We start from the raw sequence: 44,489 nt of genomic DNA on the forward strand, positions 1-44,489 counted from the left end.
GCTGCAGAAGGACGACTGGTGAACTCTAGGTGACCCACGTGGTGGTCTTCTCTGCAATTGGCCACCGACTGCTCGACCTGGATGGTAACGTGGTCTATGCCGTATTTATCGTGTGTTATGCCCTGAATTCGCTCCAGGATCTTATTTATCTGTGGGCCACTGAAGGTGGGATCAACCAGGACGTGGGCTGTAAAGGCCTCGCTTCCTGATGTGATGGTCCAGACGTGTACGTCATGAATAATCGTTACGCCCTCAACTTCTTCGATGTCGCTGCAGAGGCTGTAGACGTCTATATGCCTTGGCACACCTTCCAAGAGTACCTGGAGCACCGTAGCCATCAGGTGTCGGCTGCTCCACACGATAAGACCGGCGATTAGAACGCTGAGGATAGGGTCGACAACGTACCATTCAAGCGTCATAACAAAAATGGCTGATATGACGACGCCCACCGATCCCATAAGGTCCGCCAGTACGTGCTGGAATGCCCCTTCGACATTCATGCTGTGCTGCGACGATCGGTGGAGAATCCACGCAACGATTAAGTTGATAATCAGACCGCCTATGCCCACGAGAAGTACCGGAAGGCCGTTAATCTCGACTTCTTCCGTAAAGGTTCTGTGGTAGGCCTCGAATAGAATCCAGCCCGCAATAAGCCACAGTGCAAACGTGTTGGCCAGAGCTGCCAGGACCTCAGCACGCTGGTAGCCAAAAGTCCTTTCGATAGACGCTTCCTTTTCCGCAATCCACATGGCTACCAAAGCCATGACGATGGCGGCCGCGTCTGTGAGCATGTGACCGGCGTCCGCAATCAGCGCCAGGCTGCCGGATAGAACGCCACCCACCACCTCAGCCACCATGTAAGTGGAGATGAGGGTGAGCGCAACTAACAGGCTGCGGCGACTGGTGAGTCTCAGCTCGTGGGCGTGGTCGTGCCCGCCGTGGTCATGCCCCTCATGGTCATCATGTGAGCTGTGATCGTGCCCATCGTGGTCGTCATGGGAGTCGTGATCATGCCCCTCATGGTCATCATGTGAGCCGTGACCGTGCCCATCGTGGTCGTCATGGGAGTCGTCGTCCCCATGATGACCGTGGTGGTCGTGTTCGTCGTGGTGATCGTGCTGGCCCTCAGGTCGGCCGGACGGACTCGAACCCTGCATATCAGACCCTCGGTGTGCTGAACTCTTTCAAATTCCCATTTCGACGTTACTTGACCTGCCGCGTTTTGCACAAGTCATAGAATAGTCTAATTCCCCATAAAAAAGTCCCGCCGACCTGTGTGATATCGGCGGGACGCTGTCGACTTTGGGCGGGAAAGCCACCTGATTTCAACGTAGCTGGCAATGACTACAGGCTTGTCAGCCAGTTCCTAAAATATGCGGCTTGCCTTGCAAGTCCGACTGGCAATTTCGGCCTAGTGCTCGTCCGCGTGGTGCTCGTGGTCGTCGCACTCGTGTTCATCGTGCACATGAGCGTGGTGCTCGTGGTCGTCGCACTCGTGAGCGTCGTGGACGTGTCTAGGCTCGTCGCCGTGGTGTTCGTGCTCGTCGCACTCATGCTGATCATGCTCGTGAGCGTGGTGCTCGTGTCCGTCGCACTCGTGAATGTCGTGTGGCATCGCTACCTCCGTGTGACACCTAAACTTGGTTGGTATGACGTACTCACAATTCTTGCAGAAATGGGGGGAAATAGCAAGCATTTGAGGAAATTTGCACGAATTGTCGTGATATGGGGTCTCAGATCGGGGAAAACACCGATACTGAGTTTCAATTACGTGATCAGAGGGAATCGGTCTGTAATGCCCGGGACCAACCTGTAGGCATCAACACGCCCCATATACAAATGAGACTAATTCTCAGCTACCAGCGAAGCTGCGAGAGAGGAGTCTTGCCCCCTTGGGGTGGACCGTCGCTGATAATACGCCCGCTGCTCATCTCAACCACGCGGTCGGCTATGCGTGAAATCTCCCTGTTGTGGGTTACCACCAGGACGGCGCGTTCGTCAGATGCCTGCTGGATCAGCAGTTCCAGGATCTGGGCGCCCGTTCTGAAATCGAGCTCGCCCGTGGGCTCGTCAGCCAACAGAACTGGATTGCCGGTGGCGAGAGCCCTGGCGATGGCGACCCGCTGCTGCTCGCCGCCAGACAACTCGTGGGGAAAGTGCGATGTCCTGTCGCCCAGGCCAACAGAATCGAGCACGGACTGGGCAGAAATGACCCCTCGCTTTCCCGCGACGTCCATACCAAATTCAACGTTCTCCAGGGCGGTTAGACCCGGAAACAGATTAAAACTTTGGAATATGAAGCTCACGGTCTCTCGTCTGAGAGCGAACAGCTCAGAGCGTGACGAATGCGTGATGTCGCGTCCACCGACAGAGACGCTGCCGTCAGTGGGGGTGTCGAGGGCTCCTATGATATTCAGCAGTGTGGTCTTGCCGCTGCCGGATGGCCCGAGGACAACCACGAACTCGCCATCGGCAACGTGAAGATCGACACCGTCGAGCGCCCGTACTTCTACCGGGCCGATTTGGTAGTGTTTCGAAACCCCAGTGAGATCAATCATTGCTCAATGCCCCCGCCGACTGGTGAGCCTGAAACTGCCCAAATGGGCGCCTCAAGTAATTTATCACACACCACTAGGAACGGCGTCTGGCGATCAGCGTTTCCTGGCAGAAGTTACTTCTACTATTGCACGCCCGATTCGTTGACTGAATTCAACTCCCTTGTTACAGTCGCCTGAGCAGCACAGCTACACTTACAATTGGAGAGCATGATGACTCAGACACAGGATCTTACGAAGACAATTCAGGACTTGGAATCCCAACGTCTCGTCGCAATGGTGGATAAGGACGTTGACACCTTGGGACGGATTCTAGCCGACGATCTCACCTATGTGCATACCTCGGCGGCGTTGGATACCAAAGAGAGCTTTGTGAGCGGTATCGGCTCAGGGAGACTCAACTACGAGTTGATCACCCCAACTCCCAGCACAGTCCGAACGTACGCCAACTCCGCAGTCGTCCGAGGCGGCGCCCACGTCCACGTGAATGGAAACCACTTCTCGCTTGAGTACACGGTGGTCTATGTAAACAACGACGGCGACTGGCAGATGACGGCTTGGCATGCCACCAGGGTGCCCGAATAGGCCGTTTTCGACGACACAGCAACTGGACGGAGACGAGCGAACATGGCAACCACTAATCTGTCCCTGGTAGCCCACCTTATGCGTCGTGCTGGATTCGGAGCGACTCGGGACGATCTCGAGCAGTTGGCTGAACAGAGCTACGAAGAGCTCGTGGAAGACTTGCTTCACCCGGAACGCTTCCCCGAAGTCGCTGATGACATTGCCATCCGGTACTGGCTCGAGTTGAACAACCCGGACTCGGTGGAGCCCTGGAACACACACTGGCTATATCGGATGGTCAATACCGAGCGGCCCCTCGAAGAGAAGATGGCGCTGTTCTGGCACCACGTGTTCGCGACCTCTGTGGGCAAGAGTGAGCACGGCCCCTCTTCCAGGACACAGATCGAACTGTTCAGGCGAAACGCCGTCTCCGACATGCGCACCATTCTGGTGGACTTGGCTAAAGATCCGGCAATGATTCACTGGCTGGACAACTCCGAGAATCACAGGGACCAGCCTAACGAGAACTGGGGACGTGAGCTCCTCGAACTCTTCTCCATGGGAGTGGGAAACTACTCTGAAGAAGACATCAAGATGGCGTCCCGCGCATTCACTGGCTGGACGTTCATTCAGCCCATCCCGCTCGATCCGTATGGGCGCTACCCGTCGGAGTTCGTCTACAGGGAGGACGACCACGACGATAGTGAGAAGACGTTCCTCGGCCACACCGGCAGGTTCAATGGCGAGGACATAATCGATATTGTCGTGAACCAGCCAGCGACTGCCCGTTTCATTGCTCGACACCTGTACAACTTCTTCGTTGCTGACGAACCACAGGTGCCATCATGGAACGACATTCCGCCGCGAGACCCAGAGGCAGTCGAGGCACTCTGCGACGCCTATTTTGAGTCCGACGGTGATATTAGGGTCGTGCTTCGAGTTCTCTTCAATTCGGACTTCTTCAAGGAAGCGCGCTTCGCCAAGGTGAAGAGCCCCACAGAACTGGTTGCTGGGACGATAAAGCTGGCTGGAAAACATGCCTTTCCCGAACCAACTCTTCATGCCGCACCAGCAGCGACCAGCCTGATGGGTCAGCATCTCATGACACCTCCAACCGTGGAGGGCTGGCACACAGGTCGCGAGTGGATAGACTGCGGCACTCTCGCCGAGCGCGTTAACTTTGCTGTCAATGAGCTTGGCGACCAGACCCTTCCGGGCATCCAGGCGATTATCGACAGGCTCGCGTCCGAAGGGGGACCGCTCACTCCGGAAGAGTTCGTGGATCACACATTGGACCTCGTTGGCCCCATGACAGTGGAAAGCCATACTAGAGAGGCGCTCCTGGACTACGCCAACTCGGGCGGCAACCTCAGTTTCGACACCCATCCTGACCGTGAAGAGAGTTCCGCACGAGTGACAAGGATGGTCCAATTCATCGTGGCATCGGTGGAGTATCAGTTCGGCTAGTCCGAGCGGGAGGAAATCCAGCAATGGAAGTAAATGGTAAGCCCACGGTCTTTGTAGTCGTTCAACTCACGGGCGGTAACGACTTCATGAACACGGTGATTCCATACTCGAATGACATCTACTACGACTCGAGACCCGTGATTGGAATCCCGCAGGAGCAGGTCCTCCCTATCAATAACTACCTGGGCTTCAATCCCCACTTCGCGCCGGTCAAAGAGCTGTACGACGAGGGCAGCGTCGCGATCGTACAGGGTGTCGGCTATCCCGACTCGAGCCGTTCACACTTCAGAGGAATGGACATCTGGCAGACGGCCGAGCCCGACCGGATTGGCACCGAGGGCTGGCTCGGTCAGGTCGTGGCCGAAATGGACACCAACAAGGAGAACCCGCTGACTTGCGTGAACATTGGACGAGGGCTTCCGCGTGCAATGAGCAAGTCAGGAGTGCCGATCACATCGGTCGGCGATCTGGATAACTACGGCATGATGAGCGGTATCACCGAGGAGGCCGAGCGCAGGCAGGCACTGGATATCTTCGCGAAGATGTACGGCCCGGCTGTGGGTACCGGACTGGTAAGGGAGTACGTCGCCCAGACCGGCATGGACGTACTCCGAGGCGCCGACGTACTGAAGAGAGCTCCCGAAATCTACTCTTCCAGCGTCGAGTACGCGGACAATCCGATATCTAATTCTCTCAGGGATGCCGCGAGGGTCCATCTGGCTGACTTGGGCACTAGGGTCATCTACACCCAGCACGGCGGTTATGACACTCACGCGAACGAGGTCCCAAACCATCCGAGGCTTCTGAGCGAGCTCTCGGGGGCCATCATGGACTTCTTCCAGGACATCCGAGACCACAATGCCTCTGAAAACGTCGTGATGCTGGTATTCACCGAGTTCGGACGCCGCATCAGGGACAACGGCAGCGGCTGCGACCACGGCGCAGGCGGAGGCTCTTTCGTGATTGGAGATAGGGTAAAGGGCGGCCTATATGCCGAGTATCCGTCACTCGACATCGACAAGCAGACCGACGGTGACATGGCCCACACGTACGACTTCCGCGGTCTGTACACCACGCTGCTCGAAGAGTGGATGGGCGTCGAGGCGGCCCCAATCGTTAAAGGGCAGTACGAGAAGATTCCGATTTTTGCCTAGTGTGCCGCTGTGTCAGCGCTGTAAGGATGAGGTGAGAAATGGGTAGGCCATACGCGCTCCTCAGGGTAGGATTCAGCTACGACCGGACGCTTGGTATGAGGCGTCTGACCAACACACCTGTCGATCTAGCTGTCGACAGGGAAGGGGATCTCCACATCTTGTGTCGCGGGGGCATCTCTTTTATCAGGCGATTGTCTCAGGAAGACGAAGACCTCGGAGCGATCAATCTTGGAGCCGGTGGTGCAGCCCAGATAGGGGGCACGTACTCGGTAAACTCCAGGTTCGTTTGGCCCGCATCGATGATCATGGACAGTGAAGAAAACCTCTGGGTTTCCGACGAGGGCACGAACCAGATAACGGTCATAAACAAGCGGGGTGAGATTCAGGCTCAGTGGGGCGAAGCAGGAAGTGGTGAAGGGCAGTTCAACAGGCAGTCAGGCATTGCGCTCGACCCTGATGAGAACGTGTACGTCTCCGACACCCAGAATCACCGGATCCAGAAGTTCACCAGGGACGGCGAGTTCCTGATGGAGTTCGGCTGCCAAGGCCACGGTGACGGCGAGTTCAATATGCCTTGGGGAATCCACGTCGATGAGATCGGCGATGTGTATGTCGCCGACTGGCGGAATGACCGCATCCAGAAGTTCACAGCCGATGGTGAGTTCGTTTTCAAGATCGGTAAGTCCGGCGATGGGGAGGGTGAATTCAACCGTCCCTCGGGTGTTACTGTCGACAAGGACGGCGATATATACGTCTCTGACTGGGCAAACAACCGAGTGCAACTGTTCAGGCCGGACGGAGTCTTCGTTGAACTCTTCCGTGGAGACGCCACGCTGTCGAAGCAGGCCCACCACTACATGAAGTCCAACGTGAAGGCGCTCCGACTGCGTGAGATGACCTCGCTTGAACCCCAAAAGCGGATTCGATGGCCGGTCTCTGTGAGAGTTGACGGCTGCTCCATGTACATCGCCGACTACGGCTCCGACCGGATTCAGATCTACGAGAAGGAAGCGTATCCTTTGGAGCCTCACGAGATCTCCGAGGTACAGCGTTCACCGACGCTCTACACCCAGTTCTGATTCCTGCCCGTCATTCCGGCGAAGGCCGGAATCCAGGATGCGCTCGATCACCGAGCAATTTGGCGGAGAGCTGTGAACCTGCTGCCCTGAGCCGGACTAAATGCCGATCCTCGAATAGTAGTCCGGCACACCCCTCATGCCCAGATTCAACCTGAACAGGGCACCCGCCCCAGGCCCCTCTTCGGCCTTGTTGTCTCCACCTATGGTAGTGACGTACATCTCGTCCATGTCGTCCCCGCCAAAGGTGACGCTGGAGACCTTTTTGGCCGGGAATGTGATTGACCTCTCCTCCACGCCGTCCGGCGTGTACCTGAAGAGCGCCGAGCCATCGACGCGGGCGGACCACACATAGCCCTCGGCGTCCACGGTCATCCCGTCAGGAATGCCTCCGTCTTCGGGTGTCTCGACAAACACACGCCGGTCAGATATCTCGCTCGTGTGCTCGTCGTAATCGAAGATGTAGATCTTCCTGGCGTAGGAGTCGGTGTAGTACATCTGCTTCCGGTCCGGCGTGAAACCCAGACCGTTTGACAGGCCGATTCCGTCCAGAACCACAGTCAGACTCCCGTCGGGGTCGAGACGGTACAGCTTTGCCGGCTCCGTGTCAGTGGGCATGGTGCCGCAGAATACGCTCCCTCGCGGGTCAGCTATCACGTCGTTGAAGCGGGTGTCTCGCTCCTCAGGGATCTCGTCCACAATGTAGCTGAGCTCACCTTCTTTCAGGATGGCGATAGATCCCCGGTCCATGAAGAGCAGCAGCGAACCGTCTTCCTGGATCGTGAATCCGCCGATTACTCTGCCCTGGTGGAACTGCTCGTGTTTGCCGGACACCGGATCGTAACGAAAGATCCGGCCCTGAGGAATATCGACCCAATATAGAAGGCTCTCGGTCTGGTGCCAGAGAGGACCCTCGCCTACATGGTTGTTGTAGTCTGCGATCAGTTCAGGTTCCACTACAGTCCTCCCTCCCGTTAGCTACAGCCTTCCCCTAGTGAGACTCAGTATATATCAATGTTCTGGTAAGCAAATGACAGACTGCACTCTTCATGATATTATGTCGCAATAAGAAAACATCACACAGTTCCCGACATGCAACGACTGAAAGCGGGTCAAAGCGATGCAATCAACAACACAGACACCTGCGACAGAGTCTAGTGGTCACGGCACGGATAGCATTCCATCCGGTGTGGCTCCACTGTCAGCCCAGGGAGTTACCGTTTACAGAGGCGGAGTCTTGGTCTTGGACGATGTGACCTTTTCCGCAGGACCCAACTGCCTGATGGGTGTAGTGGGTCCAAATGGCGCCGGAAAGAGCACACTCTTTAACGCAATTGTTGGTCTGCTGAAGGTGGACGAGGGAGAGGTGCTAATTCACGGCACACCTGTCGACGACGCTCGGGAACACATTGCCTACGTTCCGCAGCACGAAAACGTCAACTGGCGCGTGCCCATGAGCGTCTGGGACGTTGTTATGCAGGGTAGGACCAAGAATATCGGATGGCTGCGCAGGCCCAAACTTGCAGACCGTTGGCTTGTCGAGGAAGCGCTGGAACAGGTGGGGATGATTGATAGAAGGACGGCTCTCGTCAGCAACCTGTCCGGCGGTCAGCGCCAGCGGGTGTTTGTTGCACGGGCTCTCGCCCAGGGGGCGGACGTTCTACTTCTTGACGAAGCCTTCAGCGGAGTTGATATTGCGTCGCAAGAAGCGCTTGTCACTGTTCTGCACGAGCTCCGGGATCAGGGGCGAACGATTCTGCTGTCCTCACATGACATCGGCCACGTCGCTCACTACTGTGACGAATGCCTGTGCATTAACTGCCGGGTCTGCGCGTGCGGCGCCCCCGAGGACGTACTTACGCCCGATCTGTTGATGGAGATGTACGGCCCACACGGTGTGGGGTCAATTCACGGAAAGGCTCTCGATGGACATCGTCACTGAAGCAATTCTGGGCCCATTCCAATATGGCTTCATGGTGCGGGCGCTTCTGGTTTCCGTGCTGGTAGGCATAATGTGCCCGATTCTCGGGGCCTATGTTGTCGTCAGGGGACTCGGCTTCATGACAGATGGCTTGGCCCATTCCCTCCTGCCTGGCCTGGTAGTCGCTGCGCTGGTGGTATCGGTCATCTCTTCGTCATGGCTAATTCTCGTACCGAACGCCATTGCGTTCGCCCTGATCATAGGTTTTCTGTCCAAGAGGACTGGCCTGAGTGAAGACACCTCCATTGGCATACTCTTCGCTGGGCTGTTTGCCCTGGGTCTGACACTACTGACGGCGGCCCGCGGGCTGAATGTCAGTCTGGAATCTGTGCTTCTGGGTCAGGTGCTCGGGGTTTCGCGGAGCGACGTCATGATCACGGGCGTGTTGGCTGTGGTGGTAATTGTCCTATTGTTAGCCCTTCACAAAGAGATGGTCTTCTCCACATTCGACCCTTTGGGGGCTTCCGTAATGGGACTTCCGACACAGGTGCTGGATTACCTTCTGCTGGTCCTCCTGGCCGTGGTGATCCTCATCGCATTGCAGGCCGTGGGAATCGTACTTGTGATCTCGATGTTGATAACACCTGCGGCCGCAGCCCAGCTACTCACGCAGAGGTTTACACTGGCCATGCTCGTCGGCGCCGGGATCGGGACGGCTTCAGCGATCATCGGATTGTACCTGTCATTCCACTACAACCTCGCATCTGGCCCCGTAATGGCATTGTCGGCGACTGCATTCTTCGTAGTCGCGTTGGCCCTGAAACAGGGCACAGCACACATTGGCGGACGCATGGCGCGATCTCACGCGTAAACGGAGTGACCGGGATCCGAGCGGCGTTATACGTCACAGGATGTGAAACGCCTTTTGGGGGAGTGGTAGCGCGTACGGGACTCGAACCCGTGTCTCCACCTTGAGAGGGTGGTGTCCTAGGCCGCTAGACGAACGCGCCACGTTTGAGAAGACTCTGGAATGACCTCAAGGCGGCTTTGGTCTGGCTGGGGATAGAGGATTCGAACCTCTGCTTACAGATCCAGAGTCTGTCGTCCTACCACTAGACGAATCCCCAGCGACGGTCGCCCTATGGCTCTTCCGACACACGAAATTATATCAATCCCCCAATGAATTGCAAAAGCCCTCGTGTCGACGAGATCGCCAACGTTCCTTTCGGAGCGCGGGCGTCCCGCCCGCATTCGTCTTTCCCGAGCCTCATGTCAGGTCTCTCACATCCATTGGCAAACTTGGGCGGCGTCTATAAAATAGCCCCGTCCCTAGTCCTGAAGAGTATCGGAGCTTTACATGACCGCATCGCGGATGATTAGTGGCAGCGATCTAATTTCGAGGGCCCTCAAGCTGGAGGGAGTGAGTACCGTTTTCACCCTCGCCGGCGACCATATCCTGCCGGTGCTCGACGTGATGGCCGACCAGGACTTCCGGTTCATCGACACAAGACACGAACAGGCGGCCGTCCACATGGCGGACGCGTGGGGCAGGATCACCGGACAGCCTGGCGTCGCCATGTACACGACCCCTGGGTTTGCCAACGCCATTCCAGGCCTCACCAACGCCATGCACTCTGACAGCCCACTGCTCTCCATTAGCGGCTGCGCCGAGCTACTGGAGCTCGGGCGAGGTGCGATGCAGGAGATCGACCAGATAGGTATGGCCCAGCCTGTTACAAAGGGCTCCTGGATGGTTACGGATGCCCGTCGTATCCCAGACATGATTGCAACGGCGCTTCGCGTTGCCTACGAGGGGCGGCGAGGTCCGGTCCACCTGACAATTCCGGTGGACATTCAGCAGCAGCTTGTTCCTGAAGAAGACGTGGCCTTTTACAATCCAGGTGAGTACCGCGACATCGGCGCGCCGGCGGCCTCATCTGAAAAGGTGCGGGAGGCAGTCGACATACTGCACTCTGCCGAGAGGCCACTGATCATTGTCGGTAGCGCGGGCGCCTACGCTCGCTCCGGCGAGACCCTGGAAGCGCTCATTGAGACCACCAGGATTCCGCTCATGACTGAGGGGGACGCGCGCGGGCTTGTATCGGACGCTCACCCTTACTGCTACGGTTTCTTCGACTCCGGCCTCAATCGCGCTGCAAGGCTGTTGCGCGAGGCGGACGCCGTTGTACTCATGGGTCGCAAGCAGGACCTGATTGTCGGTTATGCGATGCCACCCACCGTTGCCGCTGACGCGAAAGTAATTCAGATAGACCCGTCTGCAGCAGAGATTGCCAGGAATCGCGGCGTCTCTGTTGGCATTCATGGTGACGTTGAAGCAGTGGCTCGGCAGATGGCAGATGAAGCCGTTAAGCGCGAGTGGCGCGACCTTCCATGGCTCTCCAGGCTGGCGGAGGAAAGGGACGCGCAACAGAGGGACCTCGAGGAATTGGCCGTAAGTGAGTCGCCTATGCACGCGACATTCGTACACAAGGCGGTGAGGTATCATGTTGGCCCTGAAGACATAGTCTCCTACGACGGCGGCGACTTCTGCCACTTCGGGAGGGCCTACTCGTCGGCGCTATCACCAAAGACTTGGTGGTATCTACCCCCGCTAGGGATGCTCGGACAGGCCCTGCCGACTGCGATAGCCGCCAAGGCGGCGTATCCTGAACGCAAGGTCTTCATGTTTACAGGTGACGGCGCCTTCGGTTTCAATGCAATGGAGTACGACACCGCCGTTCGGCATAACCTGCCTATCGTCGGCGTCATGGGGAACGACTCAGCGTGGGGCATCGACAGGCAGATCCAGGTAGGTGTCTATGGCAAAACTGTTGCCACTGACCTACTGCCCTCCAGGTACGACCAGGTGGTCCGTGGCCTCGGAGGACACGGTGAGCTGATCGAGCATCCTGACGAACTCGACTCTGCCATCGAGCGCGCGATAAGACTGGACAGGCCTGCACTTCTCAACGTTCGTATTCAGAACGCGATCAGCCCAAGGGCTCAGGCCGCAATCAATCGTTGGATGAGCCACACACCCCAGCCAATCTAGGAAAATTATGCTCAGATCTCTTTTCGGCAAGGGACGAAAGAAGCAGTCGGAGGACGTACCGTCCGATGATTCGATTCGGTCCGCGAAGATTGGCGACGTCCTGTTCGTCCCCGGCCTATGGGAGACCGGCGAAGACGCCTATCTGATAGTCGAACGAATAACGAAGCTCGAATCGGCTTATGGGGAATCTCACGAGCTTTCAGTAGTAGATGGTGAGCGTAGAGCCACCGTCGAGTGGTCGGATCAGGACGGGCTGCACATCTCGGCTGTCCTTCAGGACAGGCCTATGGGCCTCTCGGCTGTCGGACTCGACTACGATACCCTTGTGGAGTGGGACGAGCACAAGTCGTTAGAAAACTGTTTTGAGCACGACGGCTATACCTACTACTATAGGAACAGCTACGAAGTGCGTTACAGCGAGGACGAGGGTTTCTGGCTGTGGGAATTCGTCAGAGAAGATGAAGAGGGCGGAGTGTCGGTGGTCAAGTTTGAGGGCCAGCCTTTCGAGGTTTACGTCGCCACTTACATTTCACCCCATGTCTTGACCGTCTATCACAAGTAGTCTCTGCTCCCTATCCGTCATGCCGGCGAAGGCCGGAATCTAGAGTGGAGTTCAGTGCGGTGTACCACATCAACCGGGCAATTGGGCAGTCCCTAAGTGAAACAAAAGGCGAGCGATGATAGAAGCATTCGTTGACGTGTTCGAACAGATTCCCAGGGGCCTGGTCTACGTGGTAATGGGCGTGATCGTGCTCGCCATCGCCAGGTTGGTGCAGGATTTCATCACTCCGTACAAGATCCAGGAGCAGTTGAACCAGAAGGACAACATCGCGCTGGCCACAAGCATCGCGGGCTACTACCTGGGTGTGATTATCGTGTTCCTGGGAGGGCTGTATCAGCCGTTCCTGGTCGTCGCGGACAACAGCCTTGGTTTCACAGCCGAGTACTGGCAGGACGTCGGTCTCGTGTTCGTCTACTCGATCGCAGGCATAATCGTGCTGAACATCGCACGCATAATCGTTGACAAGCTGGTGCTGCATGATTTCAGCACAGAAGATGAGATCATAAACGATCAAAACGCTGGAACCGGGGCAGTGGAGTTCGCCGTCTACGTTGCCGTTGGCCTGGTAATCGCGGGCGCGATTTCAGGCGAGAGCGGTGGTCCTGAGACAGCGCTGGTATTCCTGGTGCTCGGCTTGGTCGCTCTGATCGTTTACACGTTGATCTACGAGTGGACCACTTCATTCAACATTCACGAGCAAATCGAGGCGGACAACGTCGCAGTTGGAGTCGCCCTCGCCGGTAATCTCGTAGCGATCGGAATCGTGGTATTCAAGGCAGTATTCGGCGAGTTCGTAGGTTGGACTGAAAGCATCGCGGGGTTTATTACCTACGCAGTCGTCGGGTTCATCCTGCTCTACGCCGTGAGGTTCGTAGTGGACAAGGTGCTGTTCCCGAAAGTGAAGCTCGCTGACGAGCTTGCGGTAGACCGGAACCTTGGCGCCGCCTTCATAGAGAGCGCGGCACTGATTAGCGTTAGCCTGATCCTGTTTTTTGCGATCTAGCCGCGCCTGACGAGCCTGATAGACCCGCCCCCGCCGGTGAATCCGGAGCTGGAGCGCCCGAAAGCGCTTGAGCGTGAACTGCTTCCCCAACTCGATCGCACGCCCGTGCCGCTTGACCTGAAGTTTCCAGTAGTACGCTGGGAATTCTGGTACGACTGTCTTGAGGAGCTTACGTTCTTCGACGCCTGGTCGTAGCTCGAACCAGCAAACGACTTCTGCTTGTTGAAGTAGCTTGTGTTCTTCGATACCTGGTTGCGGTAGCTACTCGAGTTCCTGTAGTTGGACCGGTTCCGGCTGATGGTGTCGTAGCGAGAAATGGGCGTGTAGTAGCCGTACGGTCCGAAGCTGCTCAGGATCATGTACGTGAACAGGAAGTTCCCAGCCCCGAATCCGTGGTGGTAGTAGCCATTGGCACCGTAACCACGCATCTCATGTTGGTCGTTGTCCTTGACGATTGAGAACAGTCGATCGTCGATGCCGTCCTCGATCTCCTTGGACTTGTTCAGGTCTTCCCAAGCTTCGAGATTTGTCCTGCTTCCATCCTGCTCGACCCGGATCAGGACGATACCGTCACCCTCGTAGATTTCGTTGACACGCTTCTCAAACTCCGTGGGGCTGTTGGAGTCCTTGAAAGCCTCCTGCACTTCGTCCAGGTTGATGCGGCCTGCTGCCCCGTCTGTCGCGGCCCAGTCTTCGTAAGTTGGCCCGGAGTCACACGCGGCAGCCACCGGGGCCGCCAGAAGTGAGACTCCTGCCAGCATGGCCATGGATGATCTTGTACGTCTGCTCTTGTTCAATCTTGGTCCCTTCGTGAGGTCCTGCAAATGTACTCTACAGACAGTCTATCACCGAAGCAGCGCTTCCAGTTCATCAGGCAGCTGCTCAACGTGATTGTCGCCCATCCGACTGCTGCCCGCAATGTCCGCACTGTTGAGCAGCGTTCTCATGGCCTGGTCCTCGACCTGTGCCCAGAACTCGGCCCTCGTGCTGCCGATCTCTTCGGCAAGCTCAGTGACAGCGGCATGTCGAGAACGAGCTCCAACCGCGAGGGTAGTCGCCATGTCGCCAAGGTGCGACAGGCGCGTGGGCCAAAGTTCATCTGCTGCATTGAGCCGGCATTCGGCGACTGCCAGAGAAAACCTCTTTGACCCGAGGCGGTCTCGATGCACCGATAAGCGCCTTTGCACCTCTACCTCTAGTTCCCGTCTCACGTCGCTTGGTGTCCAAGTCTCGAAGGCTCCAATGTCTATTCGATAGCTGTGCCACAGGCCGTCGGACGCAATAGCAAATCGCGTTTCATACTTGATCCGATGGTCATCCAGTTCCCTGGTCCTGCGCGCGACCCACCCGGTGACCATACTCCCTGCCAGGGCCTGCGACTGAAACGAGTCCATCATGCGAATACGCTCCGCATAATGCGCTCGCGACTCGCTTTCCACAACTGCCTCATACTCAGCCAGTGCGCGGGAAGTGACATCTCTCTGAGATTCAACGTCGACTTGTACCAGCCTCAGGGTTCTGCTTACCTCAGGCCCTTCGACCCTACCGCAGGGTGCCCTCTCCATTCTGAACAAGTCGCTCTGGCGACTGGAGAACGCAAGTGTTGCGTCGTTGATGTACACGGCCATCTTTGTTGTCCCGAATGATCCCTGTCGCGCAGTCCTTCCCCTCATCTGACGCTCCACCCTGACAGATTCAGGGAGAGACGTAATCAGCACAAAGAGTCCCAGACCCAGGGGCATGCGCTCTTCTCCCTGGCATTCCGCATGGAGTGGACGGGCTGCGACAATGCACTCGTAGCCTGAAGCTCTGACCTGGACTTCGCGGTCCTCAAGCCCGTGGAGGGCTTGTTTCAGGGCCTCCGCCTCGTCGTGTGAGGAACACTCAAAGACCGGAGACCTTCCGCGCCCGAGGACTTGACCGGCCCATGTGACGGCTGTTTCCAGGATCGCCGCGTCGACACAGTCTTCCACGACGAAGTCGGAGCCACGCCCGGCCATGCCAGTTGAGACTGTGACCGCTCCGTATTCGCCGCCACGGACCACGATCTCAGACTCTAGCTCGGCCTTCTCTGCGTTGAGAAGCTGGTGAGGGATAGAATGTTCAGTAAGAGCGTAGCTGAGTGCGTCGGAGTCCCTGACGCTTCCCGTCGTGACGAGAACAGGACGCCCAAGGCCGTGCCAGTAGTCCACCTGCTCCACGATCGACGCAAGGTGCTCGTCCTTGTCAAAGTACACCACTGTGTCGAGGTCGACTCGCTTCGAGACGACCTCCGGTGGAACCCTGACGGTCGCAACCCCGTAGTCACCAGCAAAGGTGTCTTCTGCCTCCATGGCAGTGCCGGTCAGCCCGCAGATGGTCTCATAGTTCGACATCAGCGCCCTGATCGAAGTGCGCGCCTTCGTTTCAGATTGCCCCAGTCGGTCAAGACCTTCCTTGGACTCTAGTGCTTCGTGAAGTCCGTGCATGTAGCGGTGAGACACCATTGGTCGCCCGTCTAGTCTGTCGATGAGAGTAATTCCGTTCTCGGCTAGCACGTAGTCACTTCCGGCTTCGTGGATGACCCTGGCCCTCAGGGCTTGGACGACCCCGAATGCATCGAGCGGACTGTCAACCCTGGCGAACACCTCATCCCAGCCGAGTTCCGTGAGACGAAGGGTGGACCTGCCTGTATCTATGGCAAAGATCAGTTCCTTCTCGAGTGGGCTGCCTTCGTACTCATCATTCAACCGTGACACGTCACTGGAGACGCGCCGCGTGGAGACCCCAAGTCGGTCCAGTTCCGACACGAGTCTGGAAGTGAGTCCACCGGCCAGGAGAATAGTCGCGAGAGTCTCTGACTGAGATTCCCCTCCTGACAGTGCCTTGTATAGCTCGTCGATATGCGCTGTCTGCCCACCCAGCAGTTCCGAGGCAATCGCCTCGTGGTTCGCTCCTTGCTCAGCATCAGAGACCCTTTCGCCTGAGATGATCAGTGGTGTTCTCGCCTGATCGATGAGCAGGTGGTCCGCCTCATCGGCGATGGCGACATCGAAAACCGGGTTGACCCTGTGGTCGAACGACGCAGCCACGTTATCCCTCAAGTAGTCGAAGCCGACTTCCCTCGCCGTAGTGAAGACAATCTGGGCTGCGTACTGGAACTGCCGTTCCCGGCGGTCCATTCCTTCGATTACAAGCCCGACTGTCAGTCCCAGAGACTCCAGGACCGGAGCGAGGAGGTCGCAGTCACGAGTCGCCAGATAGTCATTGGCCGTAAGTATGTGAACGTTCCGAGCTGACGCAGCAAGAACAGCGGCAGCAATCGTAGAGGCAAGGGTCTTACCCTCCCCAGCGTCCATCTCCACAATCACCCCATTCAGCAGTAGCGTAGCCGCGGTGAGCTGCTGCTCAGTGGGAGCGAACCTGAGGCAGTCCGCGTCGTCTGCGTCCTCTAATAGCTTGTAGAATTCTGCAGGCAGCCTTACCTCTGACGGGTACTCCGTCGTCAATCTCCTCAGGAGGTCAGCGAGTGCCAAGGCAGCTTGCTGCTGGGATTCTTCTGTGTTGCCTGTATACGTGTCTTGCTCAGGTTTTCTAAGGGCAGAGTCGGCCCTCTGCCTGATTGGCCTGATGGCCCCATCCAGTTCACCAGTATCAAGGGTAACTGCACGCCAGATGCCTAGGCGCCTTTGAACTGCGGTGTCTACCGCGCCAAGTGCATTGGCGACCTGCTCGCCGTCGCGACTCTCTGAGAGGCCACTCGCTGCTGAATGCAGAAAGGTCTCGAGCTCCGTGTCCGACATCGAATCGCATCCGGCACTCCTCGACCGGCGCGCCAGGTCCACGGCCTCTTGCAGGCCGATCTTGGACTCAGAAGTTCGAGGGCGTGTACGCGATAGGCTCAATTTGATTCCCGGAGATCTATGAGCACATCTGACTTGCGGGTCGCGAGTAGGACTGGGAGTGGCCGAAATTCAAAACGGACTTCCAAGAATCCACTTGAGCACAGGAATTCAATGTCGGTGTGTTCGGCAAGCACCGAATGGCGCATCGAATCCACTCTGTCGATGTTTGCTTCGGAAAGCCGCAGCGTCACCACTTCCGTTCGTCCTTCGTTGGTAAGCACTACTTGAAGAGGGCCTTCCATTCCGGCGGCGTTGAGCGAAGTGAGCAAGCCGCCGTGGTGAATCTTCGACCCGAGTATAGAGGCGAATGGCTCCGAGCGTCCGAGTATGTCCACCCGCGGGTCTTCGAGCCCACAGGCGCAACGTTCCTCACGAAGCCGGACAAGGTCTCCCACGCGATACCGCAACAGCGGCAGCCCTCGCTGCTCCAGTGTCGTGACAATCAACTCACCCACGCTGCCCTGACTCCCACTTGTATCGAGTTCGAGTAAGTGACGGGAGGACATGAGGTGTACCCCGTCATGAGCACTGCATTCAATACCGATGGCTGAGGCCTCACTGGTGCCGTAGTACGAGTGCACCTCTGCACCGAATCCCTCGGCGATCCTCGTGCGGGTCTTTTCTGTCATCCCCTCTCCGATGTAGATGACCCTGCTAATGGATCCGAATGGGATAGCCGATCCATCTTCCAGCAGCCTCTGGATGATTGATGGCACGCTGATCATTACGTTCGGCTGAAGTCTCTTCAGCAAGGGCAACGTCTCTTCAAAGTCCACGCCTGTGCTCACACAATACGACTCTGCTGTGCCCAGCAGCTCGCAGGCCCAGGGGAACGACACCATTACCGCAGCCGGATCTGTGTCCACGCAGGCGACCCTGTCTCTCTGACTCACGCCTGCGATTGCGAGGAGCTTCGCAAGGAATTCATGCTCAGCAAGGTTGTCTTCGTGAGTAATGAACCGGATCTTTCTGCCGCCAGCAGTTCCAGAAGATGTCTCCGTGTCGACAATCGAGTCAACCGAGCTCAAGGCCTCTGTACTCAACGATTGGACGTCTCCAGACTCCAATGTCGGCAATTGATGAAGAAGTTCCAGTGGATCGCCGGCTAGTATCTCGTCTCTTGGGATTCCCTCAGCGTCAAACATACGGCGATAAGTCGGGAAACCATCAACGCAGTAGAGCATCATCTCGCGCAACGCTTCGCACTCAGCACTCTCTGGAGTGGCGAGTTCCCGCAGGGTCGCCTTAGCGCGACTGGTGGTCATTTGATCGGACCCGCATTGTCTCCATCGGACGTCTCATCGAGTCAGGATCAATGCCCGCCTTCAGTGCGGAGATAATGCCCGCTGCCTCCCAGTAGTTGTCAGCCGAGTAGAACTGTCCGGGTTGCCAGGGCAGGGCGGCGAGATCATTTCTCATCAGGTTTCGATTCTCCCTGACTTCGATCACCGGTATGCCCTGATGCAGCGCTGCCAACGTTGGAAGTCCCAGGCATCCCTCAGGGATGACGAGGCATGACACGTCCTCGGCCGTGAGGACGTCGGACCGCCCGAAATGCGATTCATCGGTCACTATGCGCGGAGATCGCTGGAGCCCTTTCAACACCGACTGGAAGAAGGTGATTGAAATCACTTCAGCAGCCATGCGGGAGTCCACGATACCGGGGTCCACAGCGGCGATGTCGTCAGATTCCATCATCGGCGCATGAGCCGTCGGTACGTCGATGATCGACGAGACAGCATGCGTCAGAAGTGCCTCGACTCCACCCCATGGGTTCACCATTTCACCGCCGCTCGTGAAATAGTCGAAGTGGTAGTGTTGTGGCACTTCGACCACAGACGCGACAGCAACCGCGTCATACGCACCCTTCCTGCTGATTAGGAGGTCGATCAGCCCCTCGAACCCTTCCACTGAACCGGACGCCCTCCCGGTCTGAGTGTATCCCCCGACCAGGCTCAATGCAGGTTCTATCCTTTCGATCCCGGCACAGTTCAATCCGTAGGTGGCCCTCGCTGCGTTGATGGCATTCACCGTGTAGGCTGCATAGCGCTCAGCGTGAGAGGCGTCCATTGCGACCAGAACGCGGTTTGCGCGTGCGGGTCTCAGACCCACGGTGCCCATGAGCATTCGGGCAAGTACGCTGCCCTCCACGTAGAGTCCATTCACCGGAAGTTCGTTTATGTCAGAAGCGTTAACAACGTTCGGGTGTGTTATCAGGGTGTCAGCAACCTGTGCGAGGGCGATTGCTGCTGGAGTTGCATCCCCAGCGTGGCCTCCGATTTCAGCGCCGACTCCGGTTGGCACCACCATGACGACATTGAAGCCCTCTTGAGCCTCAAATTCGCGCTTGCGAAAGTCAAAGAGCGGGGCCGAAGAGTGAGGAAGATCTCCACAGATCACGCCCAATTCGCAGTCCCAGCCGGTGCTCCCGGATTTCGTGACCGCGAAACGGACTGGGACGTCGCCCTTGGGCAAGGCTCCCGAGACCTCATCCCCGATCAATTTGAAGTCGAGCTTCTTGGGGGCGACGGTCGCAGCGCGTTCAAGCAGACGCAACTGCCGCCATCCCGTTTCTCAATGCAAAGTCCCTGTACTCATACGACGCCGACAGTTCGAATGAGCCATCATCACGCAATATGTAACTTGAAGGAGTTGGTATTCCGTTGAACGGCGCCGCTCTGGATTGGCTGTAAGATCCAGCATCCATGATTGCTACTCGTTCACCTACATGGACTGGCTCACGGAAGCTGTACTCGCCGAACACATCCCCGGCGAGGCACGACCTTCCAGCCAGAATTGTTGCCACCCGGCCGCCCTCTGAGGGGCCCGCCACCGAAGGGGCGAACTCGTACTCGAACACCTCCGGCATATGACTTGTGGTCGTGTCGATGACTGCGACACTCTTACCGTCGCTCTCGAATACGTCCAGGACCTCCGTGATCAGCATCCCTGCCTGCTGGACGAGGCCCGTTCCGGGCTCGATGAACACAGTTACGCCGAACCGCTCGGAAAGGAACTTCGTAGCCCTCTCCAGGGGTCTGACATCGACCTCGGGGCTTAGGTAGTACCCTCCGCCGAGATTGACCCATGAAATGTGTTCGAGCTTGCTCAGAGGGCCCTCCAGTATTTCTACCGTGGCTTCGAGCTGACCCAGGTCTTCTGATTCGCAGTTGCTGTGTATGTGGATACCCTCGACTATCTGAGCATGCATCGAACTGTCGATGAGCCCAAGGAAGTCCGAAAGAGGTACGCCGAGCTTGGAATACGGTCGGCAGGGGTCATATCGTTCGTCGGCAGCGAATCCCATCTCGGGGTTTACTCTCAGTCCGATCGACGCAGTTCCATGACCCAGTGTCGCTGCCAGTTCAAGCTGGCTGAACGAATTCAACGAAACATAGTCGGCCGTCGCCAGGACATCAGCAAGTTCATCGTGTGAAAACGCCGGTGAGTAACAGTGAATGGATTGGTGGGTCGATGCGACCCCGCCAGCAAGTCTTGCCTCGAAGATGGAACTCGTTCCGAAGCCGTCGACGTACGGCGAAAGTACGTCCAGTACCCCGGCCAGCCCACAGGGCTTGAGTGTGTACAGGAGCTTACAGCCGGCATTCGAGGCGACGGAGGAGGCGTGGGAGGCCGTGCTGCGCAGGACGGCCTCAGAATACACGTATGCCGGTGTCTCAGGCACACACAACGCAGCCTGCGCCTCCGCTGAAATCAGTTCATCGGTTCCACGGTCGTCCATGGCATCAATTTAACACAGACGCGTCTATCCCAGTGTCCAGACGGATGACCGGCTGCACACGACTGAAGTACGGTGTAACTGCCATCGTCCCGGCTGGTGACTCTTCGATGTGAAACGTGTGATGGTTTAGATCGTATAGACTAGGCCCTGTTCTCGATCCGAGCACGCCAAGTTCGTTTTGAATAAGCAGGTCGACGTAGCGCTTGCCCTCCAGCATGGCATCGCTCAGCACAGTAACGACTCCTGTAACAGAGTCTGGGAGTGTCTGAAGATGCAACCTTGATGACAGCGCTACCAGCAAGTCGGGTGCGAATGTGCTGTGCAATTCTGGCATTCGGTCAGTCGCATCCTCAGTTATCAGGTGCGCCCGAACTCCCATGCGGACTAAGACGGAGCACACTTCCGCTCCAAAATGACGGCGTTTACTCTCAACCACAACCAGCGCGCTTGAGCCGCGAGTCTCGTCCGGCAACGCTCGGCTGAGCGCCTCGCACATTAGGTCGACCCTGACTTGCGCCTCTGCCGGACCTTCCGCCATTGGAACTCGGTTGGGGAACTGCCCCAGCCATGGTCCAGGTATCCACTCGATTCCCCCAGGATCGGCTACAACAGAGTCGAATGTCTGAGCGCGGTACTCTTCGACTGAGGCGAACGGAAGAGTCTCAAAGTCGTCAATTGTGCAAACAGGCCGTTCTCCCAGTTTTTCACGCCAGAATCGGGTATTGCGTGAGGCGGCAACGGCCTCCGACAGGAGCTGAACGTAATTGCTGGGTCTGGCCAACCTTGTCATCTGTCAGGCTGCAGCCGGATGACGGCAAGGCCCATTTCATGCCACTCGTCCTCGAACAGGTTGTACCTGTCCACCAGGTGGGTGTAAGAGGCCATTACCATCTCGGCTGCAAATGGCTCACATTCCATGAACTCTGTGCCCACCGGCCCTTCGAGTCTCCACTGGGGGTCAGCATCGAATGTCAGGCACCGTGGCTCAGCCAGATCTCTGTACATGCTGGTCAGAGAGTCAAAGTGAGCATGAGACCTATAGGGCAGGGGAGTGACAAGGAACTCCGAGGTAAGCGCAAGACCCAGCTCGTTATCGAACACCTGCACTAGGTCGATCTCTGGAATGAAATTCTCCATCGCGTAGCACAGGTCCAGTGCCAGGTCATCCGGCGCTCGATGATAGTAGAACTTCTCGGGATAGGTCCCCATCATCGTGGTGATAGGCTTAGGACGCTCATCATTCAGAACGTCCTCTGTCTCCGCTCCGTACGTGAATAGGAAGGGGATGTTTCCATTAGTCGCGTCAACGAGAATGTGCTCGTCGTCAACCACAAATTCCAGTGCCATGTGCTGCCAGAACCGCATAGCTGGTGCCGCCCCTCGGAAGTCGAACGTGTCCAGGATGTGCCTGAGGTGGTCGACGGGAACTGGGCCAGGAGTGTCAGGTCCCACCAGCACGTAGTGGGACTCGAAGCCGAAATGGTCGGTTACGAACTTCAGCGCCTGCACCTTCTCCGAACAGATTGCGCCTCGCCCTTCGATAATGTGAGCCAGCGCCTCATCCCCCGTCTTGTAGCGAAGCTTATCACCAGTGAAACGTGAGTAGTTTTCGAATGGTGCGTCCCAGATTGCTCTGGCAATTGCCTCTAGAAACTTGACCCGGGCAACGTAGTCACCGAGCCCCAGGACTTCGTCGTACTCTTCCCCGTGGAACTGCCTTATGGAAGTCTCTACGAAATATTCGAAGTGTGACGCCGAACGCTCCCACCTGCGCTGATTGAAACCCTGCCAGTTGCGGCTATATCCCGTCTCACTGCGGTCTATCGTGATGTCAATCAGGCCGACTTCGGTCCCGCGTACCGTAGCTACTGAACGGGGGGGCACCTCCTGCGGTGACAGTTCACGTACGTCTGACCTGAAGACTGTGCCCGGCGCGAGGGACAGGAGCACACCTTGGCTGTTAGTCATGTGGGATACGTCCTGGATACTCATCAGGGTTGACGCGGAGCCAGGAAGAATCATGCCGCCGTCAGCGAGGAGCATGGGGTCTACGTCCGTTAGATACGCAGGAACCAACTCTGCGAGGGAGCAGCCGATGTCCGAGTCGGCGATCCGCAGTGTGCACGACCTGCCGGTCAGGTGGTCGTTCCACCTGAGCAATGTGGGCCGGTTGTCATGCATTTCAGGTGGCACGGCTGGGAGTCACTTCCTGTAGCGTAGGCAACGTGTTCGGATGATAGCGAGGCATTTTCATGCAATCAAGGACGTTGCGAGGTGGTGTCGTTCGTGGCGAGCTTCCTGATTTCCGCTATAATCCTGCTATGTCGTACCTACTGCAATGTGCATCCTACCGGCGAGTCTTAACGGCTTCCCTCGCCCTGATACTGATTCTTGTAATCGCATCCTGCGGCCAGCCTAGCGCTGCCCCGCTCCCGGCCGATACGCCAACAGCAATTCCTCAACCTCCCACGGCCACACCGGAGCCGACTCCAGTACCTCCTTCGCCGACGCCCGAGCCCACGGCCGTTCCTCGTCCCACTGTAACGGCCACTCCGGCTCCGACTCCCAGGGTCATCAGGTCCCGGGGTCAGACCGAGTTCAGGCCGGCCCCCGACTTTGAAATGGAGACCTTCGATGGAGGCACACTTCGCCTTTCCGATCTGGAAGGCAAGGTGGTTGTGTTGAACTTCTGGGCCTCCTGGTGCCCCCCATGTCGCTGGGAGATGCCTTTCTTCGAAACAATGTGGAACGAGTACCGGGACAGGGACGTGGTGTTCGTGGGCGTGGCGATGTCGGATACCCTCGAAGACGCGCAGGGCTTCGCTGAAGAGGCCGGTGTCACGTATCCGATCGGGTTGGATCAGACTAATGACATAGTTCGAGCATACGAAGTCCGTTCGCTCCCGACTACATTCTTCATAGACAAGGAAGGGCAGATTCAACGCCGTCTGACCAGTGCGGCCAACGAGGCCCTTCTAAAGGTCTTCTTGAGAGGACAACTCCCCAGGGAATAAGTTCCAGAGACCGTTTGGTGACTCGACTCCGATCGCCCAGATTGCCGCAAGTTTAGTCGGGGTCATCTCATGCCTATTCGGTCGTCTGCCCAAATTGACACCAATTTCCGCCGATCACTATAATTCGTTGGATTTAAGGTTGAATTAATATGCCAAAAAGAACGTACCAACCTCGCAACAGACGCCGTGCCCGAGTGCACGGATTTAGGTCCAGGATGCGAACCAAGTCCGGCCGCAACGTCCTCAAGCGGAGGATGTTCAAGGGCCGTCACAAGTTGACGGTTTTGTAGGACTCCATTCCATGCCGACTCTGACCGAACACTCTGCATCCGCCTGTACGTCAGCACTCAGTCGTTTTCTTCAGGGTGGGTGACTCTGAAGCGGGCCAACAGGCTGAGGAAGACTTCAGACTTCGCGGCTGTGAGGAGGGGAGGCAGAAGTTGGGCGGATTCCATGCTCGTTCTGAACGCCCTTCCAAATGACGCACAAGCATCTCGTTTTGGGTTTGCTGTGAGCAAGCGGCTTGGAAATGCGGTTGAGCGCAACCGGATACGCCGTCGCCTGAAGGCGGCGCTTGCCTCGGCAGATGTGAAGTGCGGATGGGATGTGGTGGTGGTTGCCAGACAGCGCGCACGGTACGCCGGCTACCACTCACTGGAAGGCTCGATCAATCGGCTGCTGCAGCGGGCAGAGCTGATTAGGCGGCCGTGCAGATGATAAAGAATTCTGCTCTTCGGGCAATACGAATCTACCAGTCCGCGGTATCCCCCTACCTGCCGTCGGTCTGCAGGCATTTCCCCACCTGTTCGGAGTATGCTCACGAAGCAATAAGCAGGTACGGCCTTCCCAGGGGCTCTTGGCTGGTAGCTAAGAGACTGGGACGGTGCCGCCCCTTAGGGACCAGTGGATATGATCCAGTGCCTTGAATCTGGCCGGGACTCAGGTCCTGATGGCGCTCAGAACGGCATGATTATCATGACTTCACACCACAACTTCAAAAGAGAATCTGTCCTGACCAGATCACTGGTCGGAGGCTTGATCTTCGTGTCGATGTGCATCCTGCTAGTAGGGTGCTCCAGGATTGGCACGCCACAGGGTTGGTCATCTGGCAGCGTATCCGGGGACAGCCTGTTTATAGGCACCATGGAAGGTGAGTTGCTCTCGTTGGACAAGAATACTGGCGATGTCTTCTGGAGACGCCAGATTCCCACTGATGAGGACACCGACCGTGCTATTTACGGAAGACCCGCTGTCACGGATAGTGCAGTCTTCGTAGGCGGCTATGAAGGAAGCCTATACGCCTACGATAGGCAGGGAGACCTTCTGTGGCAGGAGCCACTTCCCGGCAAAATAGTCGGTGGGCCTACGGTTGACGCGAATCGAATCCTGATTGGCACAGGCAACGTATCATCTGCAGATGGGTCAGGGGGAGCTCTCCACGCTATAGACATAGAGTCCAACGACCCGGTGTGGACTTATCATACCGATGGCCCAGTGTGGTCGACGCCCGCCGTCGCAAATGGAGTTGTGCTGGTAGGAACGCTTGATCACAGTGTGTACGCAGTCAATAGCGAAGATGGCTCAGAGAAGTGGCGATTCAAATCTGGTGGGGCGGTGACTTCTGGCATAGTAGTGGCAGAAGGACGAGCTGTATTCGGGAGCTTCGACGGCACGCTGTACGCGTTGGACGTTGAATCGGGCAACCTGGTATGGCGATTCGATGGTGCATCAAATTGGTATTGGTCAGCCCCACTGATAGTCGATGGCGTAGTTTACGCCCCTTCTCTTGACGGTAATCTATATGCTCTCGATATTGATACAGGCGACCTGTCGTGGGTGTTCGACACCGAGGGAGGTCAGCTCGTTGGTAGTCCTGCCGTGATCAACGAGTTGCTGGCAGTTCCTGTCGCTGACGGAGGAGATTCCCGAATAGAGCTCTTGGAGCCGAACGGGAGTAGGGTCTCGGATTGCGCCACTAAGAGCGACGTTCGTACTTCGATAGAGGTAGATGGCGACCTGATATACTTTGGTGCTAATGACAGCACTATCAGAGCATTACGAGTTAAGGCAAGTGGTAACCCCGATGAAGAATGGGTCATCGTTACCAACGAAGATGACCCCCATCCTTCCGGCCGGTCCCCGGACTGCTAGTTAGGGGCAACGTTTGGACTTTTCCTTTTTCCTAGACACATGGAACCTCGTGATCATCCAGCCGATGATCAACGGGCTGGTCCTGCTCTACTACTACCTGCTCGCTGACTTCGGTATTGCGATAATTGCCTTCACTCTGCTGGTCAGGCTCGTGATGATCCCGCTTACGGTGAAGCAGAGCCGCCAGATCAAGGCCATGAGCGCGCTTCAGCCCATGATGAAGGAGATCCAGGAGAAGCATAAGGGCGATAGGCAGCGAGCTTCTCAGGAGACCATGAAGCTCTACCGGGAACAGGGTGTTAACCCTCTTGGCTGCCTGGGTCCGATGTTCATTCAGTTTCCCATCTGGATTGGTCTTTACCAGTCGATCATTCAGACTGTTCCCTCCAACCCTGAGAGTCTCGTAGGCCTGTCGCGCCATCTCTACGACTGGCTGCCACAGGTCAATGGCGTCATACCCATCGACAGCAACTTCCTGTGGATGGACCTGGCTCGGCCGGATCCGACCCCGTTTGTGATGCCTATTCTCGTCGGAGTATCGATGTGGGTCATGCAGAAGATGACCACCATGCCCACCGCCGACGAACGACAGGCGTCCACAAATAGAATGATGCTGTGGATGATGCCTGCAATGTTCGGGTTCTTCACCCTGAACTTCCCCAGTGGGCTGGCGCTCTATTGGGTAGTCTCGAACGTCGTTGGCCTTGTCATTCAGGGCTTTGTGACCGGTTGGGACCCCATCATTAACCTGTTCAAGTTCGGGCGCGGGAAGTCCGACGAGGCTGCTGCCGTTGCGGCGCAGTCGGCACCCGCCCTAGTTTCACCTGTTGAGGAGACAACCGATGCGGGAGATCGAGATATCAGCCAGAACGGTAGAAGAAGCAATCGAAATCGCTCTAAAGGAACTAGACGCAGATCGCGTCGACGTAGAGGTGGACGTCGTTAATCGCGGGAAGTCGGGAATTCTTGGAATAGGTTCCGAGCCCGCTGTAGTTAGAGTATCCGCCATTGAATCAGCCCCTGATAGCGTGACGGTCGCCTCAAGCGTGATTCAGACCCTCATTGACCATCTGGACGCGGACGTTGTTCTAACCCTCAAGCAAGTCCATAACGATGACCTGGATGGACCGATCTTCGAGATCGAAGGCGATGATGCGGGCCTCCTAATCGGACGCAAGGGCGAGACTCTTAAGACCCTCCAGTTCCTGGTCAGATACGTTGTCAGCCATAAGCTCGACGAACGGGTCAACTTGATGATCGACGTCGAAGGCTACCAGCAACGGCGCCATCAGTCCTTGGAGAACATGGCCCACCGCGTGGCTCGACGCGTATCGGATACCGGGCGCTCCATCACCCTGGAGCCCATGCCTGCCAATGAACGCCGGATTGTGCACATTGCCCTGTCTGACCATCCCGGGGTGACCACAGAAAGCACTGGATTCGGCGATTCGCGTCAGGTCACAGTCGAGCCCAGTTGAACCTGAATCGGGGTCATCAATGACGGCCTCCTTAGACATCGCCGGACGAGTTGCCTCGATTTCACTCAATAGGCCAGATACCGGCAACCTGATTGACTTCGGGCTCGCATATACGCTTGCCGATCTGGCCAGCGAAGTCAGACAGGATGACGATGTCTGGGTCGTCGTGGTCAAGGCAGAAGGCCCGGACTTCTGCCAGGGCACTGACCCTGAAGCTCTTTCCGCAGTGGCCTTGGATGACACTCGGCTCGCCGATCTGAGAGTCGCACAGTCGATTGCCGCTATAGAGAAGCCAGTTGTGTGCTCCTTACAGGGAAGCGTCAACGATCAGGGTTTTGAAATAGCCCTTGCATGTGATCTGCGAATTGCAGACTCAGACGCGACCTTTTCGATGCGCCAGGTCCAATCAGGGGGAATGCCCTGGGATGGCGGCACCCAGCGCCTGCCTCGCATCGTAGGTCGGTCCAGGGCTGTTGAGCTTCTGATGACAGGCAGGACACTAGAGGCGAACGAGGCAAGAGCGATTGGCCTGCTGAACGAAATCGTCGAGCCTGGTGATGCAACCCGTCGGGCACTTGAACTGGCGGAGACTATGGCATCGCACGGACCGACAGCGCTTCGATACGTCAAGGAAGCAGTGCTGGCCGGCTCCGACGGCTCTCTCACCTCAGGACTGAGACTCGAAGCCGATCTCAGCTTCCTTCTCCAGTCCACGAGCGACAGGCACGAGGGCATCTCATCGTTCCTGGAGCGTCGAGCCCCGGAATTCAGTGGTGAGTAGCAAAGTCCTGCCATGACTGCCGAGCCCACAGTTTTGCTCTCCAAATCGGGTTCCGTGGCGACCGTTACGCTGAATCGCCCCAATGTCATCAATGCATTCAACGTACAGATGCGAGATGATCTCTACGCGGCGCTTGAGGCCGTACGGGATGATTCCGAAGTGAAGGCCGTACTCATCACCGGAGCAGGCGACCGGGGCTTTTGTGCAGGGGCCGATCTGACGGAGTTTGGTACTGCACCCTCACAGACAATCGCACGCCAGGTGCGATGGGAGCGGGACCTTTGGGGCCTGTTCCTGTCGATTTCCAAGCCGCTCGTGGCTGCGCTCCACGGCTATATCATAGGCTCAGGAGTCGAAATCGCCTGTCTGTGCGACATACGCATTGCGGCTGACAACGCGGTCTTCAGGATGCCCGAATCGGCAAGCCAGACGTTGCCTCGCACCATTGGCGTAACTGCTTCAATGGAGATACTTCTCACAAACGACGTCATCTCAGCCTCGAGAGCCCTGGAAATCGGGCTCGTCCACAAGTTGGTGTCTCGCGACTCGCTGGATGCCTCGGCCGCTGATGCAGCGGACGACTTGGCGAGCTTACCCAGTGACTCGATCGCAGCCGTCAAGCGAGCGGTACTTGAGGGCATGGATTTCGACTTGGAACGCGGTCTCGACTTGGAGTTGAGACTTGCGAGAATACTCATGAGGCGGCAACCCGTCGGTAAGTAGAATTAGCTACGCAATGGTGGTAATCTTTAGTGCGGCTTTTTAGGAGCCGCATTACTATGTAGGCTGGTAGACAGCTCATAACGCGGGCAGTCGACGACCGGATTCGTGACAAGGGGAATTGGACCACAATGAATGTATCGGAGTTTCTGGGAATCTCTGCTGCGATCGTTCCCGATCGTACCGCCCTGGTATTCGAGGGAAAACGCACATCCTTTGAAGAATTGCAGTCCAGGGTTACGCGGCTGGCAAGTGCCCTACAGTCCCTGGGGGTTGGCGAAGGTGACCGGATAGGAATTGTGCAGGTCAACACCGACGCGGTCGTGGAGACATGCTTCGCCGCCGCCAGGACGGACGGTGTGTTCGTACCGCTCAACTTCCGCGCGCGAGGCGACGAAGTATCGTTCATGATCAGGGACTCAGGCCCGAAGGTTCTCCTTGTAGGCTCGAGGTACCTCGATCTTGTTGACTCTATTGCCGACGAACTCGACTCCGTAGAGCATTACATTTCGCTCGATGAACCCAGAGACGGTTGGCTTTCGTATGAAGATTTGCTTGCAAACGCGGTTGAAGAAGAATTGTGGCCGACTACCGCCGAGGATGACCTCGCCGTACTCCTGTTCACCTCAGGCACAACGAGCTACCCCAAGGGCGTAATGCTGACCCACAACAGCTTCGCTTCTTACATCCTCAGTCACGTGACTCCCGCCGATCCGGAAGTTGATGAACGCAACATTCTCACAGTGCCCCTGTACCACATCGCGGGGATGCAGGCGATGATCAGCGCTGTGTACGGTGGCAGGACGCTGATAATCCAGAGGCAGTTCGAAGCCAGCCAGTGGATGGACCTGGTTCAGACAGAGCGTGTCGATCGCGCCATGATGGTGCCGACAATGCTCAAGATGCTGATAGACCACGAAGAGTTCGAACAGCGCGACCTCAGTAGCCTGAGCGTAATCACGTACGGCGCGGCCCCGATGCCAGTCGAGGTCATCAAGCAGGCAATAAGCGTGCTCCCGGGTGTTCAGTTCATCAACGCCTTCGGACAGACCGAGACTGCTGCGACGATCACAATGCTCCCGCCGGACGACCATGTGCTAGACGGCTCCGAGGAAGAAGTTGAGCGCAAGCTCAGACGGCTCAGCTCAATCGGAAAGCCCTTGGAAGACGTCGAGGTGCGCATCGTCAACGAGCATGCCGATGACGTCGCTATTGGTGAAACGGGCGAAATTGTCGCTCGAGGCCAGCGGCTGATGAAGGGTTACTGGCACCAGGACTCGAGTACCGAAGAGACAATCAGGGATGGTTGGCTCTACACCGGTGACCTTGGTTATTGGGACGAGGACGGTTACATCTTCCTGGCCGGCAGGGCCAGGGACTTCATCAAGCGCGGCGGAGAAATGATCTCCCCTGAAGAAGTTGAGCAGGTACTCCACTCACACCCGGACATCGAAGAAGCGGCGATTATCGGCGTGGAAGACATCAGCTGGGGCGAACGTGTGAGAGCCGTTGTCGTAGCCAAGGGCGGTCGCGACGTCGACGAGCATGAAGTAATCGAGTATTGTCGGGAGAGGCTCGCTAGCTACAAGAGGCCCGAGTCGGTTGTAGTAGTTGGTGAGTTGCCACGGAACCCGATGGGCAAGGTCCTGAAGAGGATACTCAGGGAAGAGCACAACGCCCCTATAGAGGCGTAGCGATCCTGTCGAATCCCGTGTGCGGCCTCAGTGCGTCCGGGATGACAACCGATCCGTCTTCCTGCTGGTAGTTCTCCAGTATCGAGATCATCACCCTCGGGAGCGCCAGGCCCGAACCGTTAAGCGTGTGGACCAGACGTGGTCTGGCACCCGTCTCCGGCCTGTATCTAACCCTACCCCTGCGCGCCTGGTAGTCAGTGCAGTTCGAGCATGAGCTAACTTCAAGCCAGCGGTCTGCTCCCGGTGCCCACATCTCGACGTCAAACGCCTTCACCGCCGGAGACGCAAGGTCTCCCGTTGATAGCTCGAGTATGCGATAAGGGATCTCCAGCGCCTTCGCCACATCCTCTGCGGCTGCTACGAGTGACTCTAGTTCAGCGCTTGAATTCTCAGGTGCGACGAACTTGTACATCTCCACCTTGTCGAACTGGTGGACTCGTGTCATGCCGCGCGTGTCCCGACCCGCAGACGTCCTTTCCCGCCTCCAGCAGGGCGTGTGAGCGACGTAGTACAGCGGCAGGTCGTCCGCAGGCAGGATTTCGCCTCGGTGAAGGCTGGTGATTGCCGCCTCGGCCGTGGGTAACAGCCAAAGGTCGTCCTCTTCATCGCGGTACATCTCCTCCCGAAATCCCGGAAGGTGACCGCTGGCGAGCGCTGTGGCGCTGTTCATCATGTACGGGAGGTAGACTTCGGTATAGCCGTGTTGGTCGACATGCAAGTCGAGCATGAAGGAGATTACTGCTCGCTGGAGCTTTGCACCGAGGCCCTTAAGCACAAAGAATCTCGACCCTGCTAGACGCGCCCCACGCTCGAAGTCGGCTATCCCAAGGTTTTCCACGATGTCCCAGTGAGCCTGCGGTTCGAATTCGAACGATGGCAATTCGCCGACGCGCCTGACCTCGATATTCGCCGAATCGTCTTGCCCAACGGGGGAACTGTCGTCAGGTATGTTCGGCACTGCCATCAATAGGGTATCCAGCTCTTCATCGATGGTGCGCTGGTTACCTTCAAGCTCACTGATACGCCGTCCGACCTCACGCATCTCTTCGATCAGTTCAGGCGGTCGCTCTTTCGATCGACCGATTTGCTGGCTGACCTCGTTGCGCCTCGCGCGCAATTCGTCGATCTGGACGATCGACGACCTGCGGTCCGTGTCCAGTTCGAGGATCCTGTCGATGGCGCCGGCATCGTAGTCGCGCTTGCGCATCGCCTCGCGCACAGAGTCAGAGTCTCTTCGGATTAGTTCAATCGAGATCATGACTACTGGCGACTACCCGAGGATCTCGCGCAGGCGGTCGGTTATTACTTCTTCAGCCCCTTCGCTCAGTGTGAGGAGCCTGATGCCAAAACGGTCGCCGGAGTCGAACTCCCTCACCCATATGCTGGGGTTGCCGTCTCGAAGCTCCTCAACGACGTCAGCCCCGGACATTCCTACCACGTCAGGATCTACTATGACGGTCAGACCCTCAGCCGGGCCGTCGTCAGCCAGATCGACCAGCGCGATTCCGTCGATTCCAGACAGTCCAGACCTCAATGTGTCGATCCTGGCTTCATAGGCACCGAATCGGTCTTCGTGGTTCATGGTCAACCATGCTCGCAGCGCGCCGTACACGGCCACCACCTCCTGGCGGTCAACCTTCATAGGACGCCCAAACGACCTGATTGGTGACGCCTCAAAGCCCACAAAGCTGTGGGACCGCGCAACGTCGACAAGGTCTTCCCTTCCTGTCAGCAGGCCGCTTGAATTCACGGAACCGAAGTACTTTGCCCCGTACGCGACCAGGTCTGCGCCCATCTTTACATACCGGCTCAGAAGATCGGTTGGATAGACCTGTCCTGCGGCGTCGACTATCACAGGTACATCGTTTGCGTGTGCAACGTCGATGACTGTCTCCAGCGGGAGAGCGCCGGGGTTTCTGTCACCGGGGGCAAGGTAATGGACCGCGGCAGTCTGTGAGCCGATTGCTGATTCAAGGTCTTCGACCGTAGTCCGGTCGTCGTTTCCAATCTCGACCAGTCTGCCGCCCGGAATCGACATGCACCGGTCATATTTGACCCTGAGCTGGCGCTGGATGATGATCTCATTGGACATGCTCGACGTGTCTGGTATCAGTTCGATCTTGTCCACGTCGTCGCCCGTCATGCATGCCGCTGCAGCGTACGCCAGTGCAGCAGAGCATCCCGACGTTACAAGTGCAGCCTCGACATCCAGCATGTCGGCGATCCGTGCGCCAACCGCGTCCATCAGTTCGCTCATGTTGACGTAGTAGTCCTCTGCGGCATCCATCATTGCCCTAATCTCGGGGGACGGAGTACCTCCTCCAAGTAGGGTTCGATTGCCCTGCGCGTTGATAACTGGCCTTACGCCAAGTTCTTCGAAGATCGTTGTCATGCTGACGTCTTCCTCCACTTCTAGCCCCTGTCGATTCCTGCGGGTATTCTATGGCTCTGGTTTGAGTAGGCGCAAGCGAGTCTGCTAGTACCGCCTCATCTGGTCTATAATCCCGCTGAACGTTCAAGATGCTTGTAGGAGTTATCGAGTGGCTACACGGGACGTGCTTGTAACGGAATTTGGCGACGGGCTGATTGAGCAGCCTAGAGCGCACCTCAGAATGGACCTCGCCCAGGATGAGCAGGGCCTTGTTCTTACCTGCCAGGACCAGGTAGTCCTTCGCTGCTACCTGACACCCAATGGGATGCTCGCTGGCGGTTTTGTGGCCCAGGCCCTCGGCGTAAAGTTGCCACCATTGGGAGAGTCAGTGCTGGCCCGCGTATCCACCGGCGTACTATACCGGGTGTTGGGCGTATGCCAGCTCGACTACTCTGAGGAAGCCTCTTATGTTGTCCTTGAGCGCCTGCTGGAAGAGGCACAGATGCAGCGTGGGGCAACAAATCTGTCTGAGTGAATTTGCCGCGTTGATTTGACCCCTTGGTGTCTCTATAATCGTGGCGAATTTCGAACCTACGGAAGTCGCAGGAAACATGGTTACTGACTACGGAGATCTGCAGCCAGGTCAGGAGATCTCAAGGCACTCATACCAGGTGGATGAGGGATTGGTCGCCGACTATGTGGCCGCAGTGCAGGATGAGAATCCCCCATTACGTGACAGTGACGGTGTTCAGCTTGTTCCGGCTATGGCTGTGGCTGCGTTGAGCATTCGCGGCGTGGTCCAGCACCTCCGGATTCCCGGAGGGACGCTTCACGCGGGCCAGGAGTTCGAGTTCATGTCCGCAGTCGCGGTTGGCAGTTCCCTGGATTGCGCGGCCACACTGGTCCAGAATTCCGTACGAGGCGACTGGCGATTCCTGGTAATCGACTGCCACGTAACCGACGATAACGCTGCTGATGTCATGTCTGGGAAGAGTACGATAGTGATTCCAGCCGGACTCGGGCCGCGAGAGACCGAATAACCATGCAAAAGGGTGACAGTCTTCCGCAGGTCGACAGGTTTGTAGACCAGGCTCGAATTGAAGACTACGCCCACGCTTCTGGTGACTTCAATCCGATCCACATCGACCACGAGTTTGCATCTCAGTCCCAGTTTGGAGGCACCATCGCCCATGGGATGATGGTTGCCGCGACCATATCGGAAATTATGACTGGCGCATTCGGCTCGAACTGGGCGAAGACCGGTAAGATGAAGATCAGGTTCCGTTCACCAGTCAAACCGGGCCAGACTGTGACTGCAACCGGCAGTGTGCAAAGAGTTACTCCCGACGGAGAATCAAGTCGCATAGTATGCGCGGTCTCGGTTACGACGGACAATGGAGAAGTCGCGATTTCGGGTCAGGCTGAAGTTACAGTCCCGGCCTAGTGAACTCGCAGTTACAGGAATGGTGATAGTTTGAGTACCGAGATCGCTCCCGTCCGAATTGCCCTTGACGCCATGGGGGGAGACAATGCCCCTTCAGAGGTGGTAAGGGGTGCGGTGCACTTCGCGGCTGCCGGCCAGGGACAGGTAATGCTCGTAGGGGACCCGGAAGCCGTCCAGGATGAGCTTAGTGCCTACGATACATCGCGCCTTCCTATCGGAGTTGTACCAAGCGAAGGGGTGATCGCCGAGGACGAGTCGCCAGCCCTCGCCCTCAGGCAGAGACCTCGAGCATCGGTCCTGGTTGCAACCGGCATGGTCAAGCAGGGTCATGCAGACGCCTGCGTCACCATGGGCTCCACGGGTGCCGCGATGGCCGCGGGCGCCGTGATCCTTGGTCTGGCAAGTGGTGTCGAGAGACCAGCGCTTGGCGGACCGGTCGTCGGCGTTGCGCCGAACACGTGCATACTTGACCTCGGGACCAACGTTGACTGCAGACCGCGCCAGCTCCTGAGCTTTGGAGCGATAGGGGACGTCTTTGCCCGTACCTTCTTTGGATCGGACGATCCCAGGATCGCTCTCCTCAGTGTCGGGGCCGAGGCTGGCAAGGGTAACAGGCAGGTCAGAGAGACAACGGAGCTTTTCGAGAAAAGCGGCCTGAACTTCATTGGCAACATAGAGGCGAACGACCTGCCCAAAGGGGCAGCAGAAGTCGTCGTCTGCGATGGCTTTGTTGGCAACATCGTCATGAAGCTCACCGAAGGGTTGGGCCAGCAGCTGAGCGAACACCTGCGCTCCAGGTTGGAGGGTGTAGTACCCAGCGCCGACCTTGAATCTCTGCTTCAGGAGTTCTACGACATGAACAATGTCGTGGAGAGTCGTGGGGGCGGCCCGCTATTTGGAGTCAACGGCATTAGCGTGGTCGGCCATGGAGCCGCTCGCGCCGGTGCAGTGGAGCGAGCGCTCGGCATGGCAAAAATGGCTGTCGAGACTGACTTCGTGTCCCAAATGAATAATCGACTCGAGATGCTCGACTCTGGACTCGATGAATAAACTTAACTGCAATCGGAGGCAACTTGGCCAAGTCTGACATAGAAGGACGCTTCGCGCTTGTAACCGGAGCGTCGAAAGGCATAGGAAGAGCAGTCGCGCTTCGCCTCGGTGAGCAGGGCGTAAGTGTCGCGGTCAACTACAACAGCTCCCCTGACGAGGCGGACGAGACAGTCGAAGGCCTCCTCAAGTCTGGAGTAGATGCATTTCCAGTTCAGGCAGATGTGAGCGATCTCGACCAGGTGTCTCGCATGATTGACGAGGTCAACGAGCGGTTCGACCAGATCGACATACTTGTCAACAACGCGGGCATAATCAGCGATAGCCTGCTCGTCCGCATGAGCGACGATGCCTGGGACAGGGTAATCGCAACGAACCTGAATGGTATGTTCTACTGCTCTCGCGCAGTCGTCAGGCAGATGATTCGCCGCAGGTGGGGAAGGATAATCAACATCGGCTCGGTCGTGGGCATCAGGGGCAATATTGGACAGACCAATTACTCAGCCTCGAAGGCCGGAATGATCGGCTTTACAAAGGCGCTCGCCAAGGAAGTCGCCACGCGCGGCATCACGGTAAACACGGTCACGCCCGGCTATATCAGCACAGACACCGTGGACGTGCTCCCACAGGCAACCAAGGATCGGATCATGACCTGGATTCCGCAGGGACACTTCGGTGAAGTTGACGACGTCGCCCATCTCGTAGCCTTTATCGCGAGTCAGAAGGCAAAGTACATGACTGGCCAGATCGTTAGCGTCGACGGCGGCATGGCGATCTGAGTATCTCGCTATGAGTCTCGAAGGCAAGGTCGCTCTCGTAACAGGGGCCTCGCGCGGCATAGGTCTGGCGATTGCCCTTGAGTTGGCCGGTCGAGGCGCCGATATAGCGTTCAACTACCTCCGAAATCATAGTGCGGCGTCCGACGCTGCTGAGGCTATCGAGGCCAGTGGCGTTCGGTGTTTGAGAGTCCGGGCGCATCTTGGCGACGAGGAAAAGATCGACGACCTGTTCGATGCCGTCGAGTCTGAGTATGGACGAGTCGATATCCTTGTCAACAACGCTGCAACCGGTGTCCAGAGGGCGGCGGTGGAGTTGGAGGCCCGGCACTGGGACTGGACCCTCAACGTCAACGCCAGGGCTGCCTGGTTGTGCGCCGTCAGGGCTGCCAGGTTGATGCCGGACGGTGGCCACATAGTCAACATCACCAGCGAAGGCTCGAGACGTGTACTGCCGTTCTACTTCTCTGTCGGCGTATCCAAGGCCGCTCTTGAGGCAGTAACGCGTTACCTTGCAGTAGAATTCGCGCCCCTTGGGATCTCGGTTAACGCGGTATCAGGGGGATACGTTGATACCGGCGCGCTGGACCACTTCCCAAACCGGGAGCAGATGCTCGAGTCGGGTCACAATACGCCAGCCGGCAGGATGGTGACATCTCAGGACATCGCCAAAACTGTGGCGTTTCTGTGCTCGCCAGACGCTGAAATGATTCGTGGTCAGGTGATACTGGTCGATGGCGGGTTGACCCTGAAGGCTAACGAAGAAGACTAGTCGTTGTATTCGGGCGGCCTGATGTCGCGGACTGTGGCTCCCGTAACGCCTTCGTTGCTGCTGACCTCTACACGAAGCCCGTCTTCGTAGAAACGCTTGCGCAGGTATGCGAGCGCCAGGCCAGGCGCCGACGTAGTTATCTCGCCAACCTGGTCACCTTCTACGAGTACGGCTGCGCCCGTGTCTACCGTCGCTTCGTCGTCCACAATAAGCTGGCAGAGAAATCGCTGGACGCGGTCATACGTGTTCAGACGTGCCACGACTTCCTGACCGATATAGCAGCCCTTGTTAAAGCTGATGTGGGGCTTCAGTAGGGACTCCAGCGGATTTCTGTCCTCGTTCATCTCCTGCGGGTATGCCGGGACGCCCTGTTCGACGCGAAGCTGAGCAAGTTCGGGCCGACCCAGGTACTCTGCACCAAAAGACAGTGTCCCTTCGCTCGCTAGCGTAATCAACTCGTATGCGGGGAACTCTCCGAGCATGGTGCGGACGATGGTCGAGCTTTCACCTGTCGTAGCGTTGCTGAGCGATTCGTTAAGACCGTCCGTGTCGAAACCAGCCTCCGCAACTGCGTCCATAGCACCTTCACCGGCGACGAGCCACTGTGAAGTGGTGGCCGTGACGTCTTCGACTTCTATGTCCTCTACGAATGTGTAGAACTCTATCCACTCGGCGACTCGTGCCGCAGTCCCCGGGCTTGTGATCATTAGCAGATCGTCTTCACGCTGGAGAATACGAAGCAGATCGATAATTCGACCTTTGTTCGTGGTCAGTACGGTGCTAATCCCTCCACCTGGCTCCAACAGCTTGAAGTCGTTGGTGGAGAGCCGGTCGAGCAGGTCGATGGCATCCTCTCCGGTCACCTTGAGTCTTCCGAAGTCTGATACGTCGAATGCGACGGCCCTGCTTCGCAGTTTGTTGCTCAGTGCCGACTTGGTCGAAATCTGGGTAGCCACAGCATTTACCCCCGAAAAAGAAGCGCCGCGTCCATGAACGCGGCGCAGTCGTTCTTGTGTCTACGTTGTTCCGTCTAAACGCTGAACGAGGTTCCGCATCCGCATGTGGTCTTCGCGTTCGGGTTGTTGAACACGAACCCTTTGCCGTTTAGACCGCCGGAGTACTCCAGTATGGTACCGGCCAGGAAGATGTAAGACTTGCGGTCTACGTAGAGTTGTAGTCCGTGCTCCTCGATGACCTTGTCGTCCTCGTTGGGAGTATCGACGAGGTCCAGAATGTAGGTCATGCCTGCACAGCCACCGCCTTTGACTCCAACGCGTAGGTGCGAGTCGGGCTTGCCGGACTGCTGGGCGAAGACCCGTACGTGTTCGGCAGCGTCTTTGTCTATATTGATAGTCAGCGGTGCCGGTGCTTCCATTACCATTGCCCATAGCTCCTTAACGAAGTCAAATCCATCTGCCCGTTAGCTTGAATTCTACTATTTGGACATTCGAGCGTCAATGTACAGTGGACCGCCGAGTCTTCCTACCCGCCGCTGTACAGTCGGTTGTTTCTGCCGTCGTCGCAGTCTGAGTTGGTGCAGAACCAGAACACCTTGGGCATGGGAGGTTCTCGCACTCCGTCATGCTCTCGCCTCATATCTTGTCCGCATCTCGGACAGGACGACGAGGCCGCTGTGTTTGTATCGGATGCAGTAGTCACTAACCAACTCCCAATTCAGAAGTACTGCCTCTGCTGACTCGTAACTCCAATCATACCACGTACACGCCTGTTGACTCCCTGCTTTCTCTGCGGCGAGGGTTGCGTTTTGAACCTCTATTGGCTATATTGGGCTCGCTTGCAGAATTTCCATTCTGACTAGCGCGGTTTGTCTTTGGCACGACAATTGGCCACGAATCGCGAGGCCTCGGCCTCCACTATTACTAAGGGATACACGGAAGGAGTAAGTAAGGATGACGACTTCCAACAGCCGCATCGGCGAGGTAGTGCTCGATGTGCAAGATCTTCGGACGTACTTCGTAACTCGCTGGGGCGTAGTCAAAGCGGTTGACGGTCTTAGCTTCCAGCTAAGACGAGGCGAGACCCTTGGCATCGTAGGTGAGTCAGGCTCGGGTAAGTCGGTTACCTCGCTGTCCATCATGCGACTGGTACCTTCTCCTCCAGGCCACATCGTAGGTGGGCGTGTCTTGCTCGAAGGCGAAGACATCCTCACTCTTGACGAGGGTGAGATGGAAAAAGTCCGCGGCAGCCGCATAGGCATGGTGCTGCAGGACCCTATGACAGCTCTGAATCCGGTCTTCGACATCGAGGACCAGGTCGGTGAGGCCCTCAAGATCCACAAGGGTCTGGGAGGCGAAGCGCTCAAAGACACCGTCATTGACATGCTCAGGAAAGTCAGGATTCCGGCGCCTGATGTCCGGATCAAGGACTATCCTCACCAGCTTTCAGGCGGTATGCGCCAGCGTGTAGTTGGAGCAATCGGCATATCATGCGACCCAGTCGTACTGATCGCCGATGAGCCTACAACGTCACTGGATGCAACGATTCAGGCTCAGTACCTCAGGCTGCTCCGTGAACTCCAGGAGTCCACCGGAGTAGGGATTATCTTTATCACTCACGACTTCGGAATCGTCGCAAAGATGTGCGACCGGGTTGCTGTGATGTACGCAGGCAAGATCGTAGAGCAGGGCGATGTCCGGCAGATCTTCAACAACCCGTCTCACCCATACACTGAGGCGCTGATTCAGTCAGTTCCGAGGATGGAGGAGACCGAGGAACGCCTCTACTCCATTCCAGGCCAGCCTCCGGCGCTGTGGGATCTGCCACAGGGGTGCTCATTCGCACCAAGGTGCCGGTACAGCTTCGACAAGTGCCTTGAGGAGTACCCTCCTGACTTCCCGGTCGACGAAGGGCAGCACGCAGCGTGCTGGATGAGAGAAAGTGAAGGCGCTGCTATCAGCGCCGGAGACGGTGACTAGAATAGCTCCTTTGAGAGGTTATTTGACTCATGACTAGCGAAAATGGCTCTAACGGCGCGCTTCTCGAGGTTAGAGGCCTAAAGAAGTACTTTCCTGTAGGATCGGGATTCTTGGGCCGAAACAAGGCCATGCTCAAGGCCGTGGACGGCATCAACTTCCATATCGAACCGGGCAAGACATACGGTCTCGTCGGCGAGTCTGGTTGTGGAAAGTCCACAACTGCGAAGCTGATACTGCAGCTGGAGGAACCTACTGATGGCCAGTTCTTCTTTGAGGGTATGGATGCAACCGACCTGACAAGGGAAAACACCAGGTACTACAAGTCCAGCGTACAGGCTGTGTTCCAGGACCCTTGGGCGTCCCTCAACCCCAGGATGCGAGTTGGCAGCATTGTCGGGGAGCCTCTCGAGGTCAACAGCACGTTGACCAAGAACGAGATCAGGAACCGTGTAGGCGACCTACTCGAAGAGGTAGGGCTGCAGCAGTACCAGGCAAACCTGTTCCCGCACGAGTTCTCCGGTGGTCAGCGACAGCGTATCGGGGTCGCCAGAGCTCTGGCGCTCAACCCCAAGCTGATCATTCTGGATGAGCCCGTTTCGGCGCTGGACGTGTCGATTCGCGCCCAGATCATGAACCTGCTCGAAGACCTGCAGGACGAGCACAATCTGACTTACCTGCTTATCGCTCACCACCTGGCCACTGTGCGATACATGTGTGACACGGTTGGTGTTATGTACCTTGGCCGGATAGTTGAAGAGGCTGAAACAGAGGAGCTCTTCGACAATCCGCTTCACCCGTACACAAGGGCGCTGATGTCCGCAGCGTTGCCGTCGCACCCGGACATCGAGCGAGAAGAGATCATCCTGACCGGCGAGGTTCCTTCACCGGTGGACCCTCCCCCAGGATGTCACTTCCACCCACGCTGCCCGTCGGGGTTTGAACCCTGTGCTGAGACTCCTCCTGTGGAGACGCAGCCTGTTTCCGGTCACAGGGTGGTGTGCCACCTCTACTAGTCAGCGTAAAACTCACGTAAAGCTCAGGGGCGTGCCTCGCGAATTGTGGCACGCCCCTTTCTTTTAGCTGTATTCTTGAGAGTCGCTTGAACGATCACTAGAATCCAGTAGACTAGGTGGACGCGACTAGAGGCAGGAGTTCTACTACGAAATGAAGCTGGGCACTATCGCACTGTTGGCGCTGCTGACGCTACTCGTCTGGGCATGTGGCTCTGAGCCCGCACCCCAGGTCGAACCTGTACCGAAAATTGCTCCACCGACTTCAACTCCAGTTCAGCAAGAGCCCACACCGGCTCCAACAGTCACGCCGATAGCCACTGGCCCAACGCCTACTCCTCTGCCCGTGGGGAGTACGCAGATTCAGGCCGCAGGAGCTGCCCAGTCCCCCGTTGGCGGTCCAACAGATCCGCCGTTCCCGAGGGGGCTTGTCGAGGTCCCTACAATTCACACGTTCAGGGTCGGCAGTTCTCCGACAGGCATAATGTCCGACGGCGAGTCGGTGTGGATAGCCAATCAGGCCGACGACACGATCCAACGCCTAGAGCCAGACGGAAGTGAAGGACTGATCGTGCCGCTTCCCGACTTCTACCCGCGTGCTCTTGCCTATGATGGCGACACCATGTGGCTTGCGACGTTCTTCGGAATTCGAGTGCTCAGCCCTGAGTACCAGATTGTCGGCAGCTTCCGACCGGGTCGGCGTCCTGCCGCTCTAATGTACGCTGGCGGGTACATCTTCGCATCCAACAACGACGATGGGACCATCACGACCATTGCCCTGCCCGAGAAGATCAGAGAACTGGGCGGCGAGCTCCCAGCGGCAGTACCTCCAGACCAGACCGCGCCAATGCCAATAGGAAACTACAAGGTTGGCAACAACCCCATCGCGATGGAGTGGGACGGTTCCAGCCTGTGGGTTGCCAACTACTACGATAACACCGTGATGAAGCTCAGACCATCTGATGGCACTGTCCTGGCGACAGTCGAAGTTGAAGACGGTCCCAGGGGCATGGCGTTCGATGGCGAATACATGTGGGTCGTGAACGCTCTTGAGGGAACAGTAAGCAAGATCACTCAAGAAGGCGCCGTCGCTGCAACTTACGATGTCGGCGCGCTTCCTGGCGATGTCGAGTTCGATGGCGAATCGATGTGGGTCTCCAATCGCCAGAGCGAGACGATCAGCAGGATGGGACTGAACGGCGAGAACCTGGGCACGTTCCACTTGGGCCGTCCTCCGGGAAACATGGTCCACGATGGTGAGGCTCTGTGGGTGCTGCACCCGGGCTCCGATGCCGTCTCCAAGCTCACGATGGAGGGTGTTACCGCCGAGCACTTCGATGTCGGCGATGCGCCAGTTGCCATCGTGTATGACGGCGAGTCGATGTGGGTTGCCAATGCGCTAGACGGCACAGTGACGCAGCTCAACCTGGACGGCGAGGTCGTCCACGAAACAAAGGTAGGCAACGAGCCAAACGCTATAGCTTTCGATGGTGAGTCGGTTTGGACCGCCAACATGACCGAGACGACAGCATCCAGGGTGGGGAGTTCCGGCGCTGCCGACATGAACGTCGAAATCGGCATAGCGCCTCGCGCCGCTACCTTTGATGGCGAGCGCGTCTGGGTCGCATCGTACGTTCAGGACACCCTGACCGTCATCGAGAGAGATGGTTCAGTCTATGGAGTCTTCCCCGCTGGTCGAGCGCCCAGTGACCTGGTGCTGGCAGACGGCTACGTCTGGGTAGCCAACGCTCGCAACGACACGGTGACCAAGATCGACATCGAGACTGGGGACACCGTGGAAGTGTTCGAGGCCGGCGATACGCCGATGGCGCTTACTTTCGATGGCGACCATGTCTGGGCGGCCAACTGGCGCGAGGGGACGATCAGCAAGCTATCCCAGGATGCCGGTGAGGTCGCACGATTCAGCGCGGGTCCGCTGCCCTACGACATAGTCAGAGATGCACTCGGGCCGCTGGTGTACGGTCTGGAATTCGACGGCTCCCACGTCTGGACCGCTAACAGCGCCGACGGGACGGTATCGAGGATGAACCTGGATGGCGACGTTGTGGCAACCTATCCTGTTGGCGCCGGTTCCGGTAGGCTAGCCTTTGACGGGACCAGCATCTGGGTGACCAATACCTCTGACGATACGGTCACCAAGCTCACGCTTCCGGGAAACTAAGAGTCCAGACGGTATGAGCCGTCTGGACAACTTCTAGGGCCTTCTGTCTGAGACTATCCCGAAGGGTTGACGGTGAACGTGCCTACTTTTGTGCCGTCGCAAAGAATGTCGAATGCTCCGGTGTTGGCAGCGTTGAAGTCGTAGCTCTTACGCGCGCCGGACTCCAACTCGATGTCGAACGCAGTTTTGCCTGTTCCAAACGCTCCACCTGAGGCGGTCATTTCCAACCCCTCGATGTTGAACTGGAGCTGTTGCTTTTCACCCGTGACTACGAGAGACCCTGTTGTTCCCTGCGCGATCTCAGTCGGAAGCTGAATCGCCAACCTGACGCGGTTGCCCATTTGGACTGCGACCTCACTGGGATCGATTGAGCAGTCCCCACCTTCTTCTCTGGTGACTTCTATTCTGAACTGCTCGAACGCAGTTACGGGGGTCCTGTGGAACTCAAGTGTCTCAGAATCGTCCTGGCGAGCTGGTCGGCGGTCGCCGGACTCAACTCCGCAGGCGAGAGACGCTACAGCGAGCAATGTTACGAGGGCGGCCAGGTAGGAGAGTGAGCGCATTGCCAGCTTCCTGTTCAGCTTTCGGTATCCAATCATCTGTAACCTCGTCTACGAGATTTCTGGTCTGTTGGTTGCGCTCTATTCTACGTGATTTGAACAGAATAGGGGCAGACCTTGTCGGGCCTGCCCCAGTGCTTCGTTGCCATAATGGGTGAAGGAAGGCTGACACCCTCACCCTAGCCCTCTCCCTCAAGGGAGAGGGGAAGTTTCAGTCTAGTCGAGCTGCCTCAGCCTGGGATCGAGCCTGTCTCTCAGCCAGTCACCGAAGAAGTTAAGGGACATGACCAGGAGGAAGATGCACACGCCTGGGAAGAACGAGATCCACCACGCATCGTTGATGTAGAGGCGTCCGTCGTTCACCATCGCACCCCAGGCCGGAGTCGGGGGTGGGATGCCCGCGCCCAGGAAGCTGAGTATGGACTCGGTCAGGATCACCTGTCCGACTCTCAGAGTTGCCAAGACGATGATCGTGTTTACCACGCCAGGCAGTATGTGCCAGATGATCATCCTGAAAGTTGAGGCGCCGGCCACCCTGGCAAGCGACACGTAGTCCCTCTCCTTGATTGACAG

General features: G+C 57.3%; 45 protein-coding genes and 2 tRNA genes. 28 read left to right on the plus strand and 19 right to left on the minus strand.

Annotation, left to right across the window (positions count from 1 at the left end; translation table 11 throughout):
* The 3 genes from J4G14_07005 to J4G14_07015 all read right to left on the minus strand — a co-directional run.
* Window positions 1-1,157: cation transporter (locus J4G14_07005; GenBank protein ID MCE2457549.1), on the minus strand; the 1,157-nt coding region annotated here is incomplete at its 3' end.
* A 254-nt stretch (window positions 1,158-1,411) separates the two neighbouring features.
* Complete coding sequence (locus J4G14_07010; GenBank protein MCE2457550.1) at window positions 1,412-1,615, minus strand: hypothetical protein; 204 nt, start codon at window positions 1,613-1,615, stop codon at window positions 1,412-1,414.
* Window positions 1,616-1,856: 241 nt separating this feature from the next.
* Window positions 1,857-2,558: an ABC transporter ATP-binding protein gene (locus tag J4G14_07015; protein MCE2457551.1), complete on the minus strand. Its 702-nt coding sequence runs from the start codon at window positions 2,556-2,558 to the stop codon at window positions 1,857-1,859.
* 210 nt (window positions 2,559-2,768) lie between these two features.
* On the opposite strand from J4G14_07015, the gene J4G14_07020 reads away from it, so the two are divergent.
* The 4 genes from J4G14_07020 to J4G14_07035 are packed head-to-tail and all read left to right on the plus strand — an operon-like array spanning window position 2,769 to window position 6,819.
* Window positions 2,769-3,140 (plus strand): nuclear transport factor 2 family protein, encoded by a 372-nt coding sequence (locus J4G14_07020; protein MCE2457552.1) that lies wholly within the window; start codon window positions 2,769-2,771, stop codon window positions 3,138-3,140.
* A 42-nt stretch (window positions 3,141-3,182) separates the two neighbouring features.
* The gene (locus J4G14_07025; GenBank protein ID MCE2457553.1) at window positions 3,183-4,586 is read left to right on the plus strand and encodes a DUF1800 domain-containing protein; all 1,404 of its coding nucleotides are present in this window, start codon (window positions 3,183-3,185) and stop codon (window positions 4,584-4,586) included.
* A gap of 23 nt (window positions 4,587-4,609) precedes the next feature.
* Complete coding sequence (locus tag J4G14_07030) at window positions 4,610-5,740, plus strand: DUF1501 domain-containing protein (GenBank protein MCE2457554.1); 1,131 nt, start codon at window positions 4,610-4,612, stop codon at window positions 5,738-5,740.
* 38 nt (window positions 5,741-5,778) lie between these two features.
* On the plus strand, window positions 5,779-6,819 hold the full coding sequence (locus tag J4G14_07035; protein MCE2457555.1) for an NHL repeat-containing protein: 1,041 nt from the start codon (window positions 5,779-5,781) through the stop codon (window positions 6,817-6,819).
* 96 nt (window positions 6,820-6,915) lie between these two features.
* Here J4G14_07035 and J4G14_07040 read toward each other — a convergent pair whose 3' ends face one another.
* On the minus strand, window positions 6,916-7,773 hold the full coding sequence (locus J4G14_07040) for an SMP-30/gluconolactonase/LRE family protein (protein ID MCE2457556.1): 858 nt from the start codon (window positions 7,771-7,773) through the stop codon (window positions 6,916-6,918).
* Window positions 7,774-8,059: 286 nt separating this feature from the next.
* Here J4G14_07040 and J4G14_07045 point away from each other — a divergent pair, with 286 nt between their 5' ends.
* Window positions 8,060-8,758, plus strand: a complete 699-nt coding sequence (locus J4G14_07045; protein ID MCE2457557.1) for a metal ABC transporter ATP-binding protein — start codon at window positions 8,060-8,062, stop codon at window positions 8,756-8,758.
* On the plus strand, window positions 8,742-9,608 hold the full coding sequence (locus J4G14_07050; protein MCE2457558.1) for a metal ABC transporter permease: 867 nt from the start codon (window positions 8,742-8,744) through the stop codon (window positions 9,606-9,608). The genes J4G14_07045 and J4G14_07050 overlap by 17 nt, the downstream gene beginning before the upstream one ends.
* Window positions 9,609-9,671: 63 nt before the next feature.
* On the opposite strand, the gene J4G14_07055 is transcribed toward J4G14_07050, so the two are convergent.
* Both J4G14_07055 and J4G14_07060 read right to left on the minus strand, forming a co-directional pair.
* Window positions 9,672-9,747, minus strand: a tRNA-Glu gene (locus tag J4G14_07055).
* A gap of 43 nt (window positions 9,748-9,790) precedes the next feature.
* A tRNA-Gln gene (locus tag J4G14_07060) sits at window positions 9,791-9,864 on the minus strand.
* A 230-nt stretch (window positions 9,865-10,094) separates the two neighbouring features.
* On the opposite strand from J4G14_07060, the gene J4G14_07065 reads away from it, so the two are divergent.
* From J4G14_07065 to J4G14_07075, 3 genes are all read left to right on the plus strand, one after another.
* Window positions 10,095-11,789, plus strand: a complete 1,695-nt coding sequence (locus J4G14_07065; GenBank protein ID MCE2457559.1) for a thiamine pyrophosphate-binding protein — start codon at window positions 10,095-10,097, stop codon at window positions 11,787-11,789.
* Window positions 11,790-11,796: 7 nt separating this feature from the next.
* Window positions 11,797-12,351 (plus strand): hypothetical protein, encoded by a 555-nt coding sequence (locus J4G14_07070; protein MCE2457560.1) that lies wholly within the window; start codon window positions 11,797-11,799, stop codon window positions 12,349-12,351.
* A gap of 115 nt (window positions 12,352-12,466) precedes the next feature.
* Window positions 12,467-13,354 carry a DUF350 domain-containing protein gene (locus tag J4G14_07075; GenBank protein MCE2457561.1) on the plus strand — a complete coding sequence of 296 codons (888 nt, stop codon included), beginning with the start codon at window positions 12,467-12,469 and terminating at the stop codon, window positions 13,352-13,354.
* Here the strand turns inward: J4G14_07075 and J4G14_07080 are convergent.
* The 7 genes from J4G14_07080 to J4G14_07110 form a co-directional block, all read right to left on the minus strand.
* On the minus strand, window positions 13,351-14,121 hold the full coding sequence (locus J4G14_07080; protein MCE2457562.1) for a hypothetical protein: 771 nt from the start codon (window positions 14,119-14,121) through the stop codon (window positions 13,351-13,353). The two genes, J4G14_07075 and J4G14_07080, sit on opposite strands and share 4 nt — an antisense overlap.
* A gap of 78 nt (window positions 14,122-14,199) precedes the next feature.
* Window positions 14,200-17,136 (minus strand): hypothetical protein, encoded by a 2,937-nt coding sequence (locus tag J4G14_07085; GenBank protein MCE2457563.1) that lies wholly within the window; start codon window positions 17,134-17,136, stop codon window positions 14,200-14,202.
* A gap of 98 nt (window positions 17,137-17,234) precedes the next feature.
* Entirely contained in the window at window positions 17,235-18,503 is a 1,269-nt protein-coding gene (locus J4G14_07090) for an AMP-binding protein (protein MCE2457564.1), read from the minus strand.
* Window positions 18,484-19,794 carry a DUF3326 domain-containing protein gene (locus tag J4G14_07095; GenBank protein ID MCE2457565.1) on the minus strand — a complete coding sequence of 437 codons (1,311 nt, stop codon included), beginning with the start codon at window positions 19,792-19,794 and terminating at the stop codon, window positions 18,484-18,486. The genes J4G14_07090 and J4G14_07095 overlap by 20 nt, the downstream gene beginning before the upstream one ends.
* Window positions 19,781-20,980: a hypothetical protein gene (locus J4G14_07100; protein MCE2457566.1), complete on the minus strand. Its 1,200-nt coding sequence runs from the start codon at window positions 20,978-20,980 to the stop codon at window positions 19,781-19,783. Before J4G14_07100 ends, J4G14_07095 begins: the two co-directional genes overlap by 14 nt.
* A gap of 4 nt (window positions 20,981-20,984) precedes the next feature.
* Window positions 20,985-21,770, minus strand: a complete 786-nt coding sequence (locus J4G14_07105; protein MCE2457567.1) for a hypothetical protein — start codon at window positions 21,768-21,770, stop codon at window positions 20,985-20,987.
* Window positions 21,767-23,173: a hypothetical protein gene (locus J4G14_07110; GenBank protein MCE2457568.1), complete on the minus strand. Its 1,407-nt coding sequence runs from the start codon at window positions 23,171-23,173 to the stop codon at window positions 21,767-21,769. Before J4G14_07110 ends, J4G14_07105 begins: the two co-directional genes overlap by 4 nt.
* A gap of 428 nt (window positions 23,174-23,601) precedes the next feature.
* On the opposite strand from J4G14_07110, the gene J4G14_07115 reads away from it, so the two are divergent.
* From J4G14_07115 to J4G14_07160, 10 genes are all read left to right on the plus strand, one after another.
* Window positions 23,602-23,994, plus strand: coding sequence for a TlpA family protein disulfide reductase (locus J4G14_07115; protein ID MCE2457569.1), 393 nt, complete (start codon window positions 23,602-23,604; stop codon window positions 23,992-23,994).
* A 149-nt stretch (window positions 23,995-24,143) separates the two neighbouring features.
* Complete coding sequence (gene rpmH / locus J4G14_07120; GenBank protein MCE2457570.1) at window positions 24,144-24,284, plus strand: 50S ribosomal protein L34; 141 nt, start codon at window positions 24,144-24,146, stop codon at window positions 24,282-24,284.
* Window positions 24,285-24,363: 79 nt separating this feature from the next.
* On the plus strand, window positions 24,364-24,711 hold the full coding sequence (gene rnpA / locus J4G14_07125) for a ribonuclease P protein component (GenBank protein MCE2457571.1): 348 nt from the start codon (window positions 24,364-24,366) through the stop codon (window positions 24,709-24,711).
* Window positions 24,708-24,920 carry a membrane protein insertion efficiency factor YidD gene (gene yidD, locus J4G14_07130; GenBank protein MCE2457572.1) on the plus strand — a complete coding sequence of 71 codons (213 nt, stop codon included), beginning with the start codon at window positions 24,708-24,710 and terminating at the stop codon, window positions 24,918-24,920. The genes rnpA and yidD overlap by 4 nt, the downstream gene beginning before the upstream one ends.
* Window positions 24,904-26,145, plus strand: coding sequence for a PQQ-binding-like beta-propeller repeat protein (locus J4G14_07135; GenBank protein ID MCE2457573.1), 1,242 nt, complete (start codon window positions 24,904-24,906; stop codon window positions 26,143-26,145). Before yidD ends, J4G14_07135 begins: the two co-directional genes overlap by 17 nt.
* A 13-nt stretch (window positions 26,146-26,158) precedes the next feature.
* Window positions 26,159-27,091: a membrane protein insertase YidC gene (locus J4G14_07140; protein ID MCE2457574.1), complete on the plus strand. Its 933-nt coding sequence runs from the start codon at window positions 26,159-26,161 to the stop codon at window positions 27,089-27,091.
* Window positions 26,988-27,623 carry a protein jag gene (locus J4G14_07145; protein MCE2457575.1) on the plus strand — a complete coding sequence of 212 codons (636 nt, stop codon included), beginning with the start codon at window positions 26,988-26,990 and terminating at the stop codon, window positions 27,621-27,623. Before J4G14_07140 ends, J4G14_07145 begins: the two co-directional genes overlap by 104 nt.
* A 19-nt stretch (window positions 27,624-27,642) precedes the next feature.
* Complete coding sequence (locus J4G14_07150; GenBank protein ID MCE2457576.1) at window positions 27,643-28,404, plus strand: enoyl-CoA hydratase/isomerase family protein; 762 nt, start codon at window positions 27,643-27,645, stop codon at window positions 28,402-28,404.
* Between the two features lie 33 nt (window positions 28,405-28,437).
* Complete coding sequence (locus J4G14_07155; GenBank protein ID MCE2457577.1) at window positions 28,438-29,127, plus strand: enoyl-CoA hydratase/isomerase family protein; 690 nt, start codon at window positions 28,438-28,440, stop codon at window positions 29,125-29,127.
* A 128-nt stretch (window positions 29,128-29,255) separates the two neighbouring features.
* Window positions 29,256-30,818 carry a long-chain-fatty-acid--CoA ligase gene (locus J4G14_07160; GenBank protein ID MCE2457578.1) on the plus strand — a complete coding sequence of 521 codons (1,563 nt, stop codon included), beginning with the start codon at window positions 29,256-29,258 and terminating at the stop codon, window positions 30,816-30,818.
* Here the strand turns inward: J4G14_07160 and serS are convergent.
* Window positions 30,805-32,076: a serine--tRNA ligase gene (gene serS / locus J4G14_07165; protein MCE2457579.1), complete on the minus strand. Its 1,272-nt coding sequence runs from the start codon at window positions 32,074-32,076 to the stop codon at window positions 30,805-30,807. The genes J4G14_07160 and serS overlap by 14 nt on opposite strands.
* A gap of 12 nt (window positions 32,077-32,088) precedes the next feature.
* Window positions 32,089-33,210 (minus strand): PLP-dependent transferase, encoded by a 1,122-nt coding sequence (locus J4G14_07170; GenBank protein MCE2457580.1) that lies wholly within the window; start codon window positions 33,208-33,210, stop codon window positions 32,089-32,091.
* A 148-nt stretch (window positions 33,211-33,358) separates the two neighbouring features.
* Between J4G14_07170 and J4G14_07175 the strand changes: the two genes are divergently transcribed.
* The 6 genes from J4G14_07175 to fabL are packed head-to-tail and all read left to right on the plus strand — an operon-like array spanning window position 33,359 to window position 37,228.
* Window positions 33,359-33,724, plus strand: coding sequence for a hypothetical protein (locus J4G14_07175; protein MCE2457581.1), 366 nt, complete (start codon window positions 33,359-33,361; stop codon window positions 33,722-33,724).
* Between the two features lie 40 nt (window positions 33,725-33,764).
* Window positions 33,765-34,229: a MaoC family dehydratase N-terminal domain-containing protein gene (locus J4G14_07180; GenBank protein MCE2457582.1), complete on the plus strand. Its 465-nt coding sequence runs from the start codon at window positions 33,765-33,767 to the stop codon at window positions 34,227-34,229.
* A 2-nt stretch (window positions 34,230-34,231) separates the two neighbouring features.
* Entirely contained in the window at window positions 34,232-34,633 is a 402-nt protein-coding gene (locus J4G14_07185; GenBank protein MCE2457583.1) for a MaoC family dehydratase, read from the plus strand.
* Between the two features lie 30 nt (window positions 34,634-34,663).
* The gene (plsX, locus tag J4G14_07190; GenBank protein MCE2457584.1) at window positions 34,664-35,683 is read left to right on the plus strand and encodes a phosphate acyltransferase PlsX; all 1,020 of its coding nucleotides are present in this window, start codon (window positions 34,664-34,666) and stop codon (window positions 35,681-35,683) included.
* A 38-nt stretch (window positions 35,684-35,721) separates the two neighbouring features.
* A complete protein-coding gene (gene fabG, locus J4G14_07195; GenBank protein ID MCE2457585.1) occupies window positions 35,722-36,459 on the plus strand; it encodes a 3-oxoacyl-[acyl-carrier-protein] reductase in 738 nt (245 codons plus the stop codon).
* Window positions 36,460-36,469: 10 nt separating this feature from the next.
* The gene (gene fabL, locus J4G14_07200; protein ID MCE2457586.1) at window positions 36,470-37,228 is read left to right on the plus strand and encodes an enoyl-[acyl-carrier-protein] reductase FabL; all 759 of its coding nucleotides are present in this window, start codon (window positions 36,470-36,472) and stop codon (window positions 37,226-37,228) included.
* Here the strand turns inward: fabL and J4G14_07205 are convergent.
* Together J4G14_07205 and J4G14_07210 are read right to left on the minus strand one after the other, a co-directional pair.
* Entirely contained in the window at window positions 37,225-38,184 is a 960-nt protein-coding gene (locus J4G14_07205) for an aminomethyltransferase family protein (protein MCE2457587.1), read from the minus strand. The two genes, fabL and J4G14_07205, sit on opposite strands and share 4 nt — an antisense overlap.
* A gap of 74 nt (window positions 38,185-38,258) precedes the next feature.
* Window positions 38,259-38,603, minus strand: a complete 345-nt coding sequence (locus tag J4G14_07210; protein MCE2457588.1) for an iron-sulfur cluster assembly accessory protein — start codon at window positions 38,601-38,603, stop codon at window positions 38,259-38,261.
* A gap of 556 nt (window positions 38,604-39,159) precedes the next feature.
* Between J4G14_07210 and J4G14_07215 the strand changes: the two genes are divergently transcribed.
* The 3 genes from J4G14_07215 (at window position 39,160) to J4G14_07225 (ending at window position 43,356) form a co-directional block, all read left to right on the plus strand.
* A complete protein-coding gene (locus tag J4G14_07215; protein ID MCE2457589.1) occupies window positions 39,160-40,164 on the plus strand; it encodes an ABC transporter ATP-binding protein in 1,005 nt (334 codons plus the stop codon).
* A gap of 29 nt (window positions 40,165-40,193) precedes the next feature.
* Entirely contained in the window at window positions 40,194-41,177 is a 984-nt protein-coding gene (locus J4G14_07220; protein ID MCE2457590.1) for an ATP-binding cassette domain-containing protein, read from the plus strand.
* A gap of 151 nt (window positions 41,178-41,328) precedes the next feature.
* On the plus strand, window positions 41,329-43,356 hold the full coding sequence (locus J4G14_07225; GenBank protein MCE2457591.1) for a hypothetical protein: 2,028 nt from the start codon (window positions 41,329-41,331) through the stop codon (window positions 43,354-43,356).
* 53 nt (window positions 43,357-43,409) lie between these two features.
* Here J4G14_07225 and J4G14_07230 read toward each other — a convergent pair whose 3' ends face one another.
* Window positions 43,410-43,955, minus strand: a complete 546-nt coding sequence (locus tag J4G14_07230) for a hypothetical protein (GenBank protein MCE2457592.1) — start codon at window positions 43,953-43,955, stop codon at window positions 43,410-43,412.
* A gap of 177 nt (window positions 43,956-44,132) precedes the next feature.
* A partial coding sequence (locus J4G14_07235) for an ABC transporter permease (protein ID MCE2457593.1) occupies window positions 44,133-44,489 on the minus strand: 357 nt, incomplete at its 5' end.

The organism is Dehalococcoidia bacterium (assembly GCA_021295915.1).
Taxonomy (GTDB): Bacteria; Chloroflexota; Dehalococcoidia; order Lucifugimonadales; family UBA1123; genus VXRN01.

Bases quoted from the DNA above. Each gene is read 5' to 3' on its own strand.
- J4G14_07135 (MCE2457573.1), top strand. From the start codon at position 24,904: ATGATCCAGTGCCTTGAATCTGGCCGGGACTCAGGTCCTGATGGCGCT.
- J4G14_07070 (MCE2457560.1), top strand. From the start codon at position 11,797: ATGCTCAGATCTCTTTTCGGCAAGGGACGAAAGAAGCAGTCGGAGGAC.
- serS (MCE2457579.1), bottom strand. From the start codon at position 32,076: ATGATCTCGATTGAACTAATCCGAAGAGACTCTGACTCTGTGCGCGAG.
- J4G14_07010 (MCE2457550.1), bottom strand. From the start codon at position 1,615: ATGCCACACGACATTCACGAGTGCGACGGACACGAGCACCACGCTCAC.
- J4G14_07160 (MCE2457578.1), top strand. From the start codon at position 29,256: ATGAATGTATCGGAGTTTCTGGGAATCTCTGCTGCGATCGTTCCCGAT.
- J4G14_07150 (MCE2457576.1), top strand. From the start codon at position 27,643: ATGACGGCCTCCTTAGACATCGCCGGACGAGTTGCCTCGATTTCACTC.
- J4G14_07145 (MCE2457575.1), top strand. From the start codon at position 26,988: ATGCGGGAGATCGAGATATCAGCCAGAACGGTAGAAGAAGCAATCGAA.
- J4G14_07035 (MCE2457555.1), top strand. From the start codon at position 5,779: ATGGGTAGGCCATACGCGCTCCTCAGGGTAGGATTCAGCTACGACCGG.
- J4G14_07025 (MCE2457553.1), top strand. From the start codon at position 3,183: ATGGCAACCACTAATCTGTCCCTGGTAGCCCACCTTATGCGTCGTGCT.
- J4G14_07075 (MCE2457561.1), top strand. From the start codon at position 12,467: ATGATAGAAGCATTCGTTGACGTGTTCGAACAGATTCCCAGGGGCCTG.
- J4G14_07105 (MCE2457567.1), bottom strand. From the start codon at position 21,770: ATGACAAGGTTGGCCAGACCCAGCAATTACGTTCAGCTCCTGTCGGAG.
- rpmH (MCE2457570.1), top strand. From the start codon at position 24,144: ATGCCAAAAAGAACGTACCAACCTCGCAACAGACGCCGTGCCCGAGTG.
- yidD (MCE2457572.1), top strand. From the start codon at position 24,708: ATGATAAAGAATTCTGCTCTTCGGGCAATACGAATCTACCAGTCCGCG.
- J4G14_07020 (MCE2457552.1), top strand. From the start codon at position 2,769: ATGACTCAGACACAGGATCTTACGAAGACAATTCAGGACTTGGAATCC.
- fabL (MCE2457586.1), top strand. From the start codon at position 36,470: ATGAGTCTCGAAGGCAAGGTCGCTCTCGTAACAGGGGCCTCGCGCGGC.
- J4G14_07185 (MCE2457583.1), top strand. From the start codon at position 34,232: ATGCAAAAGGGTGACAGTCTTCCGCAGGTCGACAGGTTTGTAGACCAG.
- J4G14_07030 (MCE2457554.1), top strand. From the start codon at position 4,610: ATGGAAGTAAATGGTAAGCCCACGGTCTTTGTAGTCGTTCAACTCACG.
- J4G14_07100 (MCE2457566.1), bottom strand. From the start codon at position 20,980: ATGGACGACCGTGGAACCGATGAACTGATTTCAGCGGAGGCGCAGGCT.
- J4G14_07085 (MCE2457563.1), bottom strand. From the start codon at position 17,136: ATGTCGGACACGGAGCTCGAGACCTTTCTGCATTCAGCAGCGAGTGGC.
- J4G14_07220 (MCE2457590.1), top strand. From the start codon at position 40,194: ATGACTAGCGAAAATGGCTCTAACGGCGCGCTTCTCGAGGTTAGAGGC.
- J4G14_07210 (MCE2457588.1), bottom strand. From the start codon at position 38,603: ATGGAAGCACCGGCACCGCTGACTATCAATATAGACAAAGACGCTGCC.
- J4G14_07080 (MCE2457562.1), bottom strand. From the start codon at position 14,121: ATGGCCATGCTGGCAGGAGTCTCACTTCTGGCGGCCCCGGTGGCTGCC.
- J4G14_07225 (MCE2457591.1), top strand. From the start codon at position 41,329: ATGAAGCTGGGCACTATCGCACTGTTGGCGCTGCTGACGCTACTCGTC.
- J4G14_07065 (MCE2457559.1), top strand. From the start codon at position 10,095: ATGACCGCATCGCGGATGATTAGTGGCAGCGATCTAATTTCGAGGGCC.
- J4G14_07170 (MCE2457580.1), bottom strand. From the start codon at position 33,210: ATGACAACGATCTTCGAAGAACTTGGCGTAAGGCCAGTTATCAACGCG.
- J4G14_07115 (MCE2457569.1), top strand. From the start codon at position 23,602: ATGGAGACCTTCGATGGAGGCACACTTCGCCTTTCCGATCTGGAAGGC.
- J4G14_07015 (MCE2457551.1), bottom strand. From the start codon at position 2,558: ATGATTGATCTCACTGGGGTTTCGAAACACTACCAAATCGGCCCGGTA.
- J4G14_07090 (MCE2457564.1), bottom strand. From the start codon at position 18,503: ATGACCACCAGTCGCGCTAAGGCGACCCTGCGGGAACTCGCCACTCCA.
- J4G14_07050 (MCE2457558.1), top strand. From the start codon at position 8,742: ATGGACATCGTCACTGAAGCAATTCTGGGCCCATTCCAATATGGCTTC.
- J4G14_07230 (MCE2457592.1), bottom strand. From the start codon at position 43,955: ATGATTGGATACCGAAAGCTGAACAGGAAGCTGGCAATGCGCTCACTC.